Source organism: Nocardia arseniciresistens, from assembly GCF_046764875.1.
GTDB classification, from domain to species: domain Bacteria; phylum Actinomycetota; class Actinomycetes; order Mycobacteriales; family Mycobacteriaceae; genus Nocardia; species Nocardia arseniciresistens.
Window position 1 is genome coordinate 1 of record NZ_JBKORD010000015.1, and the last position, 57671, is coordinate 57671.

54 protein-coding genes, 3 tRNA genes and 1 pseudogene (1 of these 58 running past the window's edge) are annotated in these 57671 nt (G+C 63.7%); 30 read left to right on the forward strand and 28 right to left on the reverse strand.

The window, feature by feature from the left end; translation table 11 throughout:
- On the forward strand, positions 1–275 hold a 275-nt coding region (locus ACLMAJ_RS25990; protein ID WP_412016456.1), incomplete at its 5' end, for a helix-turn-helix domain-containing protein.
- A gap of 268 nt (positions 276–543) precedes the next feature.
- A complete protein-coding gene (locus tag ACLMAJ_RS25995) occupies positions 544–1095 on the forward strand; it encodes an acyl-CoA-binding domain-containing protein (protein ID WP_412016457.1) in 552 nt (183 codons plus the stop codon).
- 69 nt (positions 1096–1164) lie between these two features.
- Here the strand turns inward: ACLMAJ_RS25995 and ACLMAJ_RS26000 are convergent, their stop codons facing one another.
- The 3 genes from ACLMAJ_RS26000 to ACLMAJ_RS26010 all read right to left on the reverse strand — a co-directional run bounded on the left by ACLMAJ_RS26000 (position 1165) and on the right by ACLMAJ_RS26010 (position 3091).
- Positions 1165–1341: a hypothetical protein gene (locus tag ACLMAJ_RS26000; RefSeq protein ID WP_412016458.1), complete on the reverse strand. Its 177-nt coding sequence runs from the start codon at positions 1339–1341 to the stop codon at positions 1165–1167.
- Positions 1338–2282, reverse strand: a complete 945-nt coding sequence (locus ACLMAJ_RS26005) for a YihY/virulence factor BrkB family protein (RefSeq protein ID WP_412016459.1) — start codon at positions 2280–2282, stop codon at positions 1338–1340. Before ACLMAJ_RS26005 ends, ACLMAJ_RS26000 begins: the two co-directional genes overlap by 4 nt.
- A gap of 167 nt (positions 2283–2449) precedes the next feature.
- The gene (locus tag ACLMAJ_RS26010; protein WP_412016460.1) at positions 2450–3091 is read right to left on the reverse strand and encodes a TetR/AcrR family transcriptional regulator; all 642 of its coding nucleotides are present in this window, start codon (positions 3089–3091) and stop codon (positions 2450–2452) included.
- Between the two features lie 90 nt (positions 3092–3181).
- Here ACLMAJ_RS26010 and ACLMAJ_RS26015 point away from each other — a divergent pair, with 90 nt between their 5' ends.
- From ACLMAJ_RS26015 to ACLMAJ_RS26025, 3 genes are all read left to right on the forward strand, one after another.
- On the forward strand, positions 3182–3895 hold the full coding sequence (locus ACLMAJ_RS26015; protein WP_412016461.1) for an SDR family oxidoreductase: 714 nt from the start codon (positions 3182–3184) through the stop codon (positions 3893–3895).
- A 66-nt stretch (positions 3896–3961) separates the two neighbouring features.
- Positions 3962–4774: an oxidoreductase gene (locus tag ACLMAJ_RS26020; RefSeq protein ID WP_412016462.1), complete on the forward strand. Its 813-nt coding sequence runs from the start codon at positions 3962–3964 to the stop codon at positions 4772–4774.
- 29 nt (positions 4775–4803) lie between these two features.
- A complete protein-coding gene (locus ACLMAJ_RS26025) occupies positions 4804–5655 on the forward strand; it encodes an alpha/beta fold hydrolase (protein WP_412016463.1) in 852 nt (283 codons plus the stop codon).
- Positions 5656–6282: 627 nt separating this feature from the next.
- On the opposite strand, the gene ACLMAJ_RS26030 is transcribed toward ACLMAJ_RS26025, so the two are convergent.
- A tRNA-Leu gene (locus ACLMAJ_RS26030) sits at positions 6283–6365 on the reverse strand.
- A 225-nt stretch (positions 6366–6590) separates the two neighbouring features.
- On the opposite strand from ACLMAJ_RS26030, the pseudogene ACLMAJ_RS38055 reads away from it, so the two are divergent.
- From ACLMAJ_RS38055 to ACLMAJ_RS26075, 9 genes and pseudogenes are all read left to right on the forward strand, one after another.
- A pseudogene (locus tag ACLMAJ_RS38055) lies at positions 6591–6881 on the forward strand (DUF3662 domain-containing protein); the annotation flags it as partial.
- Positions 6882–7043: 162 nt separating this feature from the next.
- Positions 7044–8006: an FHA domain-containing protein gene (locus ACLMAJ_RS26040; RefSeq protein WP_412016663.1), complete on the forward strand. Its 963-nt coding sequence runs from the start codon at positions 7044–7046 to the stop codon at positions 8004–8006.
- 200 nt (positions 8007–8206) lie between these two features.
- Positions 8207–8674, forward strand: a complete 468-nt coding sequence (locus ACLMAJ_RS26045; RefSeq protein ID WP_412016464.1) for an FHA domain-containing protein FhaB/FipA — start codon at positions 8207–8209, stop codon at positions 8672–8674.
- Positions 8671–10176: a PP2C family protein-serine/threonine phosphatase gene (locus ACLMAJ_RS26050; protein WP_412016465.1), complete on the forward strand. Its 1506-nt coding sequence runs from the start codon at positions 8671–8673 to the stop codon at positions 10174–10176. The genes ACLMAJ_RS26045 and ACLMAJ_RS26050 overlap by 4 nt, the downstream gene beginning before the upstream one ends.
- A complete protein-coding gene (locus ACLMAJ_RS26055; protein ID WP_412016466.1) occupies positions 10176–11666 on the forward strand; it encodes an FtsW/RodA/SpoVE family cell cycle protein in 1491 nt (496 codons plus the stop codon). Before ACLMAJ_RS26050 ends, ACLMAJ_RS26055 begins: the two co-directional genes overlap by 1 nt.
- Positions 11663–13129: a peptidoglycan D,D-transpeptidase FtsI family protein gene (locus ACLMAJ_RS26060; protein WP_412016467.1), complete on the forward strand. Its 1467-nt coding sequence runs from the start codon at positions 11663–11665 to the stop codon at positions 13127–13129. The genes ACLMAJ_RS26055 and ACLMAJ_RS26060 overlap by 4 nt, the downstream gene beginning before the upstream one ends.
- Positions 13130–13166: 37 nt before the next feature.
- The gene (locus tag ACLMAJ_RS26065; RefSeq protein ID WP_412016468.1) at positions 13167–14693 is read left to right on the forward strand and encodes a protein kinase domain-containing protein; all 1527 of its coding nucleotides are present in this window, start codon (positions 13167–13169) and stop codon (positions 14691–14693) included.
- Complete coding sequence (gene pknB, locus ACLMAJ_RS26070) at positions 14690–16597, forward strand: Stk1 family PASTA domain-containing Ser/Thr kinase (protein ID WP_412016469.1); 1908 nt, start codon at positions 14690–14692, stop codon at positions 16595–16597. Before ACLMAJ_RS26065 ends, pknB begins: the two co-directional genes overlap by 4 nt.
- Positions 16598–16720: 123 nt before the next feature.
- On the forward strand, positions 16721–17140 hold the full coding sequence (locus ACLMAJ_RS26075; RefSeq protein ID WP_412016470.1) for a CBS domain-containing protein: 420 nt from the start codon (positions 16721–16723) through the stop codon (positions 17138–17140).
- A gap of 10 nt (positions 17141–17150) precedes the next feature.
- Here the strand turns inward: ACLMAJ_RS26075 and ACLMAJ_RS26080 are convergent, their stop codons facing one another.
- Genes ACLMAJ_RS26080 through ACLMAJ_RS26090 form a run of 3 tightly spaced genes read right to left on the reverse strand, consistent with a single transcriptional unit; the run spans position 17151 to position 18960 of the window.
- Positions 17151–17621 (reverse strand): cytidine/deoxycytidylate deaminase family protein, encoded by a 471-nt coding sequence (locus ACLMAJ_RS26080; protein ID WP_412016471.1) that lies wholly within the window; start codon positions 17619–17621, stop codon positions 17151–17153.
- On the reverse strand, positions 17621–18319 hold the full coding sequence (locus tag ACLMAJ_RS26085; RefSeq protein ID WP_412016472.1) for a RibD family protein: 699 nt from the start codon (positions 18317–18319) through the stop codon (positions 17621–17623). The genes ACLMAJ_RS26080 and ACLMAJ_RS26085 overlap by 1 nt, the downstream gene beginning before the upstream one ends.
- Positions 18316–18960 (reverse strand): aminodeoxychorismate/anthranilate synthase component II, encoded by a 645-nt coding sequence (locus ACLMAJ_RS26090; protein WP_412016473.1) that lies wholly within the window; start codon positions 18958–18960, stop codon positions 18316–18318. The genes ACLMAJ_RS26085 and ACLMAJ_RS26090 overlap by 4 nt, the downstream gene beginning before the upstream one ends.
- 206 nt (positions 18961–19166) lie before the next feature.
- On the opposite strand from ACLMAJ_RS26090, the gene crgA reads away from it, so the two are divergent.
- Positions 19167–19430, forward strand: coding sequence for a cell division protein CrgA (gene crgA, locus ACLMAJ_RS26095; RefSeq protein ID WP_412016474.1), 264 nt, complete (start codon positions 19167–19169; stop codon positions 19428–19430).
- Between the two features lie 98 nt (positions 19431–19528).
- Positions 19529–20002 (forward strand): PH domain-containing protein, encoded by a 474-nt coding sequence (locus tag ACLMAJ_RS26100; protein WP_412016475.1) that lies wholly within the window; start codon positions 19529–19531, stop codon positions 20000–20002.
- Between the two features lie 63 nt (positions 20003–20065).
- Here the strand turns inward: ACLMAJ_RS26100 and ACLMAJ_RS26105 are convergent, their stop codons facing one another.
- Both ACLMAJ_RS26105 and ACLMAJ_RS26110 read right to left on the reverse strand, forming a co-directional pair.
- Positions 20066–20938 (reverse strand): rhomboid family intramembrane serine protease, encoded by an 873-nt coding sequence (locus tag ACLMAJ_RS26105; RefSeq protein WP_412016476.1) that lies wholly within the window; start codon positions 20936–20938, stop codon positions 20066–20068.
- 4 nt (positions 20939–20942) lie between these two features.
- On the reverse strand, positions 20943–21470 hold the full coding sequence (locus tag ACLMAJ_RS26110; protein WP_412016477.1) for a peptidylprolyl isomerase: 528 nt from the start codon (positions 21468–21470) through the stop codon (positions 20943–20945).
- Between the two features lie 105 nt (positions 21471–21575).
- Between ACLMAJ_RS26110 and ACLMAJ_RS26115 the strand changes: the two genes are divergently transcribed.
- Positions 21576–21788 carry a hypothetical protein gene (locus ACLMAJ_RS26115; RefSeq protein WP_412016478.1) on the forward strand — a complete coding sequence of 71 codons (213 nt, stop codon included), beginning with the start codon at positions 21576–21578 and terminating at the stop codon, positions 21786–21788.
- A 12-nt stretch (positions 21789–21800) separates the two neighbouring features.
- On the opposite strand, the gene ACLMAJ_RS26120 is transcribed toward ACLMAJ_RS26115, so the two are convergent.
- The 3 genes from ACLMAJ_RS26120 to ACLMAJ_RS26130 form a co-directional block, all read right to left on the reverse strand.
- Positions 21801–22619, reverse strand: a complete 819-nt coding sequence (locus tag ACLMAJ_RS26120; protein ID WP_412016664.1) for an ABC transporter permease — start codon at positions 22617–22619, stop codon at positions 21801–21803.
- Positions 22620–22657: 38 nt separating this feature from the next.
- A complete protein-coding gene (locus ACLMAJ_RS26125; protein ID WP_412016479.1) occupies positions 22658–23674 on the reverse strand; it encodes an ATP-binding cassette domain-containing protein in 1017 nt (338 codons plus the stop codon).
- 876 nt (positions 23675–24550) lie between these two features.
- Complete coding sequence (locus ACLMAJ_RS26130) at positions 24551–25480, reverse strand: acyl-CoA dehydrogenase family protein (RefSeq protein ID WP_412016480.1); 930 nt, start codon at positions 25478–25480, stop codon at positions 24551–24553.
- A 135-nt stretch (positions 25481–25615) separates the two neighbouring features.
- On the opposite strand from ACLMAJ_RS26130, the gene ACLMAJ_RS26135 reads away from it, so the two are divergent.
- The gene (locus ACLMAJ_RS26135; protein WP_412016481.1) at positions 25616–26326 is read left to right on the forward strand and encodes a YoaK family protein; all 711 of its coding nucleotides are present in this window, start codon (positions 25616–25618) and stop codon (positions 26324–26326) included.
- Positions 26327–26347: 21 nt separating this feature from the next.
- On the opposite strand, the gene ACLMAJ_RS26140 is transcribed toward ACLMAJ_RS26135, so the two are convergent.
- Together ACLMAJ_RS26140 and ACLMAJ_RS26145 are read right to left on the reverse strand one after the other, a co-directional pair.
- The gene (locus tag ACLMAJ_RS26140) at positions 26348–26455 is read right to left on the reverse strand and encodes a DLW-39 family protein (protein WP_412016482.1); all 108 of its coding nucleotides are present in this window, start codon (positions 26453–26455) and stop codon (positions 26348–26350) included.
- 984 nt (positions 26456–27439) lie between these two features.
- On the reverse strand, positions 27440–28459 hold the full coding sequence (locus tag ACLMAJ_RS26145; protein ID WP_412016483.1) for an alpha/beta hydrolase: 1020 nt from the start codon (positions 28457–28459) through the stop codon (positions 27440–27442).
- Between the two features lie 643 nt (positions 28460–29102).
- On the opposite strand from ACLMAJ_RS26145, the gene ACLMAJ_RS26150 reads away from it, so the two are divergent.
- Positions 29103–29175: transfer RNA gene (locus tag ACLMAJ_RS26150), tRNA-Ala, on the forward strand.
- Between the two features lie 232 nt (positions 29176–29407).
- Entirely contained in the window at positions 29408–30088 is a 681-nt protein-coding gene (locus tag ACLMAJ_RS26155; protein ID WP_412016484.1) for a glycosyltransferase family 2 protein, read from the forward strand.
- A 37-nt stretch (positions 30089–30125) separates the two neighbouring features.
- Here the strand turns inward: ACLMAJ_RS26155 and ACLMAJ_RS26160 are convergent, their stop codons facing one another.
- The 5 genes from ACLMAJ_RS26160 to ACLMAJ_RS26180 form a co-directional block, all read right to left on the reverse strand.
- Positions 30126–31910 carry a glycosyltransferase family 2 protein gene (locus ACLMAJ_RS26160; protein WP_412016485.1) on the reverse strand — a complete coding sequence of 595 codons (1785 nt, stop codon included), beginning with the start codon at positions 31908–31910 and terminating at the stop codon, positions 30126–30128.
- Positions 31911–31923: 13 nt separating this feature from the next.
- Positions 31924–34245 (reverse strand): hypothetical protein, encoded by a 2322-nt coding sequence (locus ACLMAJ_RS26165; protein ID WP_412016486.1) that lies wholly within the window; start codon positions 34243–34245, stop codon positions 31924–31926.
- A 94-nt stretch (positions 34246–34339) separates the two neighbouring features.
- Positions 34340–34702, reverse strand: coding sequence for a hypothetical protein (locus ACLMAJ_RS26170; protein ID WP_412016487.1), 363 nt, complete (start codon positions 34700–34702; stop codon positions 34340–34342).
- A 22-nt stretch (positions 34703–34724) separates the two neighbouring features.
- The gene (locus ACLMAJ_RS26175; protein WP_412016488.1) at positions 34725–35066 is read right to left on the reverse strand and encodes a hypothetical protein; all 342 of its coding nucleotides are present in this window, start codon (positions 35064–35066) and stop codon (positions 34725–34727) included.
- Positions 35067–35103: 37 nt separating this feature from the next.
- Positions 35104–35445, reverse strand: coding sequence for a hypothetical protein (locus ACLMAJ_RS26180; RefSeq protein WP_412016489.1), 342 nt, complete (start codon positions 35443–35445; stop codon positions 35104–35106).
- 420 nt (positions 35446–35865) lie between these two features.
- On the opposite strand from ACLMAJ_RS26180, the gene ACLMAJ_RS26185 reads away from it, so the two are divergent.
- A complete protein-coding gene (locus tag ACLMAJ_RS26185; RefSeq protein ID WP_412016490.1) occupies positions 35866–36720 on the forward strand; it encodes a glycosyltransferase family protein in 855 nt (284 codons plus the stop codon).
- On the opposite strand, the gene ACLMAJ_RS26190 is transcribed toward ACLMAJ_RS26185, so the two are convergent.
- The 9 genes from ACLMAJ_RS26190 to dnaA form a co-directional block, all read right to left on the reverse strand.
- Positions 36712–37554: a hypothetical protein gene (locus tag ACLMAJ_RS26190; protein WP_412016491.1), complete on the reverse strand. Its 843-nt coding sequence runs from the start codon at positions 37552–37554 to the stop codon at positions 36712–36714. The two genes, ACLMAJ_RS26185 and ACLMAJ_RS26190, sit on opposite strands and share 9 nt — an antisense overlap.
- Before the next feature lie 222 nt (positions 37555–37776).
- Positions 37777–37850, reverse strand: a tRNA-Ile gene (locus tag ACLMAJ_RS26195).
- 134 nt (positions 37851–37984) lie between these two features.
- Positions 37985–39136, reverse strand: a complete 1152-nt coding sequence (locus ACLMAJ_RS26200) for a DUF3566 domain-containing protein (RefSeq protein ID WP_412016492.1) — start codon at positions 39134–39136, stop codon at positions 37985–37987.
- A 38-nt stretch (positions 39137–39174) separates the two neighbouring features.
- On the reverse strand, positions 39175–41691 hold the full coding sequence (gyrA, locus tag ACLMAJ_RS26205; protein WP_412016493.1) for a DNA gyrase subunit A: 2517 nt from the start codon (positions 41689–41691) through the stop codon (positions 39175–39177).
- 46 nt (positions 41692–41737) lie between these two features.
- A complete protein-coding gene (gyrB, locus tag ACLMAJ_RS26210; RefSeq protein ID WP_412016665.1) occupies positions 41738–43783 on the reverse strand; it encodes a DNA topoisomerase (ATP-hydrolyzing) subunit B in 2046 nt (681 codons plus the stop codon).
- Positions 43784–44251: 468 nt separating this feature from the next.
- Complete coding sequence (locus ACLMAJ_RS26215; protein WP_412016494.1) at positions 44252–44821, reverse strand: DUF721 family protein; 570 nt, start codon at positions 44819–44821, stop codon at positions 44252–44254.
- A gap of 332 nt (positions 44822–45153) precedes the next feature.
- Positions 45154–46431, reverse strand: a complete 1278-nt coding sequence (gene recF, locus ACLMAJ_RS26220) for a DNA replication/repair protein RecF (protein WP_412016495.1) — start codon at positions 46429–46431, stop codon at positions 45154–45156.
- 195 nt (positions 46432–46626) lie between these two features.
- Positions 46627–47808, reverse strand: coding sequence for a DNA polymerase III subunit beta (dnaN, locus tag ACLMAJ_RS26225; protein ID WP_412016496.1), 1182 nt, complete (start codon positions 47806–47808; stop codon positions 46627–46629).
- Between the two features lie 847 nt (positions 47809–48655).
- Positions 48656–50695: a chromosomal replication initiator protein DnaA gene (gene dnaA / locus ACLMAJ_RS26230; protein WP_412016497.1), complete on the reverse strand. Its 2040-nt coding sequence runs from the start codon at positions 50693–50695 to the stop codon at positions 48656–48658.
- 587 nt (positions 50696–51282) lie between these two features.
- Between dnaA and rpmH the strand changes: the two genes are divergently transcribed.
- The 9 genes from rpmH to ACLMAJ_RS26275 form a co-directional block, all read left to right on the forward strand.
- The gene (rpmH, locus tag ACLMAJ_RS26235) at positions 51283–51426 is read left to right on the forward strand and encodes a 50S ribosomal protein L34 (RefSeq protein ID WP_209885332.1); all 144 of its coding nucleotides are present in this window, start codon (positions 51283–51285) and stop codon (positions 51424–51426) included.
- A 21-nt stretch (positions 51427–51447) separates the two neighbouring features.
- The gene (rnpA, locus tag ACLMAJ_RS26240) at positions 51448–51888 is read left to right on the forward strand and encodes a ribonuclease P protein component (RefSeq protein ID WP_412016498.1); all 441 of its coding nucleotides are present in this window, start codon (positions 51448–51450) and stop codon (positions 51886–51888) included.
- Complete coding sequence (yidD, locus tag ACLMAJ_RS26245; protein WP_412016500.1) at positions 51885–52271, forward strand: membrane protein insertion efficiency factor YidD; 387 nt, start codon at positions 51885–51887, stop codon at positions 52269–52271. The genes rnpA and yidD overlap by 4 nt, the downstream gene beginning before the upstream one ends.
- Before the next feature lie 4 nt (positions 52272–52275).
- Positions 52276–53376 carry a membrane protein insertase YidC gene (yidC, locus tag ACLMAJ_RS26250; protein ID WP_412016501.1) on the forward strand — a complete coding sequence of 367 codons (1101 nt, stop codon included), beginning with the start codon at positions 52276–52278 and terminating at the stop codon, positions 53374–53376.
- A gap of 127 nt (positions 53377–53503) precedes the next feature.
- Positions 53504–54034: a Jag family protein gene (locus ACLMAJ_RS26255; protein WP_412016666.1), complete on the forward strand. Its 531-nt coding sequence runs from the start codon at positions 53504–53506 to the stop codon at positions 54032–54034.
- Between the two features lie 119 nt (positions 54035–54153).
- A complete protein-coding gene (rsmG, locus tag ACLMAJ_RS26260) occupies positions 54154–54882 on the forward strand; it encodes a 16S rRNA (guanine(527)-N(7))-methyltransferase RsmG (protein WP_412016502.1) in 729 nt (242 codons plus the stop codon).
- A gap of 446 nt (positions 54883–55328) precedes the next feature.
- Positions 55329–56282, forward strand: coding sequence for a ParA family protein (locus ACLMAJ_RS26265; RefSeq protein ID WP_412016667.1), 954 nt, complete (start codon positions 55329–55331; stop codon positions 56280–56282).
- Positions 56283–56339: 57 nt separating this feature from the next.
- Positions 56340–57353 carry a ParB/RepB/Spo0J family partition protein gene (locus ACLMAJ_RS26270; RefSeq protein WP_412016503.1) on the forward strand — a complete coding sequence of 338 codons (1014 nt, stop codon included), beginning with the start codon at positions 56340–56342 and terminating at the stop codon, positions 57351–57353.
- Between the two features lie 254 nt (positions 57354–57607).
- Positions 57608–57671, forward strand: the beginning of a protein-coding gene (locus tag ACLMAJ_RS26275; protein WP_412016668.1) for a GNAT family N-acetyltransferase. The gene runs 668 nt beyond the window's last position; the window shows 64 of its 732 coding nt (coding positions 1–64); the start codon lies at positions 57608–57610; the stop codon falls past the right edge of the window.

Here is a 57671-nt window from a genome sequence, read left to right on the forward strand (position 1 = left end):
CGGAAATCCTCGGCGTCACCCAAGCGTTCCTGCGCGCTCTCGACGCCGCCGAACTGTTGACCCCGCAGCGATCGGCCGGCGGGCACCGCCGCTACTCCCGCTACCAGCTGCGTATCGCAGGGCGCGTACGTGAGCTCGTCGACGCCGGTGACCCCCTCGACGCGGCGTGCCGCATCGTGATCCTCGAGGACCAGCTCGTCGAGGCCGAACGCATCAACACCGACCTGCAGCACGCCCTCGACGACCGCCCGCCCGCAAACCCCTCTGCGGGCTGAGCGATCCCCGGCCGCCGGGCTGTACAGGTGAGTCTGCCTGCGACGCAGCCAGACGGGTTCCGGTAGTAACGGCGCAGAAAACAACGAAGTTCGCGTAGCCGCTGGTCAGCGTCGTCGTTCGGCCGCCGAGGTAGGTGAGCTGACTGTCCGGGCCGTGCGCGGCCAGCACCAAAGATCCGAACGCCGATGACATCATCCCCGGTTGTGCCAGCATGATCGTGTCCATCGACTCGATATGCACTAGCGGACCACGCAAGGGAGACAAAGCATGGCTACCGGGCTCGATAACGCGGAGTTCAGGCAGGCCGCAGAGGATGTCAAGAATGTGTCGGAGAAGCCGGACAACGACGCCCTGCTCAAGCTGTACGCGCACTTCAAGCAGGCAACGGTCGGCGATAATGCCACTGGCCCACCAGGCAGGTTCGATTTTACCGGCAAAGCGAAATGGACCGCATGGAACGAGCTGAAGGGATTATCGAGTGAAGACGCGACGGTGACGTTACATAGCCATCGCGAAGGACGTGATCGCCACGCATTAGATCCCGCCGGAATGGGCCCTGTCCGAGTGCTCGTGCAGGGCTTCCAGGAAGCCAACCCCGGCGACGATGAGCGGGGCCGTACGGGCCCGTTGGAGGCCACAGTCATCGGCATTTCGGTGGATTCCGCAGTCACACCCGAGCAGCCGCCGATGTGCACCCCCGGACCGTGTGGACTCAATCAGGGCGTGCGCCGATGCCTCGTCGACTATGCCGAAGTGCTGCGCTTCGGCTTCACGACTGACGCGGACCCTCATCGGGAGGGGGTATCTCGCGATGCCTGACCGGATCTTGTCGATTCGCCGCGCGAGTGTGGGCGTCATCTGGATCAGGTCCCACAGGGCTTGATTGACCTACTCGAACCCGTTGAACGCGTATGCCTGGATCTCGGCGCGTTCCTCGGGCGTAAGTCGATCGACTCCCAGTCCGATAAGCGCCGCCTCGGCAATACGCCATATCCGTTGTTTTTGCGCCGTTACTACCGGGACCCCAAAGCGGAACGCGAACACGCCGTGAACGATATTCGTCACGCGGCGGCACCTCCTGGTTCGGGTTCTTCGCGCGCCGGTAGGAACGGCGTGGCATCCGGTGACTGTCCTTGCTCGATGCCGCGCCCACGCGCTAGTTCGGCATCGAACGCCGCTCCCATCAGCACAGCGAGGTTGGTGATCCACACCCACACCAGGAAGACCACCGCAGCGGCCAATGAACCATAAACCTTGTTGAAGGAACCGAAATTCGCGACATAGACCGCGAATCCGGCTGAGGCAATGGCCCAGAGAATTACCGCGAGCACACTTCCTGGTGTCAGCCAACGGAACCCAGGGTGCCGAACATTCGGTGCGGCCCAATAGAGCAGCGCACACACCAAACTCACCAGCACAGCCAACACGGGCCACTTGAGCACATCCCACACGCGGACACCCGCCGAGCCGACACCGAGCCACCCGCCGACCTCGCGAGCCACCGATCCGGTAACGACCACCCCCACCGTGCATGCCGCGACAACGACCAGCATCACGACGGTCATTCCCAGCCGTAATAGCAACGTCTTCCACATCGCACGGCCCTCATCGATCTCGTAGATCGAGTTCGCGGCGCGAATGAACGCGCCGAGGTAGGCGGAGGCCGTCCACACCGCGACGGCCAATCCGGCTACCGCCAAGGGCCCCGACAGCGAACGCGCACCCTGCAGATTCTTGATCGCATCGACCAAAAGTGCTGTACCACTACCAGGTCCGAGCTGCCCAACGGTGTCGATCAGCGAATCCGTCGAGCTGGAGCCAAGCATGCCGAGAACCGCAGTGAGCAGCATCAGCCCCGGAAAAAGCGACAGCACACTGTAATAGGTCAGCGCCGCGGCCCAATCCGTGAGCTTGTCCGACCAAACCGCGCCGATCGTGCGCCACAGCGCACCACGCCAAGACCTCCATCGAAGCTCCATCGGGCCCGACACCCGCTCAACAGTCATCCACCCACCTCCCGGCCAGCACCGGATACCCAGACACCCTCACCGAAAACACACGGCCGCTTGCTGATACACCCGCTGCATTTCGATCCATCCCCTGTGGCGCAGACGTGTACGGGCTCGGCCGCTAACCTTCGAGCCGGTCCATCACCACGTTTCTACACAGCTCGCTACCGCGCAGGAGTGTCTGCGACGGTCGTGTCTTGACCAATACCGTTGTCCGGCAAGGAATTATCGACGCCTGCGACATCGAGGAGTGTGGTGGCGGTGGCGACGGCGAGGCCGTCGAGGTCATGGGCTTGGACAACCGATCGAGCACTGGCTCCGTCGAAAACGAGGGTCAGCTGCCGGGCGAGCAGGCCGGGATCGGGTGCACCACCGCGTTCGGCCTCGTGTTGGAAGAACGAGGTCAGACCGTCCTTCTGTCGGCGAGCGACCAGGCTGGCGGGATGCTCGGGCGATTTGAGTTGCACCGCCGCCGCGACATAGGGGCAGCCCCGAAAGTCTTGGACCGGTTCCAGGTATTCCAACCGTTCGAAAACATGCAGGATTCGCTCACGCGGCGACCCGACGCCCTCGGCAGGTAGCAGGGCGGCCTGATAGTCCGGAGCGATACGTTCCAAGCTCGCGGCCACCAGCTCGTCTTTGCTGTTGAACAGTTGATACATCGAGCGCTTGGACACACCGGCGGCTTTGCACAACGCATCGACGCCGATGTGCACGCCCTGCTCCTGGAACAGCTTCGCGGCGGCGTCGAGCAACCGGTCGCGGGTGGAAGCGACAGGTGCCGCCAGTGGTGTCGGGTGGGTCATAAATCTCAGAGTACCTAGGCCCTTGCATTTTGGAAACCGATCTGTTTATGTGGAGGAAACAGATCGGTTTCCAATTAGGGAGTTCAGCTTATGACCAGCATCAAGGGATCGGTAGCACTCGTCACCGGCGGCAGCCGCGGCATCGGCAAGGAGCTCGTGGACCAGCTCTACGCACGCGGCGCCGCCAAGGTCTACGCCACCGCCCGCGACCCGCACACCATCACCCACCCCGACGCGATCCCACTCACCCTGGAACTCACCGACCCCGACGCCGCAGCGGCACTTGCCGAGCAAGCACCGGACGTGACGATCCTGATCAACAACGCCGGGACCGCACTGGGCTCCTCATTCCTCGACTCGCCGATCTCCGAGATCCGCCGCGAGTTCGACATCAACTTCTTCGGATCACTGCATGTCACCCGCGCTCTGGCCCCGATCCTGGAAAGCAACGGCGGCGGCCACATCCTGACCATTCATTCAGCGTTGTCCTGGATCGCGGTCCCGGGCACCGACGCCTACGCCGCGTCCAAGGCAGCCCTGTGGTCACAAACCAACGCCCTGCGCCTGGCTCTGCGACCGCGCGGTATCAACGTCACCGGACTACATGTCGGCTACGTCGACACCGATCTGACCGCGAGAATCGACGCCCCTAAAACCTCCCCACAAAGCGTCGCGACCCAAGCCCTCGACGGTATCGAGGCCGACGCGCTCGAAGTATTGGCCGATGACCTGACTCGTCAGGTCAAAGCCGGGCTCGCCGCCGACCCCTCGGTCCTCTACCCCCAAGCCGTCGTCAATAGCTGACCCTCCTCCCGGCGGCGCACGAATCTCGTTACAGCACAAGCAAACCCCTACAGTGAGGAGCTCACCATGAGCACATCTCGCCCCGTCGCCCTCGTCACCGGCGCATCCTCCGGTATCGGAAAAGTAGCCGCTCTGGAACTGGTCGCGGCAGGTTTCCAAGTGATCGGAACCGGCCGCCGCACCGCGAATCTGACCCCGCCCGACGGAGTCACCCTGCTCGACCTCGATGTCACCAGCGACGAGTCGGTCACCGCACTCGTCGCGGGCGTGATCTCTCGCTTCGGCCGCATCGACGTCCTGGTCAACAACGCGGGCATCGGCTCGGCCGGCGCAGCCGAGGAAAGCTCAGCCGAGCAGGCGCGAAACATCTTCGATATCAACGTCTTCGGTGTCATCCGAATGACCAACGCGGTCCTGCCACACCTGCGCGCCCAAGGCAGCGGACGCATCATCAACATCTCCTCGGTCGTCGGCATCATGCCCCAGCCCTACATGGCCGTCTACGCCGCCTCCAAGTACGCCGTCGAGGGCTACACCGAATCCCTCGACCACGAGATCCGCGAATACGGCGTCCGCGCGCTGCTCATCGAACCCGCCTGGACCAATACCGCTTTCGACGCCAACAGTGTGCGGCCCGACCAGCCCCTGGACGTATACGCCACCCACCGGCAGGTCTTCGAGGAATACATGGCCGACGCGGTCGAGACCGGCGACGATCCTACCCTTGTCGCCAAGGCGATCGTCTCCGCGGCCACCGACACCAAGCCGAAGCTGCGCTACCCCGTCGGCCGGACCGCTCAGGTCGCGACCATGCGCCGCCTCGTGCCCACCCGTCTGTTCGACCGACAACTCCGCAAACTCAACCGCCTCCCCGCCTGACCCCACCACAACAGAAAGCGACGCTCACCATGAGCACCTATCTGTCAGACACCGCCCAAAACCTCACCGTGGACGCTGCATCCGCCCGATTCACCTACCGGCGCATCGGCCCCCGCGGCGGCACCCCACTGGTCCTGCTCAACCGGGTCCGCGCAACCATCGACTGGTGGGACCCGCAGTTGCTGGACTACCTGGCCACCGACCACGACGTCATCGTGTTCGACGACATCGGCGTCGGCTACACCACCGGTAAACCCCGCGAATCCGTCGACGGATTCGCCGACGGCGCCATCGAATTCATCGAAGCACTCGGCCTGAACCAGGTCGACCTACTCGGCTGGACCCTGGGCGGCACCATCGCCCACCGGGTCGCACTACGACGCCCCGACCTGGTCCGCCGTCTGGTCCTGGCCTCGAGCAACCCCGGCGGTCAAACACCCGGCGCGCCCGCCCCGCATGAGAAGGTGTTCGCCACCATGACCAAACCAGAGGTCACCGGCGAGGACCTGGTGTATCTGTTCTTCCCCGAAACCGACACCGGCCGCACCGCCGGACACGAATATCTCGCCAGGATCGAAACCCGTGTGGCGACCGGCGGACCCGGCGTTTCCGAGGCAGCGGGCAAGGGCCAGATCACCGCGATCGGACACAACGTGGCACTCCCGTTCGAACAAGTACGAGCGGACCTGGACAACCTCGCCCAACCCGTCCTGTATGCCACCGGCCTCCACGACATCATGACACCGGCCATGGTGTCCTACACCGCCGCCGAACACACCCGCAACGCCACACTGCTCGGATATGGTGACGCCGGTCATGCCTTCTTGTTCCAGCACGCCGAAGCCTTCGCTAACCAGGTTGCCAACTTCCTGGACGACTGAAGAACACCGGTCGGAAAAGATCTCCCCGCACTGAAACCCTCCCCAGATACGAAGCAGCCCCCGGCTGCCGTAGCTACACCAAGGACCAGACGGACTGTCGAGGCATTACGCCCGGAGGACCGGTTCCCTGCTCGCAACCAGAGCAACACGCAACCCGCGCTTCTCGTTCCTCCTCTTCAACACGTCTACGTACAAAACGCCTAGTCATAGCTGAATTCACCATCGGCCAAACATGCTGGGGCCACGCCCGTACACCTACGCACAGATCAGCCCCCGCAGCCCCCGAACACAGCACGACACCCGGCAACAACACGACGGAGACCTGCTCCGCTCGCGCATGGGGGGCGGGAGTGCTTCCGAACCCCCTTCACCCCACACCGTAATCCCCCTTCACCCCACGACCCGACCACACCGGTAGCGCGCACCGAAATCACTGCCACACATGGGAACCACGCACGCAAACCGAAGGGGAGCACTATCCAGGGAGAACAGTGGCACTCCCGGTCAACACTGAGACACGTCAACACACATCCGCGTCAACATCCCGGTCAACAAATCCTGTTGACGAAGAAAGCCGCAACCCAGAGGAAACACTCTCTGACCTGCGGCTTTCATGCACTACACTTGTGGGCGAAGGGGGACTTGAACCCCCACGTCCCGAAGGACACTGGCACCTGAAGCCAGCGCGTCTGCCATTCCGCCACTCGCCCGAGCGACTGGGAGACAGTATCACGCAAATATGGGGGACACGAAATCGGCTCCGGGCGGCATTTGTGCCCAGGCCAGGCCGCTGTGGGAACCCGCCGGGATTTCCAGGAGTTACAGGTGTGGACGATCGTGGATATCATGCAATGAACGTGGTCGACACTCGACACGCCATGCCTGCGTGTCGTTGTTATCAATCAGAACAAGACGCTCGCCGAAAGGAGGCCGAGATGGGCATCGTTTCACGGTTCGAGCGTCGCCTGCAGGGCGCCGTCGATGACGTGTTCGCCAGGGCGTTCGGTGGCAGCGTTGTGCCGCAGGAGGTCGAGGCGGCGCTGCAACGCGAAGCCGCCGATCACGTCCAGGATCTGGGCGGCGGCCATCAGTTGGCGGCCAACAATTTTGTGATCACGATCAACTCGTCCGATCACGAGCAACTCGTCGCGGATCACGACCTCACGACCCGCGCGTTCGCCAAACACCTGCAGGACTACATCCGCGAACAAGGCTGGCAGACCTACGGCGAAGTACACGTGGCGTTCGAGGCATCACCTACGCTGCACACCGGACAGTTCAGGGCGAGCGGCCGGGTCGATCCCGACGTCGGTCGTCGAGCCACACCAGCTCGAGGCCCTGAGCCAACGCCACAACGACCTGCAAACCCGCAACCAGGAGCTGGCCCCATGACGCAGAACTCAGGCTACGACCCAAGCCGTGAGCCCGCGGAGTCCGATCCACGCAACCGCGGGTACGCACCACCACCCGCCGGGCGGGGCGGTCCCCAAAACGGTGCGTACCGCGAGGACTACGGCCGTGGCGGCGCGCCGTATCCGGCCGGCTCCGACTACCCGGCGCCGGACTCCCAGCAGGGGTACAGCGACTACCAGAACGGCTACGACTACCAGCAGGGTGGCCAGAGCGGCTACGGCCAACAGAGCCAGCCCGGCTACCAGGAGCCCGGTTACGGCCAGCCCGGCTACGCCGCGGACCGCGGTGGCTACGGCGCCCAGCAGGGTGGTGGCTACGCCGAACCCGACTACGGGCAGCAGGGCTACCAGGAGCCCGGCTACGGCCAGCCCGGGTACGGCCAGCAAAGCTACGGCGAGCCCGGGTACGGCCAGCCGGGCTACGGCGAGCAAGGCTATGCCGAACCGGGTTACGGGCAACAGCAGCAGGGCTATGGCCAGCAGCCTGCCTACGGTGAGCAGGGTTACGCAGAGCCCGGGTACGCGGAGCCGGGTTACGCCGCTCCCGACGAGCAAGGCGGCTACGGCCAGGCCTACTCGCAACAACCCGGCTATGCGGCGCAACCCGGTTACGCGGCACCCGCGTACGGGGGTGCCCCACAGGCCGGTTCGGGCTACTCGGCAACTCTTCAGCTCGACGACGGCAGCGGCCGCACCTACCAGCTCCGCGAGGGCAGCAACATCATCGGCCGCGGCCAGGACGCCCACTTCCGGCTGCCTGACACCGGCGTCTCTCGCAGGCATATCGAGGTCCGCTGGGACGGCGCGACCGCGATGCTCTCGGATCTGGGATCCACCAACGGCACGCTCGTCAACGGCTCCCCCGTGCAGGATTGGCAGCTCGCCGACGGAGATGTCATCCGTGCCGGGCATTCCGAGATCCTGATCCGTATCGTCTGATCCTGTAAGTTCGCGATGCAGGTCACGACAGGCCATCAGGATTCTGCTGTCGTATCGTGATCGGAATCGGCTGACGGCCCTATGATGCTGCCAACACACGCGCGGCACCAGATCCGGGGCCGGCAAGACCAGCAGGCCGGTGGGGGCGCTCCAGCACCTAACGGCACCGACGTACACGGTCGAACAGGAGGTGGAACGCCGTGCAGGGATTAATCCTGCAATTGACCCGTGCGGGGTTCCTGCTACTGCTGTGGCTGTTCGTGTGGGCGGTACTGCGGACCTTGCGCAGCGACATCTACGCGGCATCCGGCATACGAATCCAGCCAAGGGCCGCACGCGGCTCCGCGGTGCTGCCTTCGTTCAGCCGAAGCCAGAAGGGCGCCAAATATCTTGTGGTGACTCAAGGTTCACTCGCCGGCACCCGTATCTCGCTCAGCACCCAGCCGGTGCTGATCGGACGGGCTGACGACTCCACGCTGGTACTCACCGATGACTACGCCTCGACAAGACATGCACGGCTGTCCCCGCGCGGTGACGACTGGTATGTCGAAGACCTGGGCTCGACGAACGGCACCTACCTCGATCGCGCGAAAGTCACCACCGCAGTCCGAGTTCCACTCGGCACTCCTGTCCGTGTCGGCAAAACAGTGATCGAGCTGCGATCGTGACACTTGTTCTCCGCTACGCAGCACGTAGCGACCGCGGTCTTGTCCGGGGTAACAACGAAGATTCCGTCTATGCGGGCGCACGCCTACTCGCGCTCGCCGACGGCATGGGTGGCCATGCCGCAGGCGAGGTGGCCTCCCAGTTGATGATCGCCGCCTTGGCGCACCTCGACGACGACGAGCCCGGCGACGATCTGCTCGGCAAGCTCGATGCGGCGACCCATGAGGGCAATGCCGCGATCGCCGACCACGTCGAGGAAGAGCCCGAACTCGATGGCATGGGCACCACGCTCACCGCAATCCTGTTCGCGGGTAAGAAACTCGGCCTCGTCCATATCGGCGACTCGCGCGCCTACATGTTGCGCGGCGGCGAGCTGGCCCAGATCACCAGGGACGACACGTTCGTCCAATCACTGGTCGACGAGGGTCGGATCACCCCGGAGCAGGCACACACACATCCGCAGCGCTCATTGATCATGCGTGCCCTTACCGGCAACGAGATCGAGCCGACGCTGATCATGCGTGAGGCCCGCGCCGGTGATCGCTATCTGCTGTGCTCCGACGGCCTATCCGACGTGGTCAGCGACGAGACGATCGCGAACACCATGCGCGAGGGCACGCAGGACGAATGCGCCGACAGGCTCATCGAACTCGCTCTGCGCAGCGGTGGACCGGACAACGTCACGGTCGTCGTCGCCGACGTCATCGACCTCGACTACGGGCAAAGCCATCCCATCGTGGCCGGCGCCGCCTCTGGTCAGGACGAGGACACGCCGCCGCCGAACACCGCAGCGGGCCGCGCCGCCGCCATGCGTCCGCCCCGCGCGGCGCCACGGCGGGCCGCGGCGACACCGGAGCCGCCTGCCAAGGGCAAATCGCACAAGATGCGCTGGATCGTGCTCGCGGTCGCCCTTGTGGTGGCCGTCTTCGTCGGACTACTCGTCGGCTACAAGATGATTCGCAGCAACTACTACGTCGCCGCCGACAACGGCGAAGTGGTGATCCTGCGCGGACTACCCGGTTCGGTGCTGGGCTATTCGATCCACGAGGTCGATCTGGTCGGCTGCGTCAAGGCCTCCGGTGAGCTCACCCTGGAACAGCCCGGCCGGGATCTGCCCGCCGGGTGCCGGGTGCTGAAGGCGGTCGATCTCAAGTCCACCGGGCAGACTCAGGTGGACAGGGGCCTGCCGCCGACCTCGCTCGACAAGGCCAAGGACCAGATGAAGGTTCTCGCCCAGGACGAGTTGCTGCCGCCGTGCGTGGCTCGCGAGCCGGCCCCGCAGCCCGGGGTCGTGCCTCCAGTGGCGCCGGCGCCGTCGTTGACCGGCAGTCCGCCGACGCCCCCCGCCGAGAACCCGCCGCCGCCCGCGGGTACCGAACCTAATCCGGGTGAAACCAGGGGTACCGACGTCAGGACGCCGACCAAGTCGGAGCCGACAGCGCCGACGTCGACAACGACGCCGAACCCCCAGATCGCGGGGGAGACCTGCCGGGTGACGGACTGATGTCCGCACCGGCGCCGCCGTCCGCTGGGGCTTTTCCCAGCCCCCCCGGCGGCTTTGCACCCGCGCCGCCACCGTCCACCCGCCGCAACGCGGAATTGCTACTGCTGGCGGGTGCCGTAGTCATCACAACCGCGTCCCTGTTTCTGGTCGAGGCCAGTCAGGAGCAGTCGGTCACCTGGGACATCGCCAAATACGGGTTGGCTTTCTTCGCGCTGTTCGCGGTCGCGCATCTTGCGGTGCGCCGTTTCGCGCCGTTCGCCGACCCACTACTGCTACCGATCGTCGCCCTACTCAACGGCATCGGATTGGTATTGATCCATCGGCTCGATCTCGCCGACGCACAGACCGCCGAATACAACTCCTCGGCGATCCCTTCCCCCGACGCCAACCAGCAGATCATGTGGACCGGCCTCGGGATGGTGGTGTTCGTCGTGCTGCTGATCGTGCTGCGCGATTACCGCACACTGGCGCGTTACAGCTACACCCTAGGCTTGATGGGCCTTGTCGCGCTGGCGATTCCGGCTTTGCTGCCCGGGGCATACTCGGAGACGAACGGCTCCAAGATCTGGATCAGATTGCCAGGCTTCAGTGTGCAGCCGGGCGAATTCGCCAAGATCCTGCTCATCATCTTTTTCGCCTCGGTGCTGGTGGCCAAGCGCGATCTGTTCACCGCGGCGGGGCGGCATTTCCTCGGCATGGAGTTCCCGCGCCGACGCGATCTCGGTCCGATCCTTGCGGTCTGGATCGTCTGCATCGGTGTGCTCGTCTTCGAAAAGGACCTCGGCACCTCGCTGTTGATCTTCAGCACGGTGCTGGTGATGCTCTACATCGCCACCGAGCGGGTCGGCTGGCTCGTCATCGGCGGCGGCTTGCTCACGGTGGGATTCTTCTTCGCCTATCAGTCGTTCAGCCACGTGCGAGTGCGCACGCAGACCTGGCTGCATCCGTTCGCGGATTACAGCAACACCGGCTACCAGATCTCGCAATCGCTGTTCGGACTCGCGACCGGCGGACTGGCGGGCACCGGTCTCGGTAGCGGGCGGCCCTCACAGGTGCCCTTCGCCAAGACCGACTTCATCATCACCACCATCGGTGAGGAACTCGGCCTGATCGGGCTCGCGGCGGTGCTGCTGCTGTTCCTGGTGTTCATCGTGCGCGGGCTGCGCACCGCACTCGCGGTACGCGACAGCTTCGGCAAGCTGCTCGCCGCCGGGCTGTCGTTCACCATCGCGATCCAGCTGTTCGTCGTCGTGGGTGGCGTCACCAAACTCATTCCGCTGACTGGTCTCACCACCCCGTTCATGTCCTACGGCGGCTCGTCGCTGCTGGCCAACTACGCACTGCTCGCGTTGCTGATCAAGATTTCCGACGCCGCGCGCGCCCCCGCACCGATCCGCAAGAAGGAGCCCGCGCCGATCGCGGAAGCGCCGACGGAACTGCTGCGCAAGGCGCCCGAAGCGGGCCCATCGGAATCGAGGCCCCAGGAATGAACACACCCCTACGGCGGGTCGCGGTGGCGGTGATGTTGATGATCGTCGCGCTATTGGTCAATGCCACCTACGTGCAGGTGATCAAGGCCGATGACTATCGGAGCGACCCGCGCAATTCGCGCGTGCTGCTCGATGAGTACGCCCGCCAGCGCGGGCAGATCTCGGCGCGCGGCACAGTGCTCGCCAATTCGGTCGCCACTGATGACCGCTACAAGTACCTGCGCACCTACCCGGTAGCCCCCGAGGCGTACTCGCCGGTCACCGGCTTCTACTCGATGCAGTACGGCAGCAACGGCCTGGAACGCGCCGAGGACTCGGTGCTCAACGGTTCCGACAGCCAGCTCTTCGGCCGCCGCCTGATCGACATGATCTCCGGTCGCGATCCGCGCGGTGGCAACGTCCTCACCACACTGGACCCGACAATGCAGCAGGTCGCCTACGACGAGCTGACCAGCAAGGGCTACACCGGTTCGGTGGTGGCAATCGAGCCGAGCAGCGGCAAAGTTCTCACGATGGTCTCCACACCGAGCTACGATCCCAACCTGCTGTCCGGGCACGACGGTGCCAGTGGCACCAAGGAATGGGAGATGCTGAGCACCGACCCACGTCAGCCGATGCTCAATCGCGCTGTCTCGCAGACCTACCCGCCTGGCTCCACCTTCAAGGTGGTCGTCACCGCGGCCGCACTTGCCAACGGCACGGCTGCCCCGGAGGACCAATTCACCGCGGCGCCCAACATCACCCTGCCGGGAACCACCACGACGCTGGAGAACTACAACGGCTCCACCTGCGGCGGCGGCCCGACGGCGTCGCTGTATGACGCATTCCGGTTGTCCTGCAACACCGCGTTCGCCGAACTCGGCATAAAGGTCGGTGCCGCGAATCTCAAGGACGAGGCGGCGGCCTTCGGTATCGGCGCACATCGCGGCATCCCGATCCCGGTCGCCGAGAGCACCGTCGGGAACATTTCCGACAACGCGGCACTCGGCCAGAGCAGCATCGGCCAGCGCGACGTCGCGTTGACCCCCTTGGACAACGCGGTCATCGCGGCAACCATCGCCAATGGCGGCGTCCGGATGGAACCACAGCTGATCGAACAGCTACAAGGACCGGATCTGAGTGAACTGTCCAAGCCCAAGCCCGTCTCGGTGGGCCAAGCCGTCAGCGCCCAGGTAGCGTCGACGCTGACCAACCTGATGGTGGCCTCCGAGCAGAACACCGCGGGAGGTGGCCGGTCTCGTTTCCAGATCGCTTCCAAGACCGGCACCGCCGAGCACGGAAGCAACCCGCGCAACACCCCACCGCACGCCTGGTACATCGCCTTCGCTCCTGCGCAGAACCCGAAAATCGCCATCGCGGTGATCGTGGAGAACGGCGGAGATCGAGCGCTGGCCGCTACCGGTGGTTCGGTGGCCGCGCCAATCGCGCGTGCGGTGCTCGACGCCGGGCTGCGAGGCAGCTGAAGGATATGAACGTGCGAGTGAATGTACGGGGGCCCCGATGCTGAACAACGGCGCGATGATCGCCGACCGGTACCGACTGCAACGCCTGATTGCGACAGGCGGAATGGGTCAGGTCTGGGACGCGCTCGACACGCGCCTGGATCGCAGGGTGGCCGTCAAGGTGCTCAAGTCGGAGTTCTCCACCGACCCCACCTTTCGGCACCGATTCCGCACCGAGGCGAAGACCACCGCCCAGCTGAATCATCCTGGTATCGCCGGAATCTACGACTACGGCGAGACCCTCGACCCGAGTGGCGGCGAGACCGCCTACCTGGTGATGGAACTGGTCCAGGGCGAACCGCTCAACACGGTGCTCAACCGGCTCGGCAGGCTTTCGGTGGTCCAGAGTCTGGACATGCTGGAGCAGACCGGCCGCGCACTGGAGGTTGCCCACCAGTCGGGTGTCGTGCACCGCGACGTGAAACCGGGCAACATCCTGGTGACGCCGACCGGTCAGGTGAAAATCACCGACTTCGGTATCGCCAAGGCGGTCGACGCCTCCCCGGTGACCAAGACCGGCATGGTGATGGGCACGGCGCAGTACATCGCGCCCGAGCAGGCGGTCGGCGAGGATGCCACCGCCGCAAGTGACGTGTACGCCCTCGGCGTGGTCGGCTACGAAGTGCTGGCCGGGCAGCGGCCTTTCAGCGGCGACGGCGCGATCACCGTCGCCATGAAGCATGTGCGCGAGACCCCGCCGCCCATGCCCGCGGATCTGCCCGCCAACGTGCGCGAACTCATCGAGATCACGATGGAGAAGGAACCGGGGCGCCGTTATGCGCGCGGCGGCGAGTTCGCCGACGCTGTCGCCGCGGTCCGCGCGGGCCGCAGGCCACCCCCGCCGAGTGGTACCGGATCCGGTGCGGGTCCGCTCACCGCCGGCGCGACAAGGGTGCTGCCGCCGGGCCCGACGGTGATGCTGCCGTCCGGGAAACACAGCTACGACGACGGCCCTGCGGTTCGGTACAACACCCCTGGCCAGCCCATGGGTGTGGCGGCGGCGTCCGCCCCCGCGACCGTGCTGAGTTCGACCGCCGCAGGCCCGGCGGCGATGCCGCCGGGTAACGATCAACGGTTCACCTCGACGCAGAAGTGGCTGGGCGGACTCGGTCTTGGTGCGCTGCTGCTCGGCGGCGTGGTGATCTACCTGCTGTTCGGTGGCGATACCAACCCGGACACGGTGAAACCGGTGACCACCACCGTGGTGCCGACCACCGTGCCGCTACCGCCACCGCCGCCACCGGTCACCACGACACCGAAGCCCGCGCCGCCACCGCCGACGGAGGCGGCGACCACGGTGCCGACGACGACGGAAGCGCCGACGACAACATCGGAGCCGCCGACGACAACGCCCGCGCCGAGCACGACAGCGCCGAGCACCACGAAACCAGCGAAGACCACGGCGCCGACCACCACAACCAGGTCGCGATTCCCGACGCTCAACCCACCGTTTCCGGATGGTCCCGGTGCCCGAGGCCCCTCGGTCACCCCCGGCGCCAACCCTCTTCCGCAAGGACAACCATGACGACCCCGAAGAACCTCTCGTCGCGCTATGAGCTTGGCGAGATCATCGGGTTCGGCGGCATGTCCGAGGTGCACAAGGCCCGCGATTTACGACTGAGCCGCGATGTGGCGATCAAGGTGCTGCGCGCGGACCTCGCCCGCGACCCCACCTTCTATCTGCGCTTCAAGCGCGAAGCGCAGAACGCGGCCGCGCTGAACCATCCCGCGATCGTCGCGGTGTACGACACCGGCGAGGCCGAGGTGGACGGCGGCCCGCTTCCGTACATCGTGATGGAGTACGTCGACGGCGACACGCTGCGCGACATCGTGCGCGGCAAGGGGCCGATGCCGCCGCGCCGGGCCATGGAGGTCGTCGCCGACGTTTGTGCCGCACTGGATTTCAGTCACAAGGCCGGGATCGTGCACCGGGACATGAAGCCGGCCAACATCATGATCAACCGGGCCGGCGCGGTGAAGGTGATGGACTTCGGCATCGCACGCGCGATCGCCGACGCCGCCAACCCGATGACACAGACCGCGGCGGTCATCGGTACCGCGCAATACCTTTCGCCGGAGCAGGCGCGCGGTGAGTCCGTCGACGCTCGTTCCGATGTCTACTCCGTTGGCTGCGTGCTGTTCGAGATCCTCACCGGTGAACCCCCTTTCACCGGCGACTCGCCGGTCGCGGTGGCCTACCAGCACGTGCGGGAAGATCCGCGGCTGCCCTCCCACGTGCATGCCGGGGTGCCCCGCGAGCTGGATTCCGTTGTGCTCAAGGCGATGAGCAAGAACCCGGCCAACCGGTACCAGACCGCCGCCGAGATGCGCGGGGATCTGATCCGGGTGCTCGGTGGGCAGAAGCCGAGCGCGCCGATGGTGATGACCGACGAGGACCGCACCACGATCCTCGGCGCGAATGAACCGGCGCCACGCACCTTCCGCACCGTCGAGCGCAACGACGACACCGCCGAGCAGGAACCCGCGGAGCCGGTGAACCCGCGCCGCAATATCTACATCGCGGTCGGCGCGGCTGCCGCGGTCGCGGTGGCCTTCGCCCTTTTCTGGGTGCTGATCGGGCCGGGAAGTAAGCCGGATCAGATTGCGGTGCCCGATCTTTCGAACAAATCGCAGCAGCAGGCCCAGGAGGCACTGCTGAAGCTCGGCTTCACGGTCGCCGTCCAGCAGAAGTCGGACAACAAGGTCGCCACCGGCAATATCATCTCCACGCAGCCGCTCGGCGGTTCCAGGGTCGACGAGGGCAGCACCATCACCCTTCAGGTCTCCACCGGCCCCGCCCAGGTGCAGGTGCCGATGCTGTACAAACTGACCCAGCAGCAGGCCGAGCAGGAACTGAATTCCAAGGGCCTGCGGATGGATCCGAATGTGATCCGCAAGGCCTCCAGCGCCGAGGAAATCGACAAGGTGACCGCGCAGGACCCGTCGGCGGGATCACGCGTCGACGTGGACAAGGCCATCATCGTCACCATCGGCACCGGCCCCGAGCAGATCCGGGTGCCGAACGTTGTCGGTCAGGACATCAGCGTCGCGCAGCCGAACCTGGAGGGCTCCTCGGGCTTCAAGATCTCCGTCCAGGACACGCCGTCAGCGAAGCCGAAGGGCGAGGTGATCTCGACAAGCCCGGCCGGTGGCACCACCGCCGAGAAAGGTTCCGTGGTGATCGTGCAGATCTCCACCGGCGACCAGATCACCATGCCTGCGCTGATCGGCCTAACCCCCTCCGCGGCGCTGGACAAGCTGCGCCAGGCCGGTTGGACGGGCACCGCGAGCCAGATCAGTCAGACGACACAGGGCACCTTCGACACGGGCAGTGTCGGCCGGATCCTCGGCCAGCAGCCCGCAGCGGGTTCCTCGATCGCGAAGACCGGCACGGTCTCCATCAGCACCGGAGTTCTCGGGCCGCCCTGATAACGAGCTCGCCCGGATAACCCGAAAACACCGACCGGTCGGTGTTGTCCGGGCGAGAATTAGGCTGCTTCATCCCATCAGCTGCGCAATCCGCAAGCACGCTGCATACGAGGAGGTAGCCACATGACCACTGCCAGGGACATCATGAAGCCGGGGGCCGAGTGGATTTCCAAGGAAGAGACCGTGGGCAAAGCCGCAAGGGTTATGGCCGAACTGGGTGTCGGGTCCCTTGTTATCGCGGATGAGAACGACCGGATGTGCGGGATCATCACCGATCGCGACATCGTGGTGAAGTGCATCGCCCAGGGCAGGTCCCCTGCCGGCACCCGTGCCGCAGAACTGTGCGAATCGACGCCGCGCTGGGTCGACGCCGACGCCGATATCGACGAGGTCCTCGACGAGATGGAAAGCCACCGGATCAAGCGGATGCCGGTCATCGACCGCAAGCGCCTCATCGGGATGATCAGCGAGGCCGACCTGGCCCGGCACCTCGACGACAACCAGCTCGGCGAATTCGTGACAGCGGTGTACGGAAGGCCCTAGGTCTGCTGCGCTACCGCAGATTCAGATGCCGATTCATCGACATGGCCGCATCGGCCAGATCGGGTAGCTCGAGCACCTCGACGCCGTGCTGCCGCAGTTTCTCCACGCCGACACAGTTGGTGACGAAGGTCGCCGGTTCCCGCCAGGCGATGACGACGCGGGGAATCCCGGCCGCCAGGATTCTGTCGGTACACGGCGGCCGCGTCGGGGTCGCGCGCTGTGAACACGGCTCGAGGGTGCTGTAGATCGTCGCCCTTGCCAGCCGGGGATCGTCCGCGTCGAGCTTGTCGAGCGCGGACTCCTCGGCGTGCACCTTCTCGTCGGTCTCCCTGGAGTACCCGTTCGAGATTTCGGCACCGTCGACCACGATGACCGCACCGACCGAGAAGGCGGTTTCGCTCGGCGGGCACATGCTCGCCAGTTCGATTGCCCTGTGCATGAATCGGTGCTCGTCCCGGTGCGCGCCGTCGGCCTCGGCCATCAGCTGCCCGATGTGGTGTCGGCGGTCGCCTTAGGGAGATAGATGAGCAGGGCGATGTCGCCGATTCGGGTGATATCGGCCAGGTGCATGCGCCGCCGATGTCGGCCCGGGTAGTCGGCCGGATCGAGGAAGCGGGGTGCGGCCCTTTCGCCGACGAGAATCGGCGCGATGGCCATGTGCAGCTCGTCCGCGAGGTCGGCGGCCAGGAATTCGGTGTGGATGCGGGTGCCGCCCTCCACCATGAGGCGGCCGATACCGCGGCGACCGAGATCATCGAGCAGGGCGCCGAGGTCGATCTCGACGCCGAGGACGACGACCTCGGCGAGGCCGAGCAACCGGTCGCCGAGCCGCGCCGCGCCGGCCTCGGTGGTGTAGACGAGCTTGTCCCCGCCGTGGTGCCAGAACTTCAGATCGGCGTCGAGGTCCCCGGACGCGGTAACCGTGACCTTCAGTGGATACTCCGGCTTGCCCGCCGCGGCAATCCTTTCCGCCCGCCGTTCCGGGTTGTTGACCAGCAGCCGCGGGTTGTCACGGCGCAGCGTTTGGGCGCCGATCAGAATGGCGTCGGATTCCGCGCGCACCTGATCGACCCGATCGAAGTCGGCCTCGTCGGACAGCCGCAACCGATCGGGTCCCGCGTCATCGATGTAGCCATCGACGCTGACCGCGACCGAGAGCAGGACGTAAGGACGATTCACTGGGTCACCAACGCCGCGACCTCCGCTTCGAGCATCTCCACCAGGCCCTCGGACGGACGCTCGCCGCAGACTTCCAGCCAGTTCGCCAGCATCCGATGCCCGCCCTGCGTCAGCACCGATTCGGGGTGGAACTGCACGCCGTGGATCGGCAGCGTGCGGTGCCGCATGGCCATCACGATGCCGCTCTCGGTGCGACCGATTACCTCGATATCGTCCGGCAGGGTCTCCTCGAGAACGGTGAGGGAGTGGTATCGCGTCGCGGTGAACGGGTCCGACAGTCCGGCAAGCACCCCGCTACCGATGTGGAATACCGAACTGGTTTTTCCGTGCAGCAGCTCCGGCGCGCGGGTGACCGTGGCGCCGAATGCCTCCCCGATCGCCTGGTGGCCGAGGCACACGCCGAGCAACGGCGTGAGCTGCCGTGCGCACGCCCGGACCAGGTCGATACTCGCGCCCGCGCGATCAGGGGTGCCGGGGCCGGGGCTGATCAGAATGCCGTCGTATTCGGCCACAACGGCGTCGAGGTCGGCCAGTTGCGGGTCGTCGTTGCGCCACACAACCGCCTCTACGCCAAGCTGGCCGAGGTACTGCACCAGGTTGAATACGAAGCTGTCGTAGTTGTCGACGACCAATACACGCATGAGATCGAGATTACGTGGCCGTATGGCACGGCGTCGCATCCATTACCAGTTGGGATAGCCTAGAGGCACACCGGAGGGGACCCGAGCCTCGCCAGGAACGATCTCGGCTGACCCCGGATCCGACACCGCGGCGAAGTAGTTCACGACCACAACTCAACCGTCGCTGTCCCGCCGGTACCGACCTGAACGCCGAACACGAGGACGTCATGCCCAAGTCGAAGGTCCGTAAGAAGACCGACTATACGATCAATCCCGCCAGCCGGACGCCGGTGAAGGTAAAGGTAGGGCCGTCGCCGGTCTGGTACGTCTCCATCATGCTCGGCTTCATGCTCGCCGGGCTGGTGTGGCTGCTCGTCTACTACCTGGCAAACGACAAGATCAGTTGGATGGCCGAACTCGGCGCATGGAACTTCCTGATCGGCTTCGGTCTCATGGTTGTCGGTTTGATCATGACCATGCGGTGGCGCTGAGGTTCCAGAGCACCGCCCACGGATTACAGACGTGTCATTCATTCACACCTGTGGATGACCCTGTGGACAACTCGAGGAACGATTGGGGAAAGCGGCTCGTGAATCCCGAAAGTCCGCCGTCGAGAACCCCCGACCCACGCATCGCCTGGACCACGCCGACCCCCGCTCTGATCGCGGTCACAGTGGGCGGCGTGGTCTTGGCGGCCGCCGCCGTCCTTGCCGATGAGGCCGCGAGCAGACTGCTCATCGGACTGGCCGCGGTCGGCCTGCTCGTCCTTGCCGGGCTCGGGTTCCGCCAGCGCCCCCGGCTCTCTGTCCTACCCGGCCCAGAGCCGCGCCTGGTGGTGCGCAGCCTGCTCGGCCCGACCGAGTACACCCGCGATCAGATCATGCGTGCCCGCGTGGTCAGCTATCGCCGCCTCGGCCGCAAGACACCCATGCTCGAGATCGACGTCCAGCACGACGGCGACGAGCGGCTGCTGATCTTCGGCCGTTGGGATCTCGGCGAACGCCCCGACGATGTCTTCGAAACACTGCTCGAGCACCGGCTGGCGAAACAGCCCACCGAATAGCCGGTGCCGCCGGCCCACACCGTCTCAGTAAGTTTCACGTGAAGCACGACGGCGCACGCTCGGTCAGGCGGCGAGCGATGCCGCGACGGCGCCGGTCACCGAGAGCGCGACCACAGCGAGCGCAGCGATGGCCAGCCAGCCGATGAGACCCGCGGTTTCCTGGGATTTCGCGCGCAGCCACCCGGGCAGGAACAGGATGCCCAGGGTCGCCAACGTGCCTGCGGCAAGTCCGCCGAGGTGCCCCCACATGGAGATGCCCGGCAGCGAGAAGCTGATGAAAATGTTGATGCCGATCAGGATCAACATCTGATTGGGGTTCTGCCGCAACCGAAGCAGGATCACCGTGATCGCACCGAACAGACCGTATACCGCCCCGGAGGCGCCTGCGGTCGCGCTGTTCTGCGCGAAGACCATCACGGCGGCGGAACCGCCGAGCAGCGAGACCAGGTAAACCGCGAGATAGCGCAGACGTCCGAGCACCAGCTCGGCGTCGCGGCCGACCACGTACAGCGCGAACATATTGAGTAACAGATGGATCGGGCCGTAGTGCAGGAACCCGGACCCGATCACCCGCACCCAGTCGCCGTCGGCAACGAGATGCGGAACCAATACCCAGCGCCGGAACAGCTGAGACCCGTTGTAGTTGTCCACCAGGCTGCGGGCCTGGGCGGCGGTGACCGCGAACACCAGCACATTCACCGCGATCAGCGCATAGGTGACGTATGGGATCGGCTTCTGCGCGGCAGCGGCACCGGCGACCGTCCGCACCGGACGGACGTCGCGCTGTTCGGACCGAAGGCAGTCGACACAGTGCTGCCCGACGGCGGCGGGCCGCAGGCATTCGGGGCACGCGGCCCGCCCGCAGCGCGTGCAAGCCAGGCCCGTCGGGCGATCGGGGTGGCGGACACAGGTCGGTGCGGGCGGCTGAGCGTTCATCGGACTATTCGATCGTGATCTTCGAGATGACGACAGGTTCCTTCGGACGGTCGTTGCGATCGGTCGGGGTGGTGGCGATGGCGTCGACGACCTTGCGCGAATCCGGATCGACGACCTCACCGAAGATCGTGTGCTTGCGGTTCAGATGCGACTGCGCACCAACGGTGATGAAGAACTGCGAGCCGTTGGTCGACGGTCCCGCGTTGGCCATCGCCAACAGGTAGCCGCGGTCGAAGCGCAGTTCCGGGTGGAATTCGTCGCCGAATTCGTAACCGGGTCCGCCGCGACCGGTGCCGGTCGGGTCGCCGCCCTGGATCATGAACCCGTCCATCACCCGATGGAATACCGCGCCGTCATAGAACGGTCCCGAGGTCCCTCCGCTCGCGTTCTCCGTCGAATACTCGGCGGTGCCATCGGCAAGGCTCACGAAGTTGCGCACTGTCTTCGGAGCGTGGTTGCCGAAGAGCGAGATCTTGATGTCACCGTGGTTGGTTTGCAACGTCGCAACGGCGGTCTGATTCGGTGAGGTCACGCCGCCTATCGTGCCACGATCGGCGGCCGTCGGAGGAAGCCGGGCCGAGCAGGTCCCGGAGCTGCGGCTACTGCGCGAACGGCCGGTCTGTGCCAGAGTGGTCGAATGACCTTGGGGCGCCTTCACGTATCCGCACGCACTCGTAACCGGCTCATTGCCGCGACCATCGTCGCACTGGCGGGTGGCGTGGCCTTGCTGGTGCGCAGCAAGCGACCACAGGCCCCCGAGCCCGCCCCGGCACCGCCGCGGATCGGATACTCCCGCAACGGTTCGACGCCGACCCCTTTGACGGAAGCCAGCGCGGAAAACGGTCGCTGACCTCGCCTTCGGTCAGCGGCTCACGGTCCGCTTGTACTGGCGAAGCGACAGCGGGATGAACACGAGCAGGATGATCACCACCCAGCCCAGCGTCGTCACCACCGGATGCTGCATCGACCACGCGTCCGATTGCGGCGCCGCCGCGCTGGTATTGCCGAACAGTTCACGGGTTGCCTGGGTGACCGCGGATACCGGATTCCATTCGGCGAACACCCGCAGCACCGTTGGCAAGTTCTCCAGCGGCACGAAAGTGTTGGCGAGGAATGTCAGCGGGAAGATCACCATGAAGCTGGCGTTGTTGAATACCTCTGGTGCGCGCACCAGCAGTCCGACGACGGCCATGATCCACGACACCGCGTAGGCGAACAGCAGCAACAGCACATAAGCCAGCACCGCGTCGAGGAACGAACCCCGAATCCGCCAGCCGACGACAAGACCGGTCAGCGACATCACCACCAGGCTGACCACGTTGATCACCACATCGCTGAGCGTCCGGCCGACCAACACCGCAGACGGCGCCATCGGCAGCGAGCGGAATCGGTCGATAATCCCCTTTTGCATGTCTTCGGCGAGTCCGAGACCGGTGAAGGTCGCGCCGAACACCACGCTCTGGGCGAAGATGCCCGCGATCAAGAACTCTCGATAACCGCCCGACATGCCGGGCACCTCGATCGCCGACCCGAAGATGTAGGCGAACAGCAACACGAACATGATCGGCGACAGCGTCGAGAAGATCAGCACATCGGGAACTCGCTTGATCTTGATGACATTGCGCTTTGCGATGGTCAGGCTGTCGCTGAACACGATCGACAGTCGTTCACCGAGAGGCATCGAGCTTCGGTTGTCGAACGCCGTTGTGGCCGCGGTCATCAGATCGTCCCTTCCGTAACTTCGAGCCGGTCCGCGCCCTTGCCCGCCGCGGCTGGACCGCGGCCGTTGCTCAATTCCTCGGCCTCGTGCCCGGTGAGGGTAAGGAAGACATCGTCGAGCGAGGGGCGCCGCAGGCCGACATCGTGAATCTGGACGTTGTGCTTTGCCAGCATGCCGATGGCGTCGACGAGCGCCTGCGAACCGTCGCTGACCGGAACGGTTATCCGGCGCAGACCGGGCTCCAGGTGGATTTCGCCGTCCGCGAGACCCTGCAACGCCTGCTGCGCGGTCGCGAGATTGTCGGCATGATCGACCGTGAGCTCGATGCGGTCACCGCCGACCATGGTCTTCAGTTCGTCGGCGGTGCCTCGGGCAATCACCTTGCCGTGGTCGATCACCGCGATGGCATCGGCCAGCCGATCGGCCTCCTCCATGTACTGCGTGGTGAGCAACAACGTGGTGCCGCCCGCGACCAATTCCTCGATGACATCCCAGAGGCCGAGGCGCGCACGCGGATCAAGACCCGTCGTCGGCTCGTCGAGGAAAAGCACCGGCGGATTGGCCACCAGGGCACCGGCCAGGTCGAGCCGGCGCCGCATCCCGCCCGAGTACCCCTTGACAGGCCGGTCGGCGGCATCGGAGAGCTCGAATCGGTCGAGCAATTCGCGAGCACGTTCCTTACTACGCTGCACGCCCATGTGATAAAGACGTCCCACCATTTCCAGGTTTTCGAATCCGGTGAGGTATTCGTCGACGGCGGCGTACTGGCCCGAGGTACCGATTCGAGATCGCAAGGCCTGCGGATTGCGCAGCACATCTATTCCGGCAACGGTGGCGTGACCGGCGTCCGGTATCAGTAGCGTGGTGAACACCCGGACCGTGGTGGTCTTACCAGCACCGTTGGGGCCGAGCAGTGCGGTGACAGTGCCTTCTGGCACCGCTAGGTCGAGCCCATCCAGGGCGACAAGTCGGCCGTATCGCTTGACCAGACCCTCGGCGACTATTGCGTCGGGCATGATTCTCCTGACGTTCGTGAGTTCTCGGTATCGAAATTATGGGTACGCCGGCCCTCGATGATGAGTCGATCTCGCTGAACCGGTGACCGACCTATGCTCGAGTCAGTATTGCCGTGCGCACCGACAATTTCATCCCATTTGTCAGGACATAGAAAAGCGGCCGCATCCCGGCCCAGGCGGTGCTCGGGGGTGCCGGATCGGGATGCGACCGGTTCGATCATCCCGCCCGTGCGCCCGCCCGATCGCGCGTAGCCGACTACCCGATTCGGCCGTGACCGGTACTCGTCCCGGTCCAGAGCTACCGATGTGACGCATACCGGTCGGATAGTTCGGTGTTGTGACTCGGCGGGAGTACCGCGATTCCAGCGGCCTACGACTTCGATTCGCACGAACTCATGTTCGCATCAGGGTCCGACAGATTCGGCTGCCCGCGAGGCGCTCGCACGACCCGCCCGCTCCCCGATTGCGACACGCGACCAACCGGCGCGGACAACCACTACAGGACGTCCGCGACACGCGATCCACGACACACAGAGACCGGTCGGAATGTTTTCGAGCGCCTGTCGAGCGCCCGGATCAGGGCCGACAGAATCTACGGAATTACCTGTACAACAATGATTTTGACAAGTACGAGGCCACCCCATGACCGGCATTGATCCATACTGTCGACGCAGCTTCCAGGCCGTCACATCCCGGGCAGGTAAGCCAACCCCACAAATCTTCTAAAGTGCCGATCCCCGCGTACACACAATCACGGATCATCGCGTAGGATCATTCTCGTCGGCCCCTCCCCCCCGGGCCGACCTTACGCGGGCCTCGGCTAACTCCCCCCCTTCGCCGAGGCCCGCTCCCCATTTCCGGACCAGGTCAGGTCGCTCAGCTGCGGTGTTCCGTGTCTGACGCCAGCGAACGCCAAGCAGCCGTCAACCGTTGCGCGCGTACCCTTCCGGCCGTCGCAAGCAATGGGCGATCACGCTCCCAACGTGCCAGCACCTCTCGATCCGCACTCTCCCACAACGGCTCCAGCTCGCCCGATAACCGGTCGAATAATTCGAACGCGCCACCGAGCGCGACATGGACACCCGGCGAACTCGGGCGATCGATATCGAGGCCGCGCACGGTCGCCACCGCGGCGAGCAGCCGCTGCACTACCGACTGCGGCCACCCAGACTGCCTGCTCACTCGGATCAACCAACCGAGCGCGGCGGCGAGCACATGAATGTCCTCGATCGTGCGGAACGGTTTCAGGTAGTCCAGGTAGCCGTCGCCCGGCAGCATCCGCGCCGGCGCATCGGTGAATATCACTGTGGCGTGCGGAATCTCGGGAGCGAACGAAACGGCGGGCAGGTTCGTCACCCGCACTCCCGGCGCGTCCGCGTCGACAAGAACGGCGTGCAGCCGGTTGCGACCATCCGGTGATTCACCCGAGCTGGCGATCACCAACAGCCGCTGCGCCATGATCCCAAGCGTCGTGAATGACTTGGTTCCGCGCACCGACCAGCGCCCGCCGGTCTCGACCAGGGTGGTCCGGATCGCGGATGGGTGCGCGCCCGCCGCCTCGGTCGCCGACACCGCGACAAGCTCGTCGGCGGGCAGGTCCGCGATCAATGTCCGCAATGCCTCCTGGTAACCGGAAAGGAACGCGAAACCCAGCCGGTCCGCACCGAATCCAGCCGCGATCGCCACATCGATGGGCCTGTCGAACCGCCGTGCGACGGCTCGATGCCTCGACCATGCCGCCGTGACGGTATCGAGCGGCGCCGGATCGACGGCTTCGGTCAGCAGGTAGTCGAACACTGAATCCACGACTGCACGGTACCCGCGGCACACGCGCTATCGGCTCGGCCACATCCCGGCAACCTGCGCGGCGATGCGTCGGCCTATTCACGGTACGAGCGGGTATCACTGGGTGGCATAACCGCTTCGAAAGGAGCCCGACCTGTGCCGAAACCGGACGAAGACCGCAGAAGCGCGCTCTACGACAGCGAAGCCAGGCTGTCGTGGGTGCTTGCCGGACTGGCAGGCCTGATCGGCGCGGCGGCCTTCATGCACACCGCCGGCTATTTCGTCACTTTTATGACCGGCAATACCGAGCGCGCGATGCTCGGTCATTTCCACGACGAGCACGACGTGGCCATCGCGGCAACCCTGCTGCTGCTGTCGTTCGTGGCCGGCGTCGTGGTGTCCTCCTGGTGCCGCAGGCGCTACTGGTCCGGCCACCCGCACGGCCCGACCCTGCTCACCACCGCCAGTCTCGCCGCGGCCTCGATCGTCGACGTCGTGATCTTCCAAGCCCTGGATACGGACAAGATCGACTTCATCCCGATCCTGTTCGTCGCATTCGGTGTCGGCGCGCTCAACACCTCGTTCGTCAAGGACGACGAAGTATCGATTCCGCTGAGCTACGTCACCGGAACCCTCGTCAAAATGGCGCAGGGTATCGAACGCCACATCAGCGGCGGCGACTACACCGACTGGCTGGGCTATTTCCTGCTCTACCTGGCCTTCGCCCTCGGCGGGCTCCTCGGCGGTCTGTTCAGCCTAGTGGTCGCGGGCTGGGCGATGTTGAACACCGCCACCGTCGTCTGCCTGGTAGTGACCTGCTACACCTACCTGCACCTCGACCGTCACGGACCGCCGACGGAAACCTGACCCCGCACACCGAGCCGAGACTCAGCGCGTGGTCACCTCGTGCCACATGTCGTCGTCATCGCGCTTGCGCAGCTTGGTGATTCCGATGAGAACCGCGACAACGATGCCGACCGTCAGGAGAAGTTTCATAGTTGCCAGCCTACTGCGGCGTCCGTTCTCGGCCCAGTAGGGCGCTGGTGACGAAGCCTCGGGTCAGTCGGTACGGATGGCCGAACCTGCATATCCACCATACGAACTCCGTGCCTCCCACTCACCGAACGATCGCCTCATGCCGATCGATCGGCACCGTGGCGAGCACCGACGGCAGGCTGTATCGACTCGATGCCCCGCCGTTTCAGGCACGGCGACACCCTGCCAGAAACAGTCCATAAAAGGAGAAGCGGCCGCCAAATCTCGGACACGCCGAGGCAGTTGAACATCAAAACGTAAACACTTGGCATGATCGCATCTGCTCGCCCAACTCACTGAAATCAGAAAGTAGGAGGAGCCGTGCTGTTGCCGATCGTTGGAAGCTTCCTTGGTCCGGCCGTCGCTGCCCCCGGAACGATTCTCGGCATCATCCTCGCGGTGGTCTGACCAGCCAAAGTTGAAACGCGGTCCCATGCTGTTACAAAAGCCTCCGATCCGCGTTTCCAGTGCGGCCGGGCCACACAAATAGATTGAGTATGTTGTGTGTCACGACCATGGCACGGATGTTCGATCAACACACACCATTCAAATAGGAGAAAAACATGGTGCTGCCAGGCCTCGGTTCTGCTCTGGGTTCCGCCGTTGCCGCCATCGGAGCGATTCTGGGCATAATCATCGCAATCATCTAGTCTGTTCGAACTCGGACGCGGGTCGTACGCCAGCTGCAAGGGCGTCGGGCCGCGTTTGCGTATCTGCTGTTCGAGGTCCCGGTCCGGCGCCGAGTTGTCATGCCTGATCGGGATTTCGCATACTCGGCGCGCACACAAGTGTCGGGTGGGAGACCAGCCGCAATCGGCAGCTCGCTGGCCACGTGATGGGATATGAAAGGGACGAGACCGGAAGCCGTACACCGTCTTCGGTGCCTGGCTTCCTGTCTCGTCCCTTGTATTACGTGGCGCTACTACATGGCGCGAGCCGGTGCCGCTAGGACACGCCCATTCCGCGCGCGAGTACCGGCCACGACTGTTTGAGGTCGTCCTGCCAGTAACCCCATGAGTGCGTGCCCGAGGTAAAGTTGTAGGTCGCCGGAACGCCGATCGACGTCAGCTTCGTCTGGAGGTTGTGCATGCAGTAGTTGGTCGCTGCCTCGATCACGCCGCCGACGAGAATCTGGTTTGCCAGGCCGCCCGGGCCGGGTGGCGTGTGCGGCCCGTCCAGCGTGTCGTGCTCGCCTGGCAGACCGTTGCCGGAGGACAGGTACAGGTCGATCCCGCGCAGCTTCTCGGCCTGCAGATACGGGTCGTTCGCCACCCAATCGGGCGAACCCGCCGGACCCCACATGTTGTCTGGATTGCCGCCGCCCCACGCCACGGCGAGCTTCATGAATCGCGAACCGACCGGATCACTGACCTGGGGACAGCCGCTGTAGGCAGCGGCCGCCTTGTACAGACCGGGTTTGGCGATCGGCAGTGCGAGCACGGTAGTCGCGGAGGTGGAAATTCCCGCGATCGCGTTGACGCCGTTCGTCTCGAGCGCGGCGTCGATCAGCGGCGGCAGTTCCTCGGTGAGGTAGGTCTTCCACTTATTGCGGCCGAGAATCGGGTCATCCTTGATCCAATCCGTGTAGTAACTGAACATTCCACCGATCGGCAGGATCAGGTTGGCATTCTTGTCCGCCATGAACTCACGAACATCACTCTGCGCCTGCCAGGAGGCGCCGTCGACCCCGCCGCCCGCACCGTTGAGCAAGTACAGACTCGGCTGCGGTTTCGAATTGTCCGCGGCAAGCTGTATTTCTACGGGAAAACTCTCCGCCATCGCGGCGGAGTAAACCTGGAGTCGGATATTTCGGTCATCAATGTACTCGACGTCGGTTATCCGCGAACCATCCTCCGCCGTAAACCCGGTAGCGATTGTCTTGGCGGCAGCAGCCGGGTCGGCATAAGCGGTCGGCACGCCGAGCGCTGACCCTACTAACAGCCCGGCTACAGCGATGCTTGTCATGGAACGGGTACAGCGCGAGTTGAGTACTTCTGCGATTACGCCCCTATTCATACTCAAGCTTTTAGCAGCTATTTTCGGTCCACCGCGCACCGACACGACACGTACTACAGAATTGCGATTCGCCAAGGTGACATCGCCCTCAGGGCAGGCGCAGACCTGAACCATACAGGGGAGGCGTGGAACATGTCCTGTCACGTGACGCATCCGAATCCCGCCGAACCACTGGCACTTTCGGGCCCGATTCTGACAACCGACGCTTGCCGGCGATCTGCCGCAACATGCTCAGGATCCTGGCGACAACTCATCGCTGACTCCCCCGCACGGGCCTCGAGCAGCTGATGACGAGTGATCACGAGCGCGCACGTCATCTCGAGGAATGCATGCGCCGATCGCACCAGACACCGTAGGACGATCGTCGACACCACGACACCAACGGACAGGCACTCCGCCTAACCGTGTGATCAAGTCGCCAAGGCCGAAATCAGGCACTAGAACCAGTCGTGAACTGCGGATACGCGCACCGAGCTGCTCAGATCGCCTAGTGAACCCGCAGCCTGACTCCGACCCGTTTTGACGCTGCGAACGGTTGGCAGGTAACGTTCCACGGGCGCACTCCTGGAGTGCGTGCCGCGATGAGCGGCGAGGGGCCTTAGCTCAATTGGCAGAGCACTGCCTTTGCAAGGCAGGGGTTAGGGGTTCGATTCCCCTAGGCTCCACAACAACGACGCGTCCTGAGGCGAGATCCGTTACCTCGCTTCGTCGGTACTCTTTAATCAGGTTGCAGATCCGCATGTCCGCCCGGCTCCCCAGTCACGGTTGATGTCCACTTGCCGGGTACAGTCGGCTGCGTATGTGAACCCTTGCTAGATGGAGTAGCGCATGGATCCCTCCCGCTGTGTTGTGCTGGTACCGGTTCACGATTACATCGAGCCCGGGTGCGCGGAGGGGTTGGCGGATCTCGAGCGCCTCGGCTATCCGGTCTGGCGGATATACGGCTGCTCTGCGATCGACCAGGCCCGCAGCCAAATCGCCACGGACGCACTTGCACAGGGTTTCGAGGAGCTGATGTGGATCGATGCGGATGTCCGCTTTCATCCGGAGGCGGTCGGAATGCTACGGTCTCACGATTTGCCGGTTGTCTGCGGCATTTACCCCAAGAAGCGGTCGCGCGAACTAGTTTGCAGCCTGCTGCCCGGTACCAATCAGATTATATTCGGCGAAGGTGGTGGCACACTGGAGATCCAATACGCGGCCGCCGGATTTCTGCTCACCAAGAGGTCGGTCTACGAGAAGATCGGGGAGGAACTTCCGGTCTGCAATGAGCAGTTCGGGCGACCGAATGTCCCCTACTTCCTGCCAATGGTGGTCCCGGACGGCAAAAATCACTGGTATCTCGGCGAGGATTTCGCATTCTGCGAACGCGCTCGACGGGCCGGGTTCACCATCCACGCCGATACACAGTTCCGTCTCGAGCATATCGGCAAATATGGGTACACCTGGGAAGATGCCGGCAGCGGACGAGATCGCTACGGCAGTTACGCATTCAATTTCCAGCACAGTGACAAGGTCGCCGACACAGGTGCACAGGCCGATGCGGATGCGGATGCCAGCCTGGACCATGTCAGCTGACCTGACATCAGCCGGACGACATCGTACTGTACTGCTGTCAGATTTCTTCTGCTGAATACAGCGGGAAGAAATTCGGGATCAAGAAATCGGGCAGCACATACTGCGGAAACATTCGAACACTGCTCTTGGGGTGCAATATGTGCAGCACAAGTCCTTCGGTGTCGGCCACGCAGACCGTCTTGAAACCAGCCTTCTGCAGACTGAGAGTGAAATCTAGATCGCAGGAGTTTCCGCCAGGAGGGTATCCGCGGATCTCCACCTCCGGATAAGTCGACTTGCGCCACACGAAGGAAAAGCCGTACCCCCACACCTTTCCATCGACCCAACTTTCGGGCCAGCCTTTTGTTGAAGTCGTATCGATCGGCTCCCATGGCGACAGCACAAAATGAGTTGGAGACAGGATGTCGGTCGACCAATAGCAGAATATTTTGTTTGCGGGATCGTAGGCGAACCATCTACTCAACGTGACGAAGTCGGCATCACCAAGAAATTCGATCATTCGCTCGATGTATTGTGGAGCATAATAGTCGTCATCGTCGAACTCCACGATGATCTCACCGCGAGCCAACTGAGTCATCAGATTGAGCTTGTCACCAAGCGTCATTCGATTGTTCGGAACGTGGTAGTACCGAATTCGGTGCTCGTGACATAATTTCTCGTCCAAGAAATCGGCCGGTTCCGGACTATCATCGAGGATGATCAATTCCATGCCGCCGTCATAAGTCTGCGAGCAATAGTGCCTGACGGCCGTACGAAGTAATTCCGGCCGCTGATACGTCGGGCAAACCACACTCACGCGCGGGGCCGGCGAGTCGTCGGGCACCGGATGTTCCAGTTCGCCCGAATACAGTCGTATCGACGAGCTTTCACGAGGTACACCCAAAGTATTCGCGGCGTGCGCAATCGATGTCCCGTTGGTCCCGCGAAGCACACCGGCCAGACTGGCTCGAGGCGCAGTGCCTGGTGGCCGCCACGCATTCCGAACCGCCTCCAGCACAGGCGCCGACAGGAGTCGGTTTCGCAGTGCCTGATTCCACTCCGGCACCCGATCATATTGATGCACAATCGGATACAGCTTGCCCGCAGCTGTCCGCACACCATCGGCGGCGAGTGTCGGCTCGGGCTCCAAGAGAAACGGTCGGAATGTTGCGATCTTGGCTGGGTCTGCGACCGTGCCCGCCTGACAGGCGAACCCGTCCTCCGATGTCACGAGTTGCACCGTCGAGCGATACGGCTCCATATCGAGCAGGAGATTGTAACCGCTCTGCGCCGCGACCTGCTGCCCGGACGACTCCGCGATCCGGGTGATGGCGAGGCACAAATCCGCCATCATCCCGGCCTGACCTGCAAGAACTCCGACATTGCAGATCGCCTTGGACCACAGGCGGTCGACATGTTCCGGAAAGGTTCGTTGGAGGTTTTCTCGGCTCCACCCCTCGTCGGAGTAGCGCAACGACTCGCTTGCGGCGAGGAAAGGACGGTCGAGATGGGCAACCAACCACTCGATCGGATCCGTCTGGAAGTACACATCCCGCACATCGGTGACAACAGCGAATCGGAGCGAAGACGCGATTGTTTGCAGTACATGGGCGATATCTTCGAACTGATGGTTGTATACGCTGTCACGAAGCGGCATTCGGACTGCGTACAGTCCGAGCGATTCCAGATTCTCGGCCACGAGATCGCCGCGGCGATCCTGGTCGGACACGATGACTGCGCCCAAACCGGTGAATCCGCTCGCGACGAGGCTCTCGGCCCACACCTCGACATCGGTCCACTCGTACCCCGCCGCCGCGCCGATGATGATGTCTTTCGCGCCCATCGGTTTCGACCGCTCAGATCTGCTTGGGTGGCGTAACAGGTGGCGGATTCGTGGGCAGTGTCTGACTCACGGCCGCGGGCGGCGGCGCAGCGGATGCCGGGTCGGGACCAGCGCCATCCAAACCGGTCGGGTGGAAGCGTCCCGTGAGGTCTCCGTACTTTTCGGTCAGCGGCGGTTCGGCGTTGGGATCGAAGGGAACGAGTTCATTGCCGTCCAGGACGAACTTGCCGTTCGCGTTCTCAACGACCATCCCGTAATGCTTCGATCCGTTATGATCCCATTCCAGCACATCACCCGACTTCATCTGGTTGGCGTCATTGACCGCTGCCCATGGATGATCCGATGTCGACGCGCCCGCGGTTCCGTCATATGCGGCTTTCGCGTCGATGGCAGGATTCATTGTCTGATTCTGCAAAGCCTCCGCGATCGTAGAGGAGACCTGCACGGTCGTCTTATCCTTATCCGGCAACTGGAAATCTACCGTCGCACCAGGTGTCGATATCGGCGGTGGGGTACCGGTACCGGCGGGCGCCGTCACACCGGCAGGAGTCGCCTGAGCGGTAGCCGCAGCGGTCCCGGGAGCGGCGGCCTGGGTGGTTTGGGCAGCTTGGGCGGCTCGATTCTCGTTGCGCAGTTTATCGATTTCGCGATCTTTGGCCTCTATACGGCTGTCATTGTTCGCCTGAGTACCCCTGTTTTGATTCCCCTGTCCCATCTGGGACAGTGCCATCAGCATCGAAGGATCTATCGCGGGAGTGGTGGCATTGCCGGTGGTTGCGGTGGTGCCGGTTCCTGACCCGGAACCCGAGTCCTTCTTCAGCGCAGCCTGCACAATTGCGCCGAGGTCGGGGCTGGATGACGTATCGCCACTCCCGCTGCCCACAAGTGACTGTGAAGTGGACATGGAAGAATCGGTGGAACTCGAGAGCAAGTCCTTGTAAAGCGCATCGAGATTCTGGCTCTGGCTGTTGACTGTCTGGACGGATGAAGACTGCTGGGGCGGAACGTAGGGCGGAACATACGGACTTCCAGCAGGCTGAGAAACCGTACTCGCGGAGGCGCTCGCGGAAGCGCTCGCAGACGCACTCGCGGAAGCGCTCGCAGACGCACTTGCAGACGCACTCGCACTCGCGGAAGCACTCGCGGAAGCACTCGGAGCCCCGCTCGCCGAACCACTCACAGGAGTAATCGGGAACGGCAGTTGTGCGGCCATTTCCGTATACGCGATGACCTGATCCGTACAGAATTTGACCGAAAGCCTGATCAGATCATATAGCGGAGCTTCCTCCGCAATATTCTGTATGCCGTCTTCTGTGTATAAAGTTTGGGACGGTTCCTTCTTGTCAGGGTTATCTACCTTGGTACCTTTCAGCGACTTCCATATGTTCTCATGGGTCAGCTGAACATTTTCGTACATTGCACGGTAAGTTGTATAGTTGGCGCGGGAAAGCGTTTCAACCTGATTAACAAACTTGAGATCGCTCTGATTCCATCGATCGTCCAAATTGTTCAAATAGAAGATGACCGAATTGTATGCTTTCGCGGCTTCGCCCGAACCCACACCACGGCCAGCAAGAGTTTTGACGAAGTCGTCGCCGAGATTTGTATCGTGCCAATTTTCGTCTTTGCCTGATGTTGGCGAAATCAAAAGGTCAGGCTTCGTCGTCTGTCCGGTCCCGAGCTGGAATGTCAGGTAGGCAAACTGGCGGTTGGCGAGATCCACGTACGCTTTGAGCTCTGACGAAGGAAGGTTTTTATCATCGGAGGGAGGGAGGCGAATCTGCAGCGGAAAGTCGGAATATTTATCACCCTCTTTTGGAGACCATTTACGACCGAGGAATGTGCGCTGCGCGACCTGTTCAGGGGTTTCCAGCCGCCATATAACGTTGGTGTTGTCAGGGGTATTTCCGGACCACGACTTTCCATCAGCCGAATCGTTGGGTACTTTATCACTGACAGCTATGAGCTGGCCGTCATTGGTCAGAACAAATTGACTCGCTTTTTCGTCATCGTCCCATTCATTATCCCAATCCCCTCCCTTGTTACCCTTTCCGGCGTCTTTACCTGCCCACCATTCATCGTCTTCATCGTTATCTTTGTCGCGAGTCTCGAGCCTTTTCTCGTCAGCCTTGTACCACTCCTTTTCTTCGAAGATAATTTTGTCACCGTTTTTGCCGTTCGAGGTAATCACGGCGCCGGTGGCAACATCTATCGTGACAGTTTTACCATTCTGGAGACCAAACTTGTAATCGCCGTTCGGCGAATAAAGCCAATCCCCCTCGTGCATTTCGTCGCCGGGATTGAGAATCCCGCTTCGATTGTCGGTCATCGGCACGACCCACGATCATACGCTCGCCGGCAAACACTTGGTATCCCGCAAAGTGCCATTAAAATCCTTCTACCACGACATCCATGAATCCATTACGGCCTCATGCCCCGGGTATCGTGCGTCGCACCGAGCCACCGGAATCGATATCGTGAGCCTCGAACGCTGTCGCGCTCACATTCGAGTTGTCGCCTGTCGCCACTCGGCCGTCACCCACCGTGGTAAAGCCAGTTCGACGGCCTGTCATGTACTCATCAGAGAACACTTTGAATGCGTTGGATGCCTGACCGAACGAGTTCTCGAAGCCCCCCTCCCAGTCGGCATCTCCCTCTGCCTTTGTGTAGGCGGGGGCACTGGAGGCGCGGGTGAGATCGCCTTGTTTGCGCAGCTCATGCGGTTCTTGATAGAAGTTCATGACGACGAAGTCTCCATTCGTACCGTTAGATCGATTCTCGTGCATCCCCATTGCTGGGGACCCGCAGTCGGAATCAGAAGTCTCGACCGAACTCGGCCTTCTCCAGTAGGTCGTATTGAGCCGCAGTGGGCATCCCCAGCGAATCCGCCAGGCTGGGCAACGCGCCGTCGTGCAGCAACTCCGCACGTCTACCGACCCGAGACTTCAGGTAGGCCAATCGAGCGGTCCTGACCACCTCGCGGGCAAGCCACTCGTCCGAATTGTCCCAGACCTCGTGGCCGAGATGCAGCCCGACAACCAGCCCGCTGCGATCGCACGCCACCCCGACCGAATAGTCGGGGTTGAACACCTCGTAGATCAGATTTTGCCAGTCGGGTGGCGCCTCGGCACGGCCCGCAGTCTCCAGATCTGTCACCGCATCACTCCTGGACTTCGTCGATCGAGTCGACGAGCTATGGACGCGGCCACGGTACCGTCGGCAGGGTCGTCTCGCGGATGACATTCTTGTGCTGTCGCAGCGCATCGACGGTGCTGTCGTGGATCGCCGCCATGATGTCGGCTACCAGCGCCTCGCTGCTCCCGGAATTCGCAATCGTGCCAGGTGAGATGTACAGATCAGTAAGTCGGCCCACCCCGTCTACTTCCGGGATTACCCGGGAGCTGGGCGAGGGACGCCGAGCACGTATCTGGTCGACGCGCTCGAGCATCTCATCGATAGCATGCTCCACCGCTTTACCGGTTTTGATCGCCAAAGCGGTGTCGGGATGTAGATGGCGCGCCCAGTTCTCCGCCACGATTACCGCGCTCCGGGCCCGACATGGACCATCACCTGTGTGGCGGAGCGCAGACCCGGCGACATCAGCCGACGTATGCCACTCCTCGAAGTCATCTGGTGCGTGGTTGGGTCGACGCCTTGCTCTTCCTGCATACCGCCTCCTCTCATGGGATGGTACGGTTCTCGTTCTTCACCCCGCCTTGATACTTCCCATGTCTGAGAAGATTGGCATGTGGCTTCCTCTGCCCCATCACACCGCGCGACGGGCGCGGGCGGTCACTAGCGGAGCCTCGAAAGCTGGGCTGAAGCCGAGAACGACATCCAGGCCACTGCCCTACCGCGTGAGACGTCCCTCCCCTGACGGTTGACAGATGTACTGTCGCTCAATGGTTTCTGCACTGAACGTGCACAGCTCGGTCATCGACCCGATATCGGTCTCATGACCGAGTACGCGGTGACAATCATGGTGGCGCCGGGAAATCCGCACTGGCAGGCATTTTCGGAGGTCGCCGAGACGGTGTGCGTCGCGCTGAACATGCTGGGCCATGACTGCGTGCTCACACACGAGGTGAACATTCCCGGCCGCAGGCACATCTTCTTCGGCGCGCGCGGACCTCACCGGCACCTGATCCCCGATGACTCGATCCTTTACAACATGGAACCAATACACCCTGAGGCATGGCAGGTCGACGACGGTGTACTCGACCTGCTGCGCACTCACCTGACGTGGGACTACAGCACTTCCAACATCACCGCACTGAAAGAGCATGGGATACGCGGCGTTCAGCATGTTCCGGTCGGCCATGTCGACGAGCTGGAACGGATTCCCGTTGTCGAAGAAGAAGACATCGATGTGCTGTTCATAGGTGGGGCCAACCACCGCAGGATGCTGCCGATCACCGCCCTGCGGATCCTCGGCGTGAACGCGCAGACACACTTCGGCGTCTATGGACCTGAGCGGGATCTGCTCTACGCACGTGCCAAGATCGTGCTGAACCTGCACGCCTTCCAGGGGCAGGCGTTCGAGATAGTCCGGGTCTCCTACCTTCTCGCCAACGGTCGTTTCGTCGTATCGGAAACCGCCGACGCGGCGGAGACGGCGGGGCTCGAATCGTCGGTCGCCTTCAGCGGCTACAACAGACTCGTCGACACCTGCATGCACTATCTCGAGGAGCCGACCGAGCGCGCACGCCGTGCACGGGCCGGGCGGGCGATCATGCGAGCAAGGCCTGCGGTCGAATATGTTCGGCGTGCGCTCGATGCGCAGCTGCCGACCGAGCTGAACCTACGGTGACCTGGATGCCGTGGTGCGACTCGTCGCGAGAATGCGTAGCAGTGTCATGTTCCGATTGGAGGCGTGATGCACGATCGGGAACAGCTCCCCACTCGCTGTTTTGACTCCGTCGGCATCAATAGTCGGCCGGGGCTCCATCGACCGCGTACGGGATCCCTTGTCGTGGCGAGGTTCGGCCAACGTACCGGCCCGGCAGGCGAAGCCATCCTCCTGACCGACGATTTGTACAGTCGACCGATACGGCTCCATCGCTAGTAGCACGTTGTAGGCACTCTGGTCGGCATGAGATACTGCGGACGATCTCGCGACCATCGAAATCGCCAGGCACAGATCAGCGATGGCCGTTGCTTCGCCGGCGAGAATTCCGACGTTGCACACCATATTCGACAGCATGCGGTCGGCATGGACAGGGAACTCGTTGCGGAGGTTGCTCTGTGCCCGGATCCCGTCGCCATATCGGATGCCTTCGCTCACCGCGAGGAACGGCTTCGTCAGGTTGCTTTCCAGCCACATCGTCGGATCGGACTGGAAGAAGACGTCTCCGACATCGGCCACAATCGCGTACCTCAGGAACCGGCCCAACATTCCGAGCACAGTGGAGATGTCCGCGAATCGGTCATTGGCCAGGTCCGCACGGCGCGACATACCAATGACGTGGAATCCGACGGATTGCAGCATGCAGATGACAATGGCCCTGTCCGGATCGTCGTCGTAGACGATAAAGACGCACGGACCTGCGAAGCCTGACTCGAGCAGGCTCAGAGCCCAGCTGCTGATCTGCTGCCAGCCGTGGCCATCGGCGACCCCGATGACAATATCCTTCTTGTCCGCCACAACGGAATCCGTCACTCCAACCAGTTCGGCCCAGTCGACCCGCGTGCCCATTGTGGCGTCTCACCACTCTTGGGGACAGCTTCCCGCACACACGTCGTCGGACATTGTGACTCGAGCAGCAGGGGCCGCCGGTTTCCTGGACCTGAACCAAGCGAGGTCTTATCGAATGCGACCTTTGCCGACGTTGAATGAGTACTGTGACTCGAAACTGCGAGATGTAGGTGGGCCTAGGAGGACTTGAACCTCCGACCTCTTCGTTATCAGCGAAGCGCTCTAACCGCCTGAGCTATAGGCCCTCAACCTGTCCGGAATCCCCCGTCGAAACTGTGAACCGGAACGAGGCACGAGATTACCCTACCGGCCTGCTGAAGACCAAAACGGCCGGTAGCGGCCCCGTGCGGGTGCTACCGGCCGTGCTGGAAATCCGGTGCTAGTCGGGGTCGGCCAGGGTTATCTGGATGCCGCCGACGAGGTCGCAGCACTGGTTGTAGATGAAGGTGCCGACAGTCGCCAGCGCGGTGAAGAGCACCACGTTGATCAGACCGATGACACCGGCATAGCCGAAGACAGTGCCCGCGTCGATCATCCCGGCCGAACCGCTGTCCTGCGACACCATATCGGTGAAGGTGTTGTTGAGCCGCTCCCACACACCCATGCCCTCGAGCACGATATAGAGCAGACCGACGGCGAGCATCCACACGAAGAACATGGCCACGCTGATCACCAGCGAGATCTTCAGCGTTGACCACGGGTCGATCCTGCGGATCTGCACGGTCGCCCGCAGCGGCTCGCCGGAGGCGACGGCCGCGGCCACCGCGACAGGGACCGCGGGCGAGATGGGCGGCTTCGCACCGGTCGCCTCCATCGGCGGCAGCGGATGCCGGATATCGGAGAGGTCCGGCATGTCCTTGATCAGCTCTGGCCGTGCGATGCTGCGCGTCGGTCCGTCGATGCCGACCGACTTCACCATCGCCGCTTCCTTGCGTGCCGCCTTGGCCGCGAGGTCGGTAGTGGTACGTGCGTTGGTCGCACCACCACCGAGTCCACCACTACCGAGGCCGCCACCGTTGCCGCCACCGAGGCTGCCCGACCCGGTGTTGGGACGACCGGTCACCGGCGCCTGGCCGGGGCGGTACAGGTTGGACTGCGGTTCCCGTTGCGGCAACTGCCCCCAACCGTCCTGCTGGTAGGGCGATTGGCCGCCACCGTTGCCGCCACCGTTGCCGGCGGCCTGGTCGCCACCGCTCTGCTGCGGTGGCTCTTGGGAGTTGTTCATCCGCGCCGTCGACTGGTCGAACGATCCTGGCCGCTCGGCGCCGGAGTTCTTCTCCTGCGCCGGCTGCTGCGGTGCCCCTTGCTGCGGTGCCCCTTGCTGCGGACTCCCCTGCTTGGGTGCGAAATCGCTCTGTTGGTTGGACATTTCGTGCGACTGGGCACCACCCTGTGGGCCACCCTGCTGCCCGTTCTCGGCCGAGGCGACCGGCCGCTGGATCGGCCGTGGCGGAATCGGTGACGGTGCAATCCGTTCGGTCACGCCGTTCGTCTGGTGCCGCTCGTCATTCGGCTGATTCGGAGTGGTCAATGGGAATCCTTAGATCCGTTCGTTGCCGCCGCTGTGGATTACTGCTCGGGTGAACCGGTGGTGTTGTCGTCGCCGTCGACCAATTCGGGCTCGTCGGCATTGCGTGCGATAGCAAGCAAGGTATCCCCATCGCCGAGGTTCATCAATCGCACGCCCTTGGTCTGTCGTCCAGCCTTGCGAACCTGCTTCGACAACGTCCGGATAACTCCGCCGCCGGACGTGATCGCATACAACTCGTCGTCGTCATCGACGATGAGCGCACCGACCAGGGTGCCACGCTTGATGTCGTACTGGATAGTCAATACACCTTTACCACCGCGACCTTGCGCGGTGTACTCCTCGATCGCGGTGCGCTTGGCGTAACCGCCGGAGGTCGCGACCAGCAGATAGGTGTCCGCGCGAACCACGTTGAGCGACAACAGCTCATCGTCGGTGTTGAACCGCATGCCCTGCACACCGGAGGTGGCGCGACCCATCGGACGCAGTGCCTCGTCGGTCGCCGAGAACCGGATGGACTGACCATGCGCCGAAACCAGCAGCAGGTCGTCGTCGGCCGAACACAGCACGGCGCCGACCAGTTCGTCATCGTCGCGCAGGTTCACCGCGACGATGCCGCCGCTGCGGTTGGAGTCGAAGTCCGAGAGCTTGGACTTCTTGACCAGGCCATTCCTGGTTGCGAGCACCAGATATGGGGCGTCTTCGTAGCCCTTGATCTGGATGATCTGGGCGATCTTCTCATCCGGCTGGAATGCGAGCAGGTTGGCAACGTGCTGACCGCGCGCCGTCCGGCTGGCCTCGGGCAGCTCGTAGGCCTTGGCACGGTAGACCCGGCCCTTGTTCGTGAAGAACAGCAGCCAATCGTGCGTCGAGCTGATGAAGAAGTGCTTGACGATGTCGTCCTGCTTGAGCCCCGCGCCCTGCACACCCTTGCCGCCGCGCTTCTGGCTGCGGTACAGATCGGTCTTGGTGCGCTTGGCGTAGCCCGTCTCGGTGACGGTGACGACCACGTCCTCGCGGGCAATGAGATCCTCGTCGGCCATATCGCCGTCGTTGGCCACGATCTTGGTGCGCCGCTCGTCGCCGTACTTCTCGACGATCTCCGACAGTTCCTCGCGCACGATCGCGCGCTGGCGCTCCGGCTTGGCGAGAATGTCCTTGAAGTCGGCGATCTCGACCTCGATCTTGGCCAACTCGTCGATGATCTTCTGGCGTTCCAGGGCAGAGAGCCTGCGCAACTGCATATCGAGGATGGCGGTGGACTGGATCTCGTCGATATCCAGCAACTGCATCAGGCCGGTGCGCGCAGTGTCGGTGTTGGCCGAACGCCGGATCAGCGCGATGACCTCGTCGAGCACATCGAGCGCCTTGACGAGGCCGCGCAGGATATGGGCCCGTTCCTCCGCCTTGCGCAACAGGTATTTCGTGCGCCGGATGATGACTTCCAACTGGTGCTCGACGTAGTACCGGATCATCTGATCCAGGCGCAGCGTGCGCGGCACGCCGTCGACGATCGAGAGCATGTTCGCACCGAAGCTGGTCTGCAGCTGGGTGTGCTTGTAGAGGTTGTTCAGCACCACCTTGGCCACGGCGTCGCGCTTGATGGTGACCACGATCCGCATACCCGCGCGGTCCGAAGACTCGTCGTGGATGTCGGAGATGCCCGCGATCTTGCCGTCCTTCACCTGCTCCGCGATGGCGTTGATGAAGTTGTCGGTATTGACCTGGTAGGGCAGCTCGGTGATGACGATCGTGGTGCGACCGCGGTTGTCCTCTTCGATCTCGACAACACCGCGCATACGGATCGAACCGCGACCGGTGGTGTAGGCGTCGTGGATGCCCTGACCACCGACGATGAGGCCGTAGGTCGGGAAGTCCGGCCCCTTGACCCGCTCCATGCAGGCGGCGAGGGTGGACTCTTCGTCGGCTTCGAAGTTCTCCAGCGCCCAGTAGATCGCGTCCGCGAGCTCGGTGAGGTTGTGTGGTGGGATGTTGGTCGCCATGCCGACCGCGATGCCGTTGCTGCCGTTCATCAACAGCGCGGGCACCCGGGCGGGCAGCACGGTCGGCTCCTGCGAGCGACCGTCGTAGTTCGCTACGAAATTGACCGTCTCATGGTCGATTTCGCGCAGCATCTCCATGGCCAGCGGCGTCAGGCGGCACTCGGTGTAACGCATGGCGGCCGCGCCGTCGTTGCCACGCGAGCCGAAGTTGCCCTGACCGTCGACGAGTGGGTAGCGCAGCGACCACGGCTGCGCCATCCGGACGAGGGTGTCGTAGATCGAAGTGTCGCCGTGCGGGTGGTAGTTACCCATGGTCTCGGCGACCGGTCGCGCGGACTTCACATAGCCGCGGTCGGGCCGGTACCCGTTGTCGTACATCGCATACAGCACCCGGCGGTGCACCGGCTTGAGGCCGTCGCGCACCTCGGGCAGCGCGCGGCCGACGATCACGCTCATCGCGTAATCGATGTAGCTGTTCTGCATTTCGTTCTGGATATCGACCGGCTCGATCCGGTCACCCGCTCCGCCGTTGGGTGGCAGCGTGGTTTCAGTCATCTAACAGTCTCCTTTGGAACCGAACGTGGAATGGGCGTCACGTCGGTTACACGTCGAGGAAGCGAACATCCTTGGCATTGCGGGTGATAAAGCTGCGACGCGCCTCGACGTCCTCACCCATCAGAATGGAGAACAGCTCATCGGCCGCCGCCGCATCGTCCAAAGTGACCAGCTTCAGCACACGCACCGAGGGATCCATCGTGGTCTCCCACAACTCCTTGGCATTCATCTCACCAAGACCCTTGTAGCGCTGAACACCGTCTTCCCTGTTGATCTTCTTACCCGAGGCGAGACCCGCCTCCATCAAACCGTCACGCTCCTTGTCGGAGTAAGCGAACTCCGGCTCCGAGCGCTGCCACTTGAGCTTGTACAACGGCGGCTGCGCCAGATACACATGTCCGTGCTCGACCAACGGCCGCATGAACCGGAACAACAACGTCAGCAGCAACGTCGAAATGTGCTGACCATCCACGTCGGCATCGGCCATCAACACGATCTTGTGATACCGCAGCTTGGCGATATCGAACTCGTCGTGGATGCCGGTACCGAAGGCGGTGATGATCGACTGGACCTCGTTGTTCTTCAGCACACGGTCGATACGCGCCTTCTCGACATTGATGATCTTTCCGCGCAACGGCAGGATCGCCTGATACATCGAGTCGCGCCCGGATTTCGCCGAGCCGCCGGCGGAGTCGCCCTCCACGATGTAGATCTCGGACTTACTCGGATCCTTGGACCGGCAATCAGCCAACTTGCCAGGCAAGCCACCGAGGTCGGTCGCGCTCTTGCGGCGCACCAACTCGCGCGCCTTACGCGCCGCGACCCTGGCCTGCGCGGACGAAACCGCCTTGTTCACAATGGTCTTCGCGTCGGCCGGATTGGCCTCGAACCAGTGCGATAGGTGTTCGTTGCATGCCCGCTGCACGAATGACTTCACCTCGGTATTGCCGAGCTTGGTCTTGGTCTGGCCCTCGAACTGCGGCTCGCTGACCTTCACGCTCACGATGGCGGCCAGGCCCTCACGGATGTCTTCACCGGTGAGGTTGGCCTCCTTCTCCTTGAGCAGCCGCTTGTCCTTGGCGTACTTGTTGACCACCGTGGTCAGCGCCGCACGGAAGCCCTCTTCGTGCGTGCCGCCCTCGTGGGTGTTGATGGTGTTTGCGAAGGTGTGCACCGACTCCGAGTACCCGGAGTTCCACTGCATGGCAACCTCGAGCTCGTGCCCGGTGCCCTTGCCGGTGAAACCGACGACCGAATTGTGGATCGCCTGCTTGGTGCGGTTGATGTGCCGGACGAAATCCACCAGCCCACCGGGATAGTGGTAGATGCGCTTCTTCACCTTGTGCACAACGGGCTCGGCCGCAGCGCCCGGCTCGGCGTGCTTGGGCGCCTCGGCGGTCTCGCTGACGACCTCATCGACGACGTCGGCGTCGGTGACGCGTTCGTCGGTGAGTGTGATGGTCAGCCCCTTGTTCAGGAACGCCATCTCCTGCAGCCGGCGGGCGACCGTCTCGAAGTTGTAGGTGGTTGTTTCGAAGATATCCGGATCGGCCCAGAACCTGATCGTGGTGCCGGTTCGCTTGGTCGAGTCGCCCTGCACCAGTTTGCCGGGGATGGAGTCCTTGTAGGTCTGGCTCCAGTGGTGACCGTCGCGGTCGATCTCCGCCTCGAGGCGGGTGGAGAGCGCGTTCACCACCGAGATACCGACGCCGTGCAGACCACCGGACACCGCATAGGAGTCGGAGTCGAACTTGCCACCTGCGTGCAGCTGCGTCATGACCACTTCGATGGTCGGAACGCCCTGCGCGTGCATGGCCACCGGGATACCGCGGCCATCGTCGACGACCTCGACACCGCCGTCGGCCAGCAACGTGACCTCGACCTTCGATGCGTATCCCGCCATCGCCTCGTCGACAGAGTTGTCGACAACTTCCTGGACCAGGTGATGCAGGCCGCGCTCGCCGGTGGAGCCGATGTACATACCCGGGCGCTTACGGACCGCCTCGAGCCCTTCGAGGACCGTGATAGAGGAGGCACCGTAGTCCTGCTTGCCCGATGTCGCGTTGGTCGAGCCCGATTCGTTGGAGTCCATGGCAGCCACTGGTCGGTAGCTCTCCTTACTTGCTGATCCTCGGCACAGCGGTCGGATAGCACACGTGGGGCCCGGTCTTGTCTGCTCGAGATCAGGGGTCCACGCGCGGGCTGTGCCGAACGCGCCGAAGGTATCGCCGCTAGTTACGCCACCATCCTACTGGTAGACCCAAGCCACAATGCACCTACGACACCCCTGACGGCTCCGTGGATGCGAGAAATCGAATGACGACGGGTCCGTTCCGCCTCCCGAGGGTTTCAATCCATCTCGGCTGCCCTGAGAGTTGCCGCCCGTGACCCGGCCTCGCCGTCGTTTCGTCCATCGTTGTTCGGGACCGGAATTCGGTTGCCGCGAAGCGGCTGGAATCGGTTACTCCTCCGGTGAACCCGATGAACAGTTTCACGTGGAACGGTCTCGACGAAGCAGGTACGCCGACGAAGTCCGCCCCTGAAGCCGCGCAAGAGCCGCCTACCCGTAGGTGTCCCTCGGCCCGCGACCTTTGACGTGCCGTTCCCCTTTGCGCCAGCTCGGGGCCGCAGGGCCCGAGATGCGCACCGAGGTGACAACCCCCTGGCCGACCGCGGCATTGATCTTCGCGAGGATCTGCGCCTGCAGCATGCGCAGCTGCGTCGCCCATGCGGTCGATTCCGCGGCGATGCTGAGTACGCCGTCCTTCAGTGTCATCGGCGTGGCATGGGAGGCGATATCGTCACCGACGACGCTGGACCAGCGGCCGAGAACCATCCCTTCGGCGACTTTCGTCGACCAGCCGCGATTCTTGGCGATCGATCCGGTCAGCCGACCGAGTGTCTGCGGATCACGCTCGTCCGGCCGCGCGCCCGACCATCCGGAGCGACGCCTACCCCCGGCCCGCAGGTTCCTGCGCGGCGACGCGCGGCCCTGCCCTACCGACTTACCGCTGGCCTTGGCTGCCGCGCGGGCCTCCTCGAGTGCCCGCCTGGCCAGATCTACTCCGCGTAGCTCCTGCTCCGCACCGGGTTCCGGCGCGGGGGTGCCCTGCTCAGGCTGATCGCTCATCGACCTGCTCCGTTCGCACGCACTTGCTTTGTCCCCAGCTTTGTTCACTTTGTCCCCAAGCCGACGGCTTGCGCTTGTACGGCAAAGGATTCCGCGGCCGAATGCCCCGATAAGGGTGTCGGCCACCACATTCCACGCCCATCTCGGCGTTTTTCTCGTTGTCGAGCATCGGCCGATACCGCGGTGGGCCGGTGCACACCGGCCCGTGAAACGGCTGGCCCGGCCGATTTATCCACAAGTGTCGATAGTCGGGCCGAGCTGTTCGCGGCGACGACAGCACCTCCGACGCATGGTCACTGTACGGGAGCACACCGACAGATGCCGGTAGCCCGTCATCCGGTCGCGGACGAGCTACCTGGACTGTTTCCGACGTCGTCGGCAGCACCCGCTGGCTCGGCCGGCGGCGGCTCGACCGACTCCGCCACGGGATCGATGATCCGGGAGATCCGACCGTCCGCACCGCCGCTGGTTTCCACTCGCAACGGCACCGCCGCCAGTTCCGCGGGCACGTCCTCCGGCACGGCCGCGGTGATCAACACCTGCTCGGCGCCCGCGGCCACCTCCGCGAGTGCGGTGCGCCTGCGTCGGTCGAGTTCGGCGAAGACATCGTCGAGCAGCAATACCGGCTCTGGCCCGGTGGCACGCAACAGTTCGAACGCGGCGAGGCGAAGGGCAAGGGCGAACGACCATGATTCGCCGTGGCTGGCGAATCCCTTGGCAGGTGCGCTACCGAGCATCAGCTCGAGGTCGTCGCGGTGCGGGCCGACCAGGCAGACGCCGCGCTCCAACTCTTTCGGCCGCGCCGCCGCCAGTTCCCGCAGCATGATCGCCTCCAATGCCTCGGTGTCGGCGGGCAGCGGCGCACGTGCCGGATCGAGGAATTCCGGCGGCAGCGTTGCACTGCGGTAACCGATTGTGGCGGGCCGTGATTCGGGAGCGATCGACGCATAGGACTGTGCGAGATAGGGATACAGGTCGTGTACCAGCCGCAGGCGTTCAGCGAGCAGCATCGAGGCGTGGGTGGCCAGATGCCCGTCCCAGACGTCGAGAGTGGTCAGTTCGGTGTTCGAACCGGAGGCCGATCCCCGCGATCGTCCTTGTCTCCCCGCGGTTTTCAGCAGCGCGGACCGCTGCCGCAGCACTCGGTCGTAGTCGGCACGGACCGCGGCGAGCCGAGGCAGCCTCGCTGTGCACAACTCGTCCATGAACCGCCTGCGCTCGCCGGGATCGCCGCGCACAAGCGCGAGATCCTCCGGCGCGAACAGCACCGTCTGAAGGATGCCGAGAATCTCGCGCGGCCTCCGCACCGGTGACCGGTTGATCTGACCTCGGTTGGCGGTGCCCTGATTCAGTTCCAGATCGATCCGGAGCTGGCGGCCCGCGTTCACGACGGTCGTGCCGATCCTGGCGCGCTCGGCACCGATCCGAATCAGCGGCGCATCGGCGGCGACCCGATGCGAACCGAGTGTGGCGAGGTAGCCGATCGCCTCGAGCAGGTTCGTCTTGCCGTTGCCGTTCGAGCCGAGGAAGACTGTTCGACCTGGGGATAATTCGAGTTCCGCGTGCTCCCAGGACCGGAAATCGCGCAGCGACAGCGCACTGATGAACACGGTCTACCCCGACTCGAGCATCATCGTTGCTGGTAGAGGCCCCAGAGTTGGTCGAGGCCGCGAGAACGACGAATGAGTTGGCGGCCGATCACACCCTGTGGATGAACTGTGGATAGATTGCGCCCCCGTGAGGTTCGAACCATGCGACGCTGTCGCTCGCGCCGGAGCGCACGGCACCCGATCATGCACAGACGCTCAGCCCGGAAGCCGAACCGGCATCAGCAGGTAGGTGTACACGCTTTCGAGTGCGACGAAGGCGCCCGACTCGAGCACCTTCGGCTCTTCGTCACTGGCCGGCAGCAGCACCGCGGGACGGCTCGGTGTGGTGAACCCGAAGGTGACCCGGTCGGTGTGCAGCGCGGACAATCCGTCGATGAGGTAGCCGGGATTGAATGCGATGGTGAGCGATTCGCCACGGAAGTCGGCCTCGAGCCACTCCTCGGCGCGTCCCGCGTCGTCGCCGCCCGCGGCAAGCATCACGCCCTCACTGGAGAACTCCAGGCGTACCTGAGCGCCGCGCTCGGCGACAAGGGCGACACGTTTGATGGCCTCGGTCAACGTCGCTACCTGGAGGGTGGCAATCGAGGTGTGTTCCTTCGGCAGCAGCTGACGGAATTTGGGGAACTCGGCATCCAACAGCCGGGTCGTGGTCCGCCGACCCGCGTTCACGATGCCGAGCAGACCATCCGAACCCGATCCGGAGCCGGTGCCGAGCGACAGCTGAACCGGGGCATCGGAGGTGCCCAGCGTCTTCGCGGCTTCCGAAAGCGTCCGCGCGGGGATGAGAACCGAGGTCTCGATATCGGTTCGGGCAGGCTGCCATTCGATGTGCCGGACTGCGAGCCGGAACCGGTCGGTGGCCGCGAGCACCACCTTGGATCCCTCGATCTCGACCCTGATGCCGGTGAGCATGGGCAGGGTGTCGTCGCGACCCGCGGCGACAGCGACCTGACCGACGGCCTCGGAGAAGACCTCGACGCTCAGTTCACCGGTCTGCTGGGGCACCTCGGGAAGCTGGGGGTAATCCTCGACCGGCATGGTTGGTAGCGAGAACTTCGCACTGCCACAGGCGATCAACACCCGCGTGCCGTCGAGCGATACGTCGACGGGTTTGTTGGACAGCGCCTTTGTGATGTCCGCGAGCAGTCGGCCGGAGACCAGCACCTGGCCCGGACCCGCGACCTCGGCCGCGACCCGCATCTGCGCTGACACCTCGTAGTCGAAGCCGGAGACGGTGAGCCCGCCCTCATCGGCAACGAGCAGCACACCACCGAGCACCGGGACGGGAGGCCGCGACGGGAGGCTACGCGCCACCCACGCAACGGATTCGGCGAAGTCTTCTCGTGCGACCCGAAACTTCATGCCTGCAAGCTCCATCGCCCGATCTGTCCTCTCCCGGTTCCGTGATCTATCTCGGCTCGTCAGTCTTCGAACGGGGTGTTGCTGAATCGGCCGCCTGAAAAGTCTGGCACAGGTGACCGACACCAAACCGTACTCGTGTGGGGCACCGGAACCTAGTCCGACCCTCCGAGCCGATCAACCGAGTACTCATCCGGCTCGGAGTGCGGCCGCACGGAAGTCATCGATGTCCGAGCCGAGTCCGCGCGGTCTGTGGATCGGTCCCGGTTCATGTCCTTGCCCGCTTTCGAGCTAGTGGCTCGGAGGCGACGCTCACCAACGGACTTTCCACACACCCTCTTTTGAAGAGAGTTCTCTAAGGAGAAGAACTGAAGTAGTAGTAGGCACTGTGGAATCTGTGGACCGAGGCCGTTTTCGCAGGTCCGAGGGTGTGGTGCCGTGGGGATGGACATGGGGTGACTCGAGGATGAACCGGAGGGGTCTGTGGAAGCTCCGAAGTTGTTCGAGATCCATCCTCGAGTGCTCCTCGAGTTGTTCCACCAAATTCACCCTGTTGTTCACACGTGTGCACCGATACGTGGACAACTCGAGGAATCCTCGAGGACTCAACAGGGAATCCTCGAGTGGTCCACAAGCCGCTGACCGAGTACCGCGCTGGTCAGAGTCTGTGAGTAACGGTCGCTGTGCAAACTGTGGAATCCACCCCTGTTAGTACCGCCGCCGGACCCGCTCCCCCAGCCTGTGCACGAACCAGTGCACAACTCGGAGTTTCCTCGAGGACTCCACAGGGATTCCTCGAGGAATCCACAGGCCACAAAAAAGCACCGCCCCAGTTCAGGGGCGGTGCGGGGTTGTTAGTACCTGGTCAGCGCGAACGTTGTTTAATTCGGGCTGTTAGTTCTTGCACCTGGTCGTAGACCCGGCGTCGCTCGGTCATCTCCTTGCGCACTTTCTTGTCCGCGTACATGACCGTGGTGTGGTCGCGGCCGAAGGCCTGACCGATCTTCGGCAGCGACAGATCGGTGAGCTCGCGGCACAGATACATCGCGATCTGCCGCGCCTGGGCGAGCGGCCGGGCCTTGCCCGGCCCCGTCAGCTCCTCGAGCGTGGTGTTGAAGTACTCGGCGGTGACGGCCATGATCGTCGCGGCGTTGATCTCCAGGGTCGCGGTGTCGGGCATCAGATCACGCAGCACGACCTCGGCAAGCGGCAGATTCAAGGGCTGACCGTTCAATGAGGCGAACGCGGTCACCCGGATCAGCGCACCCTCCAGCTCGCGGATGTTGCGCTCGACCCGCCCTGCGATCAGCTCCAGAACGTCGTGCGGCACGTCGAGCCGGTCCATCCGTGCCTTTTTCCGCAGGATCGCGATGCGCGTCTCCAACTCCGGCGGCTGCACATCGGTGATCAGGCCCCACTCGAACCGTGTGCGCAGCCGTTCCTCCAGGGTGGCCAGCTGCTTGGGCGGCCGGTCCGAGGAGACCACGATCTGTTTGTTGGCGTTGTGCAGGGTGTTGAAGGTATGGAAGAACTCCTCCTGGATACCTTCCTTACCCTCGATGAACTGGATGTCGTCGACGAGCAGAATGTCGGTCTCGCGGTAGCGGCGCTTGAAGGCGACCTTGCGGTCGTCGCGCAGGCTGTTGATGAAGTCGTTGGTGAATTCTTCGGTCGAGACGTACTTCACCCGCATGCCGGGAAACAGCCGCTGGGCGTAGTGGCCCGCCGCGTGCAACAGGTGGGTCTTGCCCAGACCCGAAGCTCCCCAGACGAACAGTGGGTTATAAGCCCTGGCAGGCGCCTCGGCGATGGCCACGGCCGCGGCGTGCGCGAAGCGGTTGGACGCGCCGATCACGAATGTGTCGAAGGTGTACTTCGCATTGAGGCTGGCCGAGGAGTTGGACTGGGCCGGGGATTCCTGGGTCTTGGTGAAGTAGGTCGGCCAGGAGTTACGGACGTTGACGACGGGTTCGTCGTCGTGGTCGCGTTGATTGTCGGAAATCTGCTCGCGCGGCATCTGCTCGCGGACCGATTCGTGCGCGGCGGCGATCGCGGGATCCTCGTTAGGGCCGCCCTCGCGCATCGGGGACCTGGACGGTCCGCGCATCGGCGCCGGTCCGGGCTCGGGGGTGAACAGCGACTCCTGCCCGGGTGGGATGGAATCGCGGCGCGGCGGCATCCCGGGCTCCCTGCGCTGCGCGGGCATCACCGCAGGTGTGGGAGGACCTTGGCCTTCCCTGTGCGCGGCTTGGCTCGAGTAGTCGCCGCGGTTCGGGTACTCCTCCTGGTGGTAGTCGCCGTTGGGTGTGTACTCGGCGGAGGGTGCGTACTCCTGTGACGGCGCGTACTCGGGTTCGTAGTTTTGACCGGGGTAGTCCGACGTCGGCGCGTAGTCGTTGGACTGTGCGGCGTAGTCGTTGGGCGCGGCCTGGTAGTCGTTCTGGGGGGCCGGGTATTCGTTCTGAGGGGCGTAGCGCGGCGCCTGATAGTCACTACGGCCGGGATAGTCGGCCGACGGATAACCGGTTGGCCCGCGTCCCGCATCCCTGCTGCGCTCCGGCCTGCTGGTCATCCGCGCGTGGCGGGCCGAATTGCCGGGTCGCTCGGACGGTTGATTGGTCGGTGCGGCGATACGGACGCCGAGCCCTTCCACCTGGGGACCGAGGCGCCGGGCCAGCGAGCGCAGGATCGGTTCGCGCAGATCGCGTTCGATGGCCTCCTGAGCCAGCGACGAGGGCACCGAGAGCAGGGCGAATCCCTGGGCCACCGTCAGCGGCTTGACCAGCTTCAGCCAGGCCTGCTGCGCTCGGGTCACCGGTGGGATGGCACCATCGGGTGAGCCGGTGGTGAGCTCGGCAACCACCTCGGGCCACACCGTGGCCAACACGTTCTGCTCGTCGTCCATGCAATTTCCTCCCCGGAAGTAGGCGATAGGAGCAGACGGCCGGGGTACGTGGGCAGCTACCGGAGAAGGTAGATTTTGATGATCCCGCGTACGTCCGTTAGGTTCGGACGCTGCCCCGGATTCCCCTGTCCCGGGCGGCGACGTGGCACCGTCGGCTCTACGAATATGCCACTCCAGGGGTCTTTCCACACAATTATCCACAGATGTGGAGAACTCTGGGGAAATGTGAAACGCGCTCGTATTCTGCCATGACAAGGCTGGGACCTGCGGCTCTGTGGCAATCATCTAGCTACCGGCGTGGCTACATGCCGGTTCGTGGCTAGGGGTGTGGACGAACTCACCGTCGAAGCGCGAGCGCGTAACTCCGGCAGGGTGGGCCGAGTTTGACCCGCTCTTAGCCGATCAGTACCCTCGTACAGTCACCCCTTGGTGCGGTGACGGTCCTGTGCTGACCTCGGTTGGTAAGCCAGACCTGTGCGCCAGGACCGACGCGCGCCGATGATGACCAGACTGCGATTCATCGCGAATTACGAATTACCCAAGCTTCGGGTGCCGACTGGTGCCCACCTACTCGAGGAGTGTTGACCGTGGCCAAGGGCAAGCGGACGTTCCAGCCGAACAACCGTCGTCGGGCGCGTGTTCACGGCTTCCGTCTCCGGATGCGGACCCGTGCGGGTCGCGCCATCGTTTCCGCGCGTCGCGGCAAGGGCCGCAAGACCCTCACTGCCTGATCTTCGCATTCGGACGCTCGGGTGTTGCCTGAGCCGTATCGGTTGCATCATCGTGCCGACTTCTCCCGGACGGTGCGCCGCGGCCAGCGAATCGGGAGGCGAGATCTGGTCGTACACGCGCTTGTGCGCGGGTATGACGGAGACGTGGGCGCGAATGAACGACAGGACGACCCGGCAACAGTCGGGTCGTTGGTTCGCATCGGCGGGCCACGGTTCGGATTGATTGTCAGCAAGGCGGTGGGCTCCGCGGTGGTTCGACACCGTGTGGCTCGCCGCCTGCGTCATATGTGCGCCAAGACGATCGCCGAACTACCTGCCGAGACCGACATCGTGATCCGTGCGTTACCCGGCGCCGCGGCGGCCGACTCCGACGAGTTGCTTCGCCAACTGCGCGGCGCGCTGCGCAAACTCGGCATCGCGACCGAATCCCATGACCCGGCCAGTGGCGGTCGGTCGTCGTGAGCGAACACCGCGAGCGAACCACGGGCGCAGCGAGTTTCACCGCGACCGTCGCTCGGCTGCCTGCCAACGCACTGATCTTTGCTATCGAGCTGTACCGCACATACGTCTCCCCCACTCGCATGCCTGTGTGCCGTTTCACTCCGACGTGTAGCGAGTATGCCGTCACCGCGCTACGCACTCGCGGACTGTTCGTCGGCCTCGTATTGACGGTCGTGCGATTGGCCAAATGTGCGCCCTGGCACCCTGGTGGGTGGGACCCCGTTCCGGAACGCGGAAGACGCGCACGGAACGAGGCGGCCGCCGACCCTGCGACGCCGGCGCCAGATGCTTGTAAAGGATCACCGCGTGCGGTGATCGGCGACACGAACGACGGGAGTGCATAGAGCCGTGCTCGACTTCATTTATTACCCGGTGTCCTGGATCCTCTGGTTCTGGCATCGGGTCTTCGGGTTCGCGTTCGGCGCGGACAACGGACTCACCTGGGCCCTCGCCGTGGTGTTCCTGGTGTTCACGCTGCGAGTGTTGCTCTACAAGCCATTCGTGAAGCAGGTACGCACGACCAAGCAGATGCAGGAGTTGCAGCCCCAGATCAAGGAGCTGCAAAAGAAGTACAAGAACGACCGCCAGAAGATGGCGACGGAGATGCAGAAGCTTCAGAAGGACCACGGCTTCAATCCGGTGATGGGCTGCCTGCCGATCCTGGCGCAGGTGCCGGTGTTCCTCGGTTTGTTCCATGTACTGCGCTCGTTCAACCGCACCGGCACCGGTATCGGCCAGCTCGGCATGTCGGCCTACGACAACGCACACACGCCGAACTACGTCTTCAGCGCCACCGATGTCCAGTCCTTTCTGACCGCGCGTATCTTCGGCGCTCCCATCTCGGCCTTCATCACCAGCCCGCCCAGCCAGCTGGAGGCATTCGCCGAATGGGGCGGCGTGCCGTCCAAGCTGAGCATCGCCCTCGTCTCGATTCCGTTGATGATCATCGCCGGACTGGCAACGCACTTCAACGCTCGCGCCTCCGTGCAGCGCCAGACTCCCGAGGCCGCCGCCAACCCGCAGGCCGCGATGATGAACAAGCTCGCGCTGTGGGTGTTCCCGCTCGGCGTGCTCGTCGGTGGTCCGTTCCTGCCGATCGCCATCCTGCTCTACTGGGTGTCCAACAACATTTGGACCTACGGGCAGCAGCACCTCGTCTTCGGCCGGATGGCCAAGGAAGAAGAAGAGAAGAAGCAGGCGAAGCTGGAGCTGCGAGCACAGAATGCGCCGAAGCCCGGCGCTAAGCCGATCAGTACGAAGAAGAAGCAGACATCGGTCGACGACGAATCCGTCGATGCCGAAACGGTCGACGACGAACCGACCGACGCTCCGGCGTCGACCAACGGCACTGCGAAGCCCGCCGCGGGCAAGGCATCCGGGCAGCGTAGGTCCGGTGGCCAGCGGCGGCCGGGAACCCGAGGACGCCCGAACCAAAAGCGTCGGCGCTGAACGCATCGAGCAACCCCTGATCGCGTTTCCGTCCGGCGCCAGTGCCGGGTCCGCGCGATAAGCAGATGAAGGAAATCAAATGACTGTTGAGACCGACGGAGGGGACGCCACTGTGGCGACGACGACGATGGTGGACACCACGACGGGTCGTGAAGCGGAGACCGGGGCGGAGCCCGGCGAAGCCGCGAGCGATGCCGAGGAAGCTCTGATCGAAGAGGGTGAGATCGCGGGCGACTACCTCGAGCAGTTGCTCGACGTGCTCGACTTCGACGGTGATATCGACCTCGACGTCGAGGGCGATCGCGCCATCGTCAGTATCGATGGCGGCAGCGACCTGACCAAGCTGGTCGGCCGCAACGGTGAGGTGCTGGACGCACTGCAAGAGTTGACTCGGCTTGCCGTCCAGCAGACCACCGGCGTGCGCAGTCGGCTGATGCTCGACGTGGCGGGCTGGCGCGCCGATCGTCGCGCCGAGCTGAGTTTGCTCGGCACCGCTGCCGCGCAGCGGGTGCTCGAGTCGGGCGAACCGGAGCCGCTGGATCCGATGACCCCGTTCGAGCGCAAGATCGTCCACGACGCGGTGGCCGCGGTCGATGGAGTCAGTAGCGAGAGCGAAGGCGTCGAGCCGAATCGGCACGTGGTCGTCGTACCCTCCTGAACCAGCTTCCGGGACGCCATGATTGGCGACCGGATGAGCAATGGTTGGATAGGGCCTCTGGTTTTCGGACCGGGGGCCCTTATTCATGCCAGCTGCCCGATCGGCTCGAGTTCGGAAGGATGTTTCACGTGGAACGAGATCTCAGTGGAAGCACCGCGTCGTCGGCCGAGCTGGAGCCGCCCGCGATCGCCGCCACAGTGTTCGGCGACCGCCTCGATCTCGCGCGTCGCTACTGCGATGCACTGGCCGCCGCCGGAGTTGAGCGTGGTCTGATCGGTCCTCGCGAGGTCCCCCGACTCTGGGACCGGCACATCCTGAACTGTGCGGTGCTCGGAGAACTGATCGCCGAAGGCGCGACCGTGGTCGACATCGGCAGCGGTGCGGGCCTGCCGGGAATCCCATTGGCGATCGCGCGACCGGACCTCCGAATCACCTTGGTCGAGCCCTTGCTGCGGCGCACCATTTTCCTCAGTGAATTCATCGAGTCGGCAGGACTCGACATCACCGTCGTGCGCGGCCGGGCCGAGCAGTCAGGCGTGATGAAAGAAGCGGGCGGCGCCGATGTAGTCACCTCTCGCGCGGTAGCGCCACTGGCGAAGCTTGCGCAGTGGTCACTCCCCCTGCTCCGCGATCACGGACGGATGCTGGCGCTGAAAGGGATGAGCGCCGTCGAGGAGCTCGAGCGCGACGCCGCCGCTTTGGCTCGCGCGGGCGCGGGCAACGCGACCGTCGTCGAGTGCGGCACCGGAATCGTTTCGACACCCACACTGGTGATCAGTGCCGAGCGCCTGCCTCGGACCGAACGGTCACCGCGCCGCGCCGCCCGGCAAGCCCGAAAGGCGAAGTAGCGGAAGTTCGGGTCAATGTTTCATGTGAAACGTTCCCGCGATGTTCGAATGTCATTCGGATTCTGTGCAACGTTTCATGTGAAACATGAGCTCGGTTGATCGAAACTTCACTCGCGTTAGTGAGAATCGCCGCAGATTTGCGTGTCGTGTGTCCGTTGCCGCGATTCAGCTTTCTAATCGCGCTCGGGGCTGGCAAGCTAGTGCTCGTCGGGCGTGAGCGTTGGTGCCACGGAGGGATTTCGGTGTCACAGCGGCGAAACCTCCGCTCGGTCGATCGGGCGCCGCGGTCCCGATTGAGCATCAAGTTCGATCCGACACAGCTATTGATGACACGGCGCCGACGATCGTCGGCAGCTCGTGATCTGGAGTTCTCGCGTTAGGAGCTGTCTATGTCGAGCGGTGGTCCGGCGAATGTTTCACGGGAAACTACGTCGCGCGTGCCGGGGATGCTGGACTCCAGCAATCTCGATGCGGAGGCCTTCGGAAGCACACCGTTCGGGCACATCTCCGCTAGTGAGACCCCGATCGCGGCCGAAGCGCAACGCGCCAGTCAGATATTGCATCCAGGAAAGGTGACAGTGCCGAAACCGCACGAGCAACGCATCATCACCATTGCCAATCAAAAGGGCGGCGTCGGTAAGACGACGACTGCGGTCAATCTCGCGGCCGCCCTGGCGCATCAAGGGATGACAGTTCTCGTGATCGACCTCGATCCGCAGGGTAACGCAAGCACTGCCCTCGGCGTCGAGCATCACTCAGGTATCCCGTCGAGTTACGAACTCCTTATCGGCGAGATCTCGGTGAAGGACGCGATCCAGCAGAGCCCGCACAGCCCGCGCCTTCTATGCATTCCAGCGACCATTGATCTGGCCGGTGCCGAGATCGAACTGGTGTCGATGGTGGCGCGAGAGGGGCGGCTCAAGGCCGCGATCCAAGAGGCGAATCTCGTGGGCTACGACATCGATTACGTGATGATCGATTGCCCGCCATCCCTCGGGTTGCTCACCGTCAATGCGATGGTCGCCGCCAAGGAGGTGCTGATCCCGATCCAGTGCGAGTACTACGCGCTGGAGGGTGTCGGTCAGCTGCTGCGCAACATCGGCCTCGTGCAGGCGCATCTCAATCCCGAATTGCACGTCTCTACCGTGGTTCTCACGATGTACGACGGCCGGACCAAACTGGCCGACCAGGTAGCGGAGGAGGTGCGTGGACACTTCGGCGATGTGGTGTTGCGCTCCGTGATCCCCCGCAGTGTGAAGGTCTCCGAAGCACCGGGCTACGGCATGACGGTGCTCGATTATGATCCAGGCTCCCGAGGTGCGATGAGCTACCTCGATGCCGGTCGCGAGATGGCGGCGCGCGCGGTGCCTCGGCGTGAGGCAGCGGAAGGCGCACAGTGACCCGAAGCTGTCGGTTGGATTGGCGTGGTGGCGAACAGAGAAGGGATCGGTAGACCGATGACTCAGGCGAAGAAGGGTGGGCTAGGGCGCGGCCTCGCCGCGTTGATCCCGACGGGGCCGGCGGCCGCACCGGGTCTCGGCAGTGCCGCGGCGAATGTGGTGATCGGTCTCGATCCGATCGGACCGCAGCCCGCCTCCGCGTTCCTGCATCGGGTACCCGACCCGACCGAGGAGGAGCTCTCCTCCCCCGGTGGCGCGATCTATCGTGAGATCGATCCGGAGCAGATCGAGCCGAATCCGAAGCAGCCGCGGCACGTCTTCGAGGAGGAGGCGCTCGCCGAGCTGGTGCACTCCATCCGTGAGTTCGGTCTGATGCAGCCGATCGTGGTGCGCCGGGTCGAGCCCGGTGTGGACCGGTTCCAGATCGTCATGGGCGAGCGGCGCTGGCGAGCCTGCCAGGAGGCCGGGCTTACCGCGATTCCGGCGATCGTTCGTGAGACCGCCGATGAGTCGATGCTGCGCGACGCACTGCTGGAAAACATCCATCGAGTGCAACTCAACCCGCTCGAAGAGGCGGCGGCCTATCAGCAGTTGCTCGAAGAATTCGATGTCACCCACGAGGAACTGGCATCGCGAATCGGCCGGTCCCGACCGGTCGTGACGAATATGATCCGTTTGCTGAAGCTGCCGATCCCCGTGCAGCGGCGGGTGGCGGCCGGTGTGCTGTCCGCGGGTCACGCTCGTGCCTTGCTCGGTCTAGAGGCGGGGGCGGACGCCCAAGAGGTGCTTGCCGCTCGCATCGTCGCCGAGGGATTGTCGGTCCGCGCAACCGAGGAATCCGTCACCCTCGCGAACCGGAATCCGGACGCCGCCGCCCCGACTGCTCCCCGTCGCAAGCCGATCCATATGCCGGGTCTGCAGGATGTCGCCGAGCGGTTGTCGGAATCTTTCGATACGCGGGTCACGGTGAGTCTCGGCAAGCGCAAGGGCAAGATCGTTGTCGAATTCGGCTCGGTCGAAGATCTCGAGCGCATCGTCAGCATGATGGAGCAACAGCAGCTCGGTACGTGACGAAAATGGCGAAAATGGCCACGTGTTTCCGGTAAGTACGGGCCTGGCGTCGAAACGTCACAGTGACGGCGCGGAAAATAATGGGATGCGGCATCGGCGTGACACTCTCGGTGGCGCCGGCGCAAGGCACCCGACCAATAGCACAGTGACGTGGAATGAGGCGGGATCTCGTTGATCGCTTATTCTTGCTGGCGAGCAAATATGGATGCGGCGTGAGCGTGGATGAATCGGACAGCTGGAGGCTGAGTAGAGCGGTGTCGACCAGCGTCACAGCACTTACCCTCGGCGGACTGGACAAACTCCCCACACACGCCCGGC

Bases quoted from the DNA above. Each gene is read 5' to 3' on its own strand.
- ACLMAJ_RS25995 (WP_412016457.1), top strand. From the start codon at position 544: ATGGCTACCGGGCTCGATAACGCGGAGTTCAGGCAGGCCGCAGAGGAT.
- ACLMAJ_RS26005 (WP_412016459.1), bottom strand. From the start codon at position 2,282: ATGACTGTTGAGCGGGTGTCGGGCCCGATGGAGCTTCGATGGAGGTCT.
- ACLMAJ_RS26010 (WP_412016460.1), bottom strand. From the start codon at position 3,091: ATGACCCACCCGACACCACTGGCGGCACCTGTCGCTTCCACCCGCGAC.
- ACLMAJ_RS26015 (WP_412016461.1), top strand. From the start codon at position 3,182: ATGACCAGCATCAAGGGATCGGTAGCACTCGTCACCGGCGGCAGCCGC.
- ACLMAJ_RS26020 (WP_412016462.1), top strand. From the start codon at position 3,962: ATGAGCACATCTCGCCCCGTCGCCCTCGTCACCGGCGCATCCTCCGGT.
- ACLMAJ_RS26025 (WP_412016463.1), top strand. From the start codon at position 4,804: ATGAGCACCTATCTGTCAGACACCGCCCAAAACCTCACCGTGGACGCT.
- ACLMAJ_RS26040 (WP_412016663.1), top strand. From the start codon at position 7,044: ATGACGCAGAACTCAGGCTACGACCCAAGCCGTGAGCCCGCGGAGTCC.
- ACLMAJ_RS26055 (WP_412016466.1), top strand. From the start codon at position 10,176: ATGTCCGCACCGGCGCCGCCGTCCGCTGGGGCTTTTCCCAGCCCCCCC.
- ACLMAJ_RS26060 (WP_412016467.1), top strand. From the start codon at position 11,663: ATGAACACACCCCTACGGCGGGTCGCGGTGGCGGTGATGTTGATGATC.
- ACLMAJ_RS26065 (WP_412016468.1), top strand. From the start codon at position 13,167: ATGCTGAACAACGGCGCGATGATCGCCGACCGGTACCGACTGCAACGC.
- pknB (WP_412016469.1), top strand. From the start codon at position 14,690: ATGACGACCCCGAAGAACCTCTCGTCGCGCTATGAGCTTGGCGAGATC.
- ACLMAJ_RS26075 (WP_412016470.1), top strand. From the start codon at position 16,721: ATGACCACTGCCAGGGACATCATGAAGCCGGGGGCCGAGTGGATTTCC.
- ACLMAJ_RS26080 (WP_412016471.1), bottom strand. From the start codon at position 17,621: ATGGCCGAGGCCGACGGCGCGCACCGGGACGAGCACCGATTCATGCAC.
- ACLMAJ_RS26090 (WP_412016473.1), bottom strand. From the start codon at position 18,960: ATGCGTGTATTGGTCGTCGACAACTACGACAGCTTCGTATTCAACCTG.
- crgA (WP_412016474.1), top strand. From the start codon at position 19,167: ATGCCCAAGTCGAAGGTCCGTAAGAAGACCGACTATACGATCAATCCC.
- ACLMAJ_RS26105 (WP_412016476.1), bottom strand. From the start codon at position 20,938: ATGAACGCTCAGCCGCCCGCACCGACCTGTGTCCGCCACCCCGATCGC.
- ACLMAJ_RS26115 (WP_412016478.1), top strand. From the start codon at position 21,576: ATGACCTTGGGGCGCCTTCACGTATCCGCACGCACTCGTAACCGGCTC.
- ACLMAJ_RS26120 (WP_412016664.1), bottom strand. From the start codon at position 22,619: ATGCCTCTCGGTGAACGACTGTCGATCGTGTTCAGCGACAGCCTGACC.
- ACLMAJ_RS26125 (WP_412016479.1), bottom strand. From the start codon at position 23,674: ATGCCCGACGCAATAGTCGCCGAGGGTCTGGTCAAGCGATACGGCCGA.
- ACLMAJ_RS26140 (WP_412016482.1), bottom strand. From the start codon at position 26,455: ATGAAACTTCTCCTGACGGTCGGCATCGTTGTCGCGGTTCTCATCGGA.
- ACLMAJ_RS26145 (WP_412016483.1), bottom strand. From the start codon at position 28,459: ATGACAAGCATCGCTGTAGCCGGGCTGTTAGTAGGGTCAGCGCTCGGC.
- ACLMAJ_RS26160 (WP_412016485.1), bottom strand. From the start codon at position 31,910: ATGGGCGCGAAAGACATCATCATCGGCGCGGCGGCGGGGTACGAGTGG.
- ACLMAJ_RS26170 (WP_412016487.1), bottom strand. From the start codon at position 34,702: ATGGGGATGCACGAGAATCGATCTAACGGTACGAATGGAGACTTCGTC.
- ACLMAJ_RS26185 (WP_412016490.1), top strand. From the start codon at position 35,866: ATGACCGAGTACGCGGTGACAATCATGGTGGCGCCGGGAAATCCGCAC.
- gyrA (WP_412016493.1), bottom strand. From the start codon at position 41,691: ATGACTGAAACCACGCTGCCACCCAACGGCGGAGCGGGTGACCGGATC.
- gyrB (WP_412016665.1), bottom strand. From the start codon at position 43,783: ATGGACTCCAACGAATCGGGCTCGACCAACGCGACATCGGGCAAGCAG.
- ACLMAJ_RS26215 (WP_412016494.1), bottom strand. From the start codon at position 44,821: ATGAGCGATCAGCCTGAGCAGGGCACCCCCGCGCCGGAACCCGGTGCG.
- dnaN (WP_412016496.1), bottom strand. From the start codon at position 47,808: ATGGAGCTTGCAGGCATGAAGTTTCGGGTCGCACGAGAAGACTTCGCC.
- dnaA (WP_412016497.1), bottom strand. From the start codon at position 50,695: ATGGACGACGAGCAGAACGTGTTGGCCACGGTGTGGCCCGAGGTGGTT.
- ACLMAJ_RS26255 (WP_412016666.1), top strand. From the start codon at position 53,504: ATGGTGGACACCACGACGGGTCGTGAAGCGGAGACCGGGGCGGAGCCC.
- rsmG (WP_412016502.1), top strand. From the start codon at position 54,154: ATGTTTCACGTGGAACGAGATCTCAGTGGAAGCACCGCGTCGTCGGCC.
- ACLMAJ_RS26265 (WP_412016667.1), top strand. From the start codon at position 55,329: ATGCTGGACTCCAGCAATCTCGATGCGGAGGCCTTCGGAAGCACACCG.
- ACLMAJ_RS26270 (WP_412016503.1), top strand. From the start codon at position 56,340: ATGACTCAGGCGAAGAAGGGTGGGCTAGGGCGCGGCCTCGCCGCGTTG.